This is a genomic window from Clostridium sp. AF19-22AC, from assembly GCF_003479085.1.
Classification (GTDB): Bacteria; Bacillota; Clostridia; order Lachnospirales; family Lachnospiraceae; genus Faecalicatena_A; species Faecalicatena_A orotica.
In genome coordinates this window covers 57,672-109,255 of sequence record NZ_QUGN01000020.1, presented here as the reverse complement: position 1 = coordinate 109,255, position 51,584 = coordinate 57,672, and the positions used below count along the sequence as shown (strand labels likewise).

Below are 51,584 nucleotides of genomic sequence, written 5' to 3'. Positions count from 1 at the left end.
AAAACTCCACAATGGCAAACAGGGCTTTGCCCTAACAAATAATAAAGCAGCTGACAGAGCTTCTGTTATGCTCTGCCGGCTGCTTTTTTCTTCATCCCCGGTATGTTAATCCAGATGGAAAACAGGCATCAGGTCTACAGAGACCGGACTGTTGTCTGGATTCGTTTCCATGATATCTGCCATGTAATCCCACCACTTGCGGCAGATTTCTGTATCCGCACTCTTGTCCCACTTTTCTGCATCCTCCAGTTCGATGTAGCCATAGAGTATATCCGTTTCCGTATCCAGAAAAATGGAATAATTAGATCCGCCGTACTCATGGATCATCTCCTTCATCTCCGGCCAGAGTGCATTGTGACGCTTCTCATATTCCTTCTCCATCCCCGGATATAATTTCATTTTAAAGCTTTTTCTTACCATGATCATTTTCTCCTTTCGGCCGCGGCCTCCTATAATTTTTTCTGATTTAAACATATCATCATCGCCCGCTTTTGTCCAGTTTACAGACTGGTCTGTGTTCAATAATTAATATGGCGGACCTTTAACGGCCCGCCATATTAATTATTATTTATGAGGAGTAAATTTTAGTATACGTCTTTCCATTCTCCAATGTTATCTGGATCGAATTTGAATGGTGCGCCAAGAATAACTTCTGTTCCGCCGTCGTCAGCTTCTACTACTTCATAGTCTCCCATGTCTCCTGCTGTGAACTGGTCTCCTGCTGCGCCTGTGATTGTTCCGTCAACTAATGCGATTGATGTGTAAGCGCCAAGGCGTCCAACATCGATCGGATTCCACAGGTACATATACGGGCATGAATGTGCATCATCGTCGCCGATATATTCTGCCATCTCTGAAGGTAAGCCAAGGCCTGTCAGTTTTACAGAAGATTTCTCATCCTGAAGAACTTTTGCTGCTGCGTTAATACCAACTGTTGTAGGAGCACAGATCACTTTCAGGTCTGGGTATTTGGATAACAGAGCCTGTGTCTGGTCTGTAGATTTCTGTGGTTCGTCATCACCGTAAGCAACTTCTACGAGTTCCAGTTTGGAATATTTGTCGTCTTTCATGATCTCTTTCATAGAATCGATCCATGCATTCTGGTTTGCTGCCTGTGATGTAGCTGAAAGAATTGCCCACTGTCCTTCTCCGCCTGTGATGTCAAGAACTGCATCCATCAGAGCCTGGCCGATTTCAGTAACACCAGCCTGGTTTACAAATGTCTGACGGCTGTCAGCGTTTGCTTTTGAGTCGAGGCAGGATACTTTGATGCCTGCATCCATAGCTTCTTCCAGTGCTGCCTGAAGAGCATTCTCATCATTTGCTGCAATTGCGATAGAGTCAACACCCTGAGAGATCAGAGACTGAATAACAGATACCTGTGCATCAGCTGTTGCAGCTTCCGGATGCTTCACGATGCATTCTCCGCCTTCAGCTTCGATTACTTCCTGGAATCCTTCTGCTTCTTTCTCATTGTAAGGATTTCCTGCTGCCTTTGTTACGATAGCATAAGTCTTCTTTCCGGAATCGCCAGCGTCATCTTTCTGGGTATCCTCCGTCTTTGCATCTGCCTTGCTGTCTGAGCCCTCATCCTTTGAACCACAGCCAACGGCCAGAGTTCCCACCATAGCTACACATAACAGTACGCTTAAAACTTTTTTCTTCATGCTTACTTCCTCCCTTGGAATATTGTTTTATACAAAGCACGCTTCCCGGTGCCTGGTATCATAATAAAGTTGTATTATAGTTATTTTGCTGAAACCGTTTTTTTCTTCAGCTTTACTTCTCCGCCGATATTCGGCAGTAATACTGCCAGAATGAGCAGGGCACCTAATATAATCAGGATCAGCTGTGGATTCATGTTGATCTGTCCGAGACCGATTCTAAGGCAGATGATGATGAATGCTGATATAATGCCGCCCTGTAACTTTCCTTTTCCTCCGGCCGTTGAGATGCCGCCGAATACTGCCATCGCAATCGCATCAAGCTCGAATCCGTTTCCGGTCGTCGTATTTGCACCGTAGAGAACGGATGTCAAAAACAGTGCTGCAAGCCCGGCCATGAATCCCATTGCCGTATAGATAATCAGCCTTATGTTCTGTACATGAATTCCTGAATAATAAGCAGCCAGTCTGTTTGAACCGATCGCATATACACTTCTTCCAAATGTTGTCCTGCTTAAGACCAGAGTAAATATAACCGCAAATATCAGGACTACGAAAAGGATGTATGGGATCATACCCGCTTTTCCGGCGATCATGCGGAACCCGTCTGTGTTGCTTAAGGAAATAGATCCGCCGCTGCCAAGGGCGATCTCTGCAATTCCCCTGAATACAATCTGGGTTCCCAGTGTAACGATCATTGGAGGCAGTTCAGTAAATCTTGTCAGGATCATGCCGTTAATGAACCCGCATATTGTTCCTACCAGCAGCGCTGTCAGGACAACCACGATAAACGGCATATCTTTATTACAGACCATGCAGGTCATCGTCGCAGAAAGGCAGACGGTTGCACCTACGGAAATATCAATCTCACCTAGGATCAGGATATATGCCATCGGAAGCATCAGGAATACTTCGGTCAGATACTTCGGCATCTCTCTTAGTACATTGGCAAGCTGGTAACTCGGGGAAATGCTTGCGCAAAAAATGTTGATCAGGATAATTAACAGGACCAGCATGCCTTCCCAGCTTAAGACTGTTTTCTTCCATGATTTCTCAGGCACATTGGATATTGTTCTTCCGGATTTTCCAGCCATAATTACATCTCCCTTCCCTTCAGATTGTTTTTATCCATTACTCGCTGTGTAACGACATTCAGGATAACAACGACTAAGATGATTACACCTTTTACAGTATTCTGGGCAATAGAGTCAATTCCTACAAGAGGAAGCGCTTTTGCGATAATTGCCAGGATCAGGGAACCTAAGAATGCCCCTACGACGCTTCCGCGCCCGCCTGTCATGCTGACGCCGCCGATTACGCAGGCAGCGATTACATCCATCTCTTTTCCATACAGCATATTTGGCTGTGCGGAGGAATAAACTGCTACTGCCAGCGCACCGCAGAGACCTGCAAGTGTTCCCATTACTGTATAGACCATCAGTTCCACATTGGAAGTATTGATACCTGAAATGGCAGCCGCCTCACGGTTACTTCCTACTGCATATACTTTTCTTCCTATTTTTGTCCATTTCATGACAATGAAGAAGATAACATAACACAGCAGCATAATCAATACTACATTGTTTATTCCCAGAACCTTGCCGAGGGCAAAATTCTTGAATTCTCCCAGATTCTCGGCACTTGCCCACTGGCTGTTCCCAATCAGGTAGGCGAGCCCCCGGTATATGTACATAAATCCCATTGTCGCGATGATCGGCAGTACTTTTCCTTTTGCTATAACAAGCCCCACAACCAGTCCGCACAGTGCTCCGAGCCCGATCGCAATCAGGAAGAGCAGGAATGCATTTTCCACGATGTTATATTTCAAAAGCATTCCGACCGTCATTCCTGAGAAAGCAAGTGTTGAAGCAATTGAAATGTCAATTCCGCCGAGCAGCAGTACACCGAGCATTCCAAGTGTCATAATCATGATGACTGCATTATTCTTGAGCATATCTGTAATCGACTTTAATGTCATGAATGAAGGACTCCTGAATGAAATGACCACGCAGAGGATAATCAAAACAATCAGCAGACTTGCTTCACGGGAGCCGGTAATTTTTTTCCAGATAGATTTATTGTCTTTCATCTTTCCCATTCCCTCCTCTATTTTGATTTTTCCATCGCAAGCTCAAGAATTCCTTCCTGAGTTGCTTCATTACGGTTCAGTTCACCAGTTACTTTTCCGCCGCACATCACTACGATTCTGTCACTCATTCCCAGGATTTCCGGCATCTCGGAGGATATCAGTATAATCGCATATCCCTGCTTCGCCAGATCTCCCATGATCTGATAGATCTCAGCCTTTGCGCCGACATCGACACCCTTCGTAGGTTCATCCATGATGACAACCTTCATTTCCTGGCCGAGTGCCTTGGCTACGACTACCTTCTGCTGGTTACCACCTGAAAGGGAGGTTGCAGGATCAAAGATCGTAACCGCCTTTGTATCTACATCTTCCAGAAGTTTCTTTGCTATCTCGCGTTCTTTCTTCTCGTCATTAAATCCATGTTTTGCATGCTTGCCCATCGTCGGAAGCATTACGTTTCTTCCCAGTCCCCATGTCATGATCAGACCTTCCTTCTGGCGGTCCTCAGGGAGAAGGATAATTCCCTTTTTCATGGCATCTGACGGCTGTTTGATATGTGTTTCCTTTCCTTCCAGAAAGACTTTTCCATCATCCGGCCTTGTAATCCCACAGACACTTTCCACGACTTCGGTACGTCCCGCACCTACCAGTCCTGTCAGTCCCACAATCTCGCCTGCATGGACATTGAAGGATACGTTCTTGAAATAACCAAGTCTTGTAAGTCCTTCCACCCTCAGCACTTCCGGCCCGATCTGGACCTCCGGTTTCGGGAACAGGTCCTTGATCTCACGGCCAACCATTGCCTTGATCAGGTCTGCATTCGTGATTCCGTTTACATCGTATGTACCGATATATTGTGAATCTCTAAATACCGTAACTGTACTTGCCAGCCTGTACATATCCTCGAAACGGTGTGAAATGAAAATAACAGATACACCGTCTTCTTTCAGCTTATCAACAATTCTGTAAAGCTCCTCTGACTCATTCTTTGTCAGCGCCGCAGTAGGTTCATCCAGAATGATGATTCTCGCATGTGTGGAGAGTGCCTTCGCAATCTCAACCATCTGCTGCTGTGCCACGCTTAAGGCTCCCATTTCATCCGTCGGCTTAAAATCCGCATTCAGCTGTTTCAGAAGGTTTGCCGCCTCCTCATTCATGCGTTTCCACTGAATGATACCTTTCTTAATGATCTCATGGCCCATAAAGATATTCTCGGCCACTGTCAGGTCCGGATAAGATGTCGGATGCTGGTAAACCGCGGCAATCCCTGCCGCCTGTGCATCCCTCGGACCCTTGAAGTCTACCTTCTTGCCGTCCAGGAACATCTCGCCTTCTTCTGCTTTATGTACACCGGTTATTACTTTGATAAATGTGGACTTACCAGCTCCGTTTTCGCCCATCAGTGCATGGACTTCCCCTTTTTTAAGCTGGAAATGCACATTGTCCAATGCTTTTACACCAGGAAAAATCTTCGTAATACCTTTTAATTCCAAAACGTATTCAGACACCGTGTTTCCCTCCTTCGCTCATCAAACCAAGCTTACTAACATTGATGTTTCCTTGTTGAAATAAGTGTATCATCTGTAAAATTTTTCTAAAACAGCAAAATTTTTCGATTGTGGGTAATTTATTTTTGTCTTCCTGTCTCAGGTTTTTTTATGTGGATTTTGACGGATTAGTTTGTTAGAATGAAAACATACGGTATCATACCCATTTCACAAAGGAGGACTTTGTATAATGAAGCTACTGATCGTCGATGATGAGGAACTGACGCGGGAAGGCCTGATCGCTTCCCTTGACTGGGAATCCCTTGGGGTCGAACAGATTTTCCAGGCGGATGACGGCATCAACGCCCTGGCAATTGCCCGCCTGCAGAAACCGGACATCATACTGAGCGATGTGCGTATGCCGCGCATGGACGGCATTCAGATGGTAGAACGTCTCGAATCAATTCTGCCCGATACAAGCGTGATCTTCATGAGCGGTTACTCTGATAAGGAATATTTAAAAGCCGCTATTAAGCTGAAGGCTGTTAATTATGTTGAAAAGCCTCTAAATCCTCTGGAGATCAAAGAGGCTGTACTCGAAGCGGCCCAGAGGCATGAGAAGAACCTCCGCACACGTCAGAGTGAAAACCTGTATTCTCTGGAAAAGGCTTCCCAGCTCGCACTGCTTCTGACGAAGCCTTATAAAGAAAATGAGGAAGAGATCACAAGCCTTGCCGATGAACTTTCCCTCAGGCTGATGCCCGGGAGCAGCTTCACTACATACATCGTAAAGTTAAAGACAAATGATCCCGACAGCACCCTGCTCCATGACATACGCAGTGATTTTACAGATTATCTGACCCATTACCATCTTCAGGTATTCTACATCCAGATTCATGCTGTTTACCATGTTTTCCATATAATGGGGAACAATCTGCCGTCCCCTGTTGCATTGTCGGCTGTGGAGAGTTACCTGAAGGACCAGTTCTCACAATTAGGGGACTTTTTCATCGGCCGCGGGGATACAGTCACAGGAATCAGTAAGACATACCATTCCTACACCAATGCGGTTGTTATGCTCCAAAGCAGTTTTTTCTTCTGTCCGGGCACACTCTTATCATCCGACAGCATGGAAAAATCTGCACCGGCCCCGTCGGCCTTCGAATTGACGGAAAGTGCCGTTCCATCTTTTAAGGAGGCGCTGCTGAATAAGGATCAGGATACCTGCACACAGCTGCTTAACAGCCTCTATGAGTGCTATTTTGAGAACCGGATTTTTCTGCCCAACCAGGTAAAGGATATTTATTATAAGTTGTTTATATGTATCAATGACAGCCGTCAGGTGTTGAAGCTCAACTATGATTTAGCGGACGGCAATACCGAGGAAAGCATTATAGAACATTTGGAAAAATGCTTCACGTATCAGGAACTCCACCAGATGCTTGTCTCTAAGACAGAATTATTTTTCCAGAATATTCATTCCTATGTACCGGAGGATTCCACGATCTTCATGATTAAGGACTATATCAGCAAGAATTATGCCAACGATGCGCTCTCTATTAAGGAAATCAGCGACCATGTATTTCTTTCCGCCTCCTATGTCTGTACCTATTTCAAGAGCCAGACCGGACAAACGCTGAACCAGTACCTGACAGAGTATCGGATGGAGAAGGCCATGCAGCTCCTCGCTGACGCCCGTTACCAGATCACGGATATTTCCTCGAAAGTAGGCTACAGCAATGGGAATTATTTCAGCAAGAGTTTCAAGAAATTTACGGGGCTTACCCCGTCAAAATACAGAGAGAAGATGTTAGGATGAGATTAATCGCCCGGAAAATGAGCAGCATATATAAAAGTCTGAAGCTCCAGACCAAGTTTACGATTACACACCTTGTGATCGCTACCATCCCTATGATTGTACTGGCAATATTTTTTTACACAAGACTGTATGATATGATCATAGCCGATACAATCCGCACAGAGCAGGATGCCGCCACGCAGACTGCCCCTATGATTGAAGAGAGTGTCACAGAGATTCTGAATGCACTGGATAAGATTAAAAATGAAGATTTTTACCATCAGGTCGTAAGCGCGCACCGTACGGAGAGCCTGAATGAACTTGCCTCCTCGGATGCAGCCGATGCCTTCCTGGATACACTCGATGAGACTATCGACCCGGACCTGATTACTGATGTGAAATTATATATCGATATACCAAGGACAGACCCCGTTTTCTCAAACTACCCGGTCTGTAAAACAGTCCTCCCCATTAATCAGGCATGGGGGACGTACTGGTACGGGATCTTCAACGGAAGTCCCTCGCTCCATGCACTGTTCTGCCCTTCCTTCTATCTTGGCTCTTACGAGATCAAGCATAACGGGGACATGGCATACATTGCAAAATCAACGATTATTTATGAGGGTGAAAGGACCCCCTGTTATCTTGCCATTTATTTTTCACAGAAGCACTTCGATACAATGCTTAAGGATAATCTTTCTTCCAGCAGCAATGTGGCATATATCATCAACGGGAGAGACAGCCTCGTTGCCACCTCGGACCAGGCGCTCTCCGGGACTTATCACTTCAGTTACGATGAGGTACAGGAACACTTTATGTCCTCTAACAACTTTATCCTGAAACGTGTTCTGGATGAAGACGTATACGCCGGTTTCTATAGTATACGGAATACGGACTGGTACATGGTTGTCGCCATGCCGTCCCAGCCCATGATGAAGAAAAGTATCAATATAATGGCAGGCTTTATCCTTGTTTATGTGGCATGTATCCTGATTGCTTTCCTGATTGCGACGCTGCTCTCCCATTCCATCACTAACCGGCTTTCTGTCGTAATCAACCAGATGTCTAAAGCCCGGATCGGACCGCCTGTGGCCCTGCCTGCCGCGGACACGCATGATGAGATCGGGGACCTGATATCTACCTATAATTACATGACACGGGTCATCAACCAGCTGATGGAGGATCAGGCAAAAGCGGCGGAGGATCTCCGTATCGCAGAATTCCACTCCCTGCAGTCACAGATCAATCCACACTTCCTGTACAACACAATGGATATGATCAACTGGCTCTCCCAACAGGGGCGGTCCGCTGATGTCACATCTGCAATACAAAAGCTGTCACGTTTCTATAAGCTGACACTGAGCCGCAAAAAGAGCCTGAGCACAATAAACGATGAGATTGAACATGTATCTATCTATGTACAACTGCAAAATATGCGTTTTCATGATACGATTGACCTCCTGATCGATATACCGGATAATCTTCTGGATTATTCCATACCAAAACTGACCTTCCAGCCTGTTATAGAAAACTGTATTCTCCACGGGATACTGGAAAAAGAGTCGAAACAGGGGACCATCGTTCTGACAGGGTGGCTTGATGAGGATGATATCGTAATTCTGATATCCGACGACGGAATTGGCATGCCGGAAGAAAAGCTGGAGAATATTTTAACAGGAAACGGTTCATCCGGCGGCAAGGGCTCCAACATCGCGGTATATAACACACACCGCCGCCTCCAGTTAATGTACGGGCCGGAATATGGCCTGAAGTACTCCAGCACCTACGGTGCAGGCACTGATGTCGAGATCCGCATCCCGGCGCGCTATCCCGAAGATGGACTGATCGATGCTTCGCCGGACGGTACGGCCGAAGACCCCCTCAAGGAAAGCCACTTTATCCAGGCACTGACGCTGCTCACGAGGCCGGAAATCAATATTTATGAGATTGCAAAAGAATGCGGGTATGACAATCCGCAGCTGTTTTTTACGGAATTCAGAGAACGGTTCGGGTGCTCGCCTGAGGAATACCGCAGGCAGGTGCTGTAATATATTCTGAAAAACTACCGCAGGAAGCTTAACGTATAACAGGCTTCCTGCGGCAGTTTTTCCTGTGACTTATTTATCCAGTACCACCGCCGGTATTTCCAGCAGCTCTGCAACTTTCTCATAGAGTGATCCATTATGCCCCACACTCATGGCAAAATGATGCGTAGGCGCCTCTGCAAACCACTCATCCATGAAAGAATCCGGATCTTTTTTGAACTTTACAGGCGTCTGGGTATTGCCGATCGTCATGATCGTACCGTCTGTCGACTCCGCTTCCGTGATGATGAATTTGAGTTTTCCGTCGATTGTCTGTGTACAGCCGAGGTTTGTAATATCCCCCGCTCTTACCTTTGCCTCTACAGATACCCCGGTCCCCTGTTTCCCATGATATAACCCCATGCCTCTCAGGATTGGCTTTCCTTTTGCAATCTCCAAATGAAACGGGCCGTCGTGTCCGAGGAGGATTGTGCCGTCCTCATAATCCACGGTCACAATTTCACAGAAACTGCCGCCCTTTCCAAGGATATCACAGATTTTCATGGCGAGACATGTCTTCAGGTCGCCTTCCCCGGCACATGGAATCCCTTCTGCGGTGAGAAGCGAATGACCAACTATAAAGCCGCCCTGCATGTCTTCATAATGATTGCCCGGAGCGCCGTGATAATAATATGTCAGTGCATCCAGATCAAACTCTTCCACCATTTTCTCCTGCGCAGCCGCTATCTTAGCAGACCAGTTCATCTGTTCTTCTGTCGGCTTCTGTGCCAGCGGGTCTGCCGCGGCATCCTCGCTGATGGTAAAGAACTCCTCAATCTCTTTTCTTTTTTCTTCCGTCTCTTCCTCTGTCACGCTCTGAAGCATCCTGTCCAGATCACACATCTCCAACACTTCAACATGTGCACCTGTCTGGGCCTGAAACATGGTAAAATCACTGTACATATCCAGCATGCCGCTGTATGTATTGCCGAGGAACCCAAATCTTGCCCCCTCCAGATTGCGTTTTACCTTCGCTGCAAGCACCCACTCCTCAATCTTCTTCCATGCACGCTTCGCCTCGGGACGACGGGCTGTTACTTCGTCCGTCATGGAAATAACCGGTGTGTAGTCCAGACCAAGCAGTCCGTTCACAACATGGTACTTGATTCCCGCACGGTTAAAAGCATTGGATACCTCCGGGACCGGACATGCACCACAGTGTGCAAGCCATTCCCCGGTCGTCGTTTTTTCATAATTTATTCTGGCCGCAGGCTGCAGGTTCAGTACGACAGCCGGAGCCTTACAGATCTGGTGGACCGGCAGGATCGATGCGCTTGTCACATAGGTTGCCGAATGGATAAAAATCAAATCAACATTTTTCTCATTAAAGTAGCAGCCAGCCTTCTGTCCCTCCTGCTCACAGTCAACAAGGCCATAATAGTATACTTCCGCCCCGAAATCTTCTATACTTCTTACAATAAATTCCCCATACTCAATCAGCCGTTCGCGCAAACCGGGAAATTGTCCCCAGTAATGCTTCAGCCCCATAGAGTAAATACCTATCCGTGGTTTCTTTACTTCTTTTCTTGTCATCATTTTATCTCCTCCTGACCGATCTTTTATTTCTGTTTACAAACACATTATAATCCTGTAAAATTGGAATTACATCCAAGCAAATTGCCCAAAAATAACAGAATGTTGTGGTGATAATATGAAGACAAAAACAGAACTTTTAGAGCGCGGTTCCCATACATGGAGTGAAGACTCCGTCCGGCTGATCCTAACTCCCGGTTCAACCGCCAAAACAACGTATTTTTATACACAGGAGATTGGTTATTTCAAGACCTGCCACCCATACTTTTCAGAACGCCAGAATCTGGACTCGTTCCTTATCGTATATACCGTTTCCGGCAAAGGGTTTCTGGAATATGAAGGAAATACATACACGCTGAAAAAGGGGCAGTGCTTCTACATTAACTGCGAGGAGCACCACATGTACTGGACCGGTGAGGACGAGGACTGGGAGATCCTCTGGATTCATTTTAACGGAAACAGTGCTCTCGGGTATTATAAAGAATTTACAAGAAATGGGTTCAGGATACTGGACTTAAGGGATGACTCCCTTATAGACCGCACTCTCCGGCAAATGATCTCTCTGCACAAAAAGAAAAACCTGACTACGGAGATTGTAACTTCTAATTTAATCAACGGGATTCTTACGGAATTGCTTGTTCTGACCGCAACCAACAATGCAGACACATTCCTCATCCCTGATTATATAAAAGAAATCGCAAGGGAGATTGATAAGAATTTTAAAACGGACCTGTCGTTGAAATATTTTGAGGAGATGACACACAGAAGCCGCTATCATATCCTGAAGGAATTTAAAAAATATATCGGAGTTACGATTAACGAATACCTGATTACTGCCAGAATCACCTATGCAAAAGAGCTTCTGAAATATTCAGAGCTTCCGGTCGGTGAAATCGCCTTTGAGTGCGGAATGAATAATGTGACGCATTTTATCAATCTTTTTAAGGCGAGGGAAGGACAGACGCCTCTCGTTTACCGGAAAGCCTGGAGAAGTTAAAATGCGGGTCCGTAAAACCTCAGACGGACCCGCATTTTTTGTATACAGGGAGGGAGCCCTGTTACAAACGTATTAAGTTTATTCTATATGTTGGCTTTTACCAGAGATCCTTATAAATCTGGACAATATCCGCTTTTCTCGGAACACGCGGATTCGTCGGCGTACATGCATCAGCCAGAGCTGCATCAGCCATACGGTCAATTGCGTTGAAATAATCTTCCTTCTCGATTTTCCCCATCTGTGAAATTGACAGCGGGATGTCCATCTCTTTGAGCATAAACTGTACCCAGTTGACAAGTGAACGGACAGTCATAATCTTATTGTAGCTGCTCAGTCCCAGCAGCTGTGCCACTGTTGAATACCGCTTTACAGCCGGCAGGTACTCTGTACGGCTCTTGCTGTGTTTGTTGATATCACTGTTAAACTCAATGATATGCGGCAGCAGCATTGCATTTGCACGTCCGTGGGGGATATGGAATGTTGCCCCGAGCTGGTGTGCCATGCTGTGGTTAATTCCCAATGATGCGGAATTGAACGCAAGACCTGCCAGACAGGAAGCGGAATGCATCTTCTGTCTCGCATGGGTATCGTTGCCGTCAAGATATGCACGAAGCAGGAAAACTCCGCATATCTCGATCGCCTTCTCTGCCAGTGCTGTAGAAAAGTCATTCCGGTTCGTACTTACGCACGCCTCCAGGGCATGTGTAAACACATCCATACCGGTATCCGCCGTAACTGACGGCGGCACACTTTTCACGAGTTCTGCATCCAGAATCGCTTCATCCGGAGTAAGCTCTCTGGATACAAGCGGATATTTCATCTGTTCGGCCGGGTCAGAGACAACTGCAAAAGAAGTAACCTCTGATCCGGTACCGCTTGTTGTCGGTATCGCAATGAGGCCAACCTCCCCGTAATTATCTACACGGAGTGCAAACTCACGGATTGATTTGGAGGAGTCAATAGAGGAACCGCCTCCAACAGCGATAATTGCCTCCGGCCTGTACTCCAGCATCTTCTTTACGCCTTCACTGATCTTGTCGATCGGTGCATCCGGCACTACCTCTTTGAAGATATCAAACTGGATATCTGCCTTCTTAAGAGGATCTAAGATCAGATTCAGACTACTGCTCTGTGCCATGAACGGGTCCGTAATAATCAGTACTTTTCTGTATGGAATCTCAGTCAGGCGATCCAGTGCCTGGTCGCCAAAGTATATTTTAGTCTTTATATCAAAACTCTTCATAGTGCCCTTCCTCTACTTCGGATAGATGCACTCTATCCCTAACTCTTTGAATGCCTGAAGCCATTTGGCCGCCGGCTTTTCATCAGTAACAACGGTGGTTACATCTTCCAGCATACCAACTGCTGTAAACGCCGTTTTGTCAAACTTACTTGAATCCACTGCAAGGATCTTCTCCTTAGCGGCATCCAGCATCGTTTTCTTATTATTCGCTAAAAGCTCATCAGAATCTGTAAGACCGGATGCAAGGTCGAAACCTTTGCAGGATATAACAGCTCTGTCAACATGATAGGAACGAAGCATTTTATCTGTCTGGGGACCTACGAGGGCAAAAGACCCCTCTCTGGAAACACCGCCTGTTGACAGCACACTCCAGTCCGGCACATCAAACAGTTCGATGATAATCTCTACTGAATTCGTTATCAGTGTCAAATTCCGTTTTCCTTTCAATGCCTTGGCAACATACACTGCTGTGGAGCTGGCATCCAGCATGATACTCTCCCCATCTTTTATCCTGGAGCTTATCAGCTCTGCTATACGCTGTTTGCCTATCACATTGTGATTCTTCCTGATGTTAAACGGTAAATCAATATTTACATTTTCATTGATGACGGCCCCGCCGTAGCTCTTTATCGCATACCCGTCATTTACCAGTTTCTCCAGATCTCTTCGGATCGTCTCCTCAGAAACATCATAAATCTGGCTTAATTCACTTACCACTACACGCCGATCAGCCTGCAGTTTCTCTAATATTTCATTCCGTCTTTCTATTGCAAGCATAGCACTGCCTCCCGCCCAGACTTTCACCGTAAATTACAAAATTACTTCGCGAATCTTAGCATCCGGATGTGCAATTACAGAGGAGTCAAGATACATACCTTCATCTGCAACTGCAGCCTTCGCCCTTTCTATAGCCGCTTCTACCGCTGCCACATCACCTGTCAGCATCAGGTATGATTTACCGCACATCCCTCTTGCAATACGGAGTTCGATCAGATCTACGATTGCAGTCTTGGCTGCTTCATCTGCCGCAACGATAATGGAAGTCGCATCATATGTCTCCATAATACCAAGTGCAGATACCTCTTCGATGTTCGTAGCTCCATAAATCGCCGGAAAAATAGATTTGTGCGGATTGCCGAGTACGAAACTGTTAATCAGGTGTTTTCCATGCAGTGTCTTCGATGTCTCAATGGCTGCATTCACGGCGCTTAAATCTCCTGAAATAATAACAATATATTTACCCGGACATACTGTCTGAGCCTCTATGATGCTTACTTCAGAAGTCTTTACCATAGCATCCGCTGCTACTACACCCGATGAAACAGTCTTATATTCTACCATTCCAATTGCCTTACTCATTGCCTGCACGTCCCTCCTGAGTTTCTATGATTATATATTTCTCATTCACATCGCTTACGATACCATCAATGCTCGCATGGATTCCCACGCTTAAGCCTTTGGCAGGTTCAGCGATCAAATATCCTCTTGCCACCTTGTCGCCGCGTTTTACAACAGCAGATGCAGGTGCCCCTATATGCTGGCTCAGGAGTATTTTGACTTTTCTAACCGAAACCGCAGACTCGTCAAGGGGAGCCTCCCGGTCATACTTCGTCAGATCAAGCCTGGCCATCAGCCGTTCCATAGGAACTTTACGGTACTCTCTTTCCTCTCCCACCGGCTTTGGCACAACACCCTGCGGCGGTTTGATTCCATTGGCACGTAAACCTGCTTTATATTCCGCCATTAATGATCTCGGTGACAATCCCTGCATACAGGAATACATCTCGCACAGACCACAGGAAGAACAAAACATGGTATTGATAAATATGTTTGGTTCCTGTAAATCTTTACAGGTAGCCGCTCGCATAAATAAATGCGGCTCTATCGGATGTCCGAGACGATTTCTCGGGCACAGGTCCGTACACATCGTACATTGGCAGCAGCATGCTGCCGCACGCTTTAAGTCAATGGATGACTTCCGTCTCTTCTTCTGGATAATCAGGTGGTCCTCAGGCAGCACGAGGACGGCATTTGTCGTCTTCGTAACCGGCTGCGACCCGCTTCCGATGAATCCCATCATCGGGCCCCCGATAAAATAAACAGGGTCTTTTGTTGTCACACCTCCGGCGAGTCTTACAACTTCCTCGATTGTCGTTCCGATCGGAACACGCACCGTTACCGGATTCTCTACTTCCGCCACAACAGAAACAAGTTTATCAACAACCGGAGTCTCCTGATTCAGAGCCCTGTAAACATTATATACAGTCTCAACATTGAACACGGCCACTCCGCTTTCTATCGGAAGTCCTCCGGGCCTTACAACCTTGCCCGTCACTTCATAAATCAGTACGACTTCATCGCCGGCCGGGTACACTTCATCAAGCAGTCCCAGTCTGACCTCCGGATAGTCTCCGATTACCTCATTCAGCGCTTCAATCGTCTTTTTATAAGCCTTTTTTATACCAATAACTACTTCTTTTGCACCTACAGCCTGCCCCATCATATGGAAGGTCTCAACGATTTCCTGTGCATATTTTTCAAGTAATTGTCTATGTAATCTTAAGAGTGGTTCACATTCTGCACAGTTCAGGATGATTGTCTCAGCACGTTCATCTAACTTTGCATAAGTAGGAAAGCCCGCACCACCTGCACCAACAATACCGTTCTGCTGCAATATGCTGCTTAATTCTTTCATTTCCATCATTTCACTACTCCAGTCCTGTTCCATCGTCAATAATTCCAACAATCGCTGCATCAACAGGTGCCTCCGGCATTCCGGAACCGATTCTCGCAGCACTTCCCTGTGCCACTAATACATAGTCACCTATACCAGCACCAATCTTATCAATCGCAATGAGTTGTTTTGCACCGGTCTGCATATGTTCCAAAACATCCACAATCATAAACTTATTGCCGACCAGATTTTCACATTTGCGTGTCGAGACAACACTTCCTTTAACTTTACCTATCAGCATAACATCCTCCTCATGCGACTTTACATTTCTTTTTTTATACACTGACACATTGGCAGGAAAAATGCCAATGTGTCAGTGTACTGCTTTTATTCCATTCTTATTTAATGATTCTGACTGTATCACCTGTCGCAATCTTAGCTGCATTCGCTTCATCAGTATCGATGTGCATCTCGAGGGTAAAGCTGTCATCCACACGGATCTGCACATGATTGAAAACAGTTCCTCTTTCGTTATCTGCCTTTACAGACACAACGTCACCGTCATGTACTCCGGCAGCAGCCGCATCTTTGGGCGGCATATGGATATGCCTCTTGGCAATGATGCACCCTTCATCCAGATAGATTGCGCCTTTCGGCCCAACTACTGCAATTGCTGCTGAACCTGCAACATTGCCGGATTCTCTGATCGGCGCCTTAACACCAAGCCGTATCGCATCAGTTGCTGAAACCTCTACCTGTGATTTGCTTCTTACAGGTCCTAAAATTCTGACATTCTCTATTGCTCTAAGCTTCAGGCCCACAATAGTAACCAGTTCGTTGGATGCGAACTGTCCGCCCATCAGCTCTTTTTTCTTTGTTAACTGATATCCCGGACCAAACAGAGCTTCTACATGCTCCTGTGTCAGATGGATATGTCTTGCAGACACACCAATCGGCACCATGTATCCGTTATCTTCAGAAGCCTTTTGTTTCTCGACAGCTTCCAGTACCATTTTGGTAATCAATGCTACATTACTATTGTCCATATCAATTCTCCTCACTTGCATGCATGAAACGAATTCCTTCTTTTAAGAGTCCTGCTTTTTCATGCATACTGTGGTATTTACAGGCCTTACAGTCTGCCAATGACAAACTGTAAGGCCCTGTAACTGCCAAAACGAATTATTTGATTGCTGGAAGAATCTTCTCTACATCTGTGTGCGGTCTTGGGATTACGTGTGTTGCTACTAATTCTCCGAGTCTGCCTGCTGCTTCTGCACCAGATTCAACTGCAGATTTAACTGCTCCAACGTCTCCGCGAACCATTACTGTTACAAGACCGGAACCGATCTTCTCTGTTCCAACTAAAACAACATTAGCTGCTTTGAGCATTGTATCTGCTGCTTCGATTGATGCTACTAAACCTCTTGTTTCAACCATTCCTAATGCTTCCTGTGACATTCTTTTTTCCTCCTTTAATTGAATCTTTTCTTCTACTTGTTCCGCCTGCTGCGCCGTCTGTTTCACTCTCTGGAGCGTTTTAGCCGGTGCCTTAGCTGTAGTCGTTTTTTTGGTGGATGCAGCTTTAGCAGTGCCGGTTGTCTTCTTTGCCGTACTTCTCGCAGTTCCGGCTGACTTAGCAGTGCTCTTTCGTGCTGCCCCTGCTGGTTTCTGGGAACCTTCAGCGTTTTCTGCGCCTGTCGGTTTATTCTCTTCTGCCATCTGACTGCCTCCTAACTTACCCTGTTCGCGCTGTTATTGATAAGCTTTAATATCTCCTCGTGAGGACTTGCAATCACTACATGCGCTACAGGCTTTTTAATTCCGTTTGCTGCGGCAGTTTCAATGGCCCCGGTTACAGCAGATACGTCTCCGCGGATGATGATTGTTACAAGTCTTCCACCTAACTTTTTCTCCCAGGTAACGAGCTGTACATCTGCTGTCTTGCACATAATGTCAATGGCAACAACTGCTCCCGTCACACTTGGAACTTCAAAAAATCCATACGCCTGTCCCATGAGACTGCTCCTTTACTTCTTCGATCCATTCCCGTTTGTTTCCGGAAATATGTGCTCTTCGCAGTTCCTATACTGTAGGAAGGATTTTCTCAACATCATTGTGCGGTCTTGGGATTACGTGTGTTGCTACTAATTCGCCAAGTCTTCCTGCTGCGTCAGCTCCTGTTTCAACTGCTGCCTTAACAGCTCCAACATCTCCGCGTACCATAACTGTTACAAGTCCTGATCCGATCTTCTCTGTTCCTACTAATGTTACCTCAGCTGCCTTTGTCATTGCATCTGCTGCTTCGATTGCTGCTGTAAGTCCTCTTGTTTCTACCATTCCTAATGCCTGCTGTGCCATTTTATATTTCCTCCTAAACTTCTTCTATATAGATTTTATTGGGTTTCCCTTTATCTAAACCGCTCAGTTTCAGCATCTTCTCTGTATCCGCTGTCGGTCTTGCAATTTCATATTCGTTCACAACTCCAGCAAGCTGTTCTGCCCTTGCTCTCGCTGCTTCCAATGCGGCCTGCACATCGGATACACTTCCACGAAACTTAACCATGACAATCAGTGGAACAGGTAATTCATCCGCATTCGCCGGTTTATTCTTATCAAAGGTTTCGAGCGTTACATTGCCTGCCTTACAACCGGCATCTGCCGCCGCATAAGCTGTTGCCAGCCCGAATACCTCTAACATGCCTACTGCTTCTCCCATATTAATTCTCCTTCTTGGGACAATTGCTATTTATTCACAATAGCAATCTTCAGACCTTCCATCTTCAGGTTTGTCTGATGAGCTTCGTTAATCTGATCCAGTGGGAACTCATGTGTAATGAGGTCATCCATCGGAAGGCCGATTCCTTTTGCTCTCTTTAAGAAATCAAATGTTGTAGCGTAATCCCTTAAAGTATATACCCATGAACCAACCAGTGTGATTTCTTTAGAGCACAGGTCAAAGTGCGGGTTGATTGTTGCATCTCCCCCGTTGATGAAGAATCCTAATTCGCAAAGTCCGCCGCCGTTTCTGATGAACTTATAGATATTAGCATGTGCAGCCGGTGAACCTGTACACTGGAATGCAAAGTCTGCCGGATGTCCGTCAAATGCAGCCTTCACACCATCTGCCAGAGCTTCGATGCCCTTGAAATCCTTGAAGTTTACAGATCTCTCTGCGCCCATTCTCTTAGCAAAATCAAGTCTCTTCTGCTCGCCGTCAACTGCTACGATATTCTCGATCCCCATTGTACGCAGTACTGCGATACAGATCAGACCGATCGGTCCGCATCCCTGTACAACTACTCTGCTGTTAAATCTTAAGATTCCTGTTGTCTTTGCCCTCTCCACTGCATGGATCAGAACTGCACAAGGCTCGATCAGGATTCTGGATTTCAGGTCAAGGTCGCTAACGTTGAATACGGTTGAACCTTCACGGATCAGTATGTAATCTGAGAACCATCCGTTCAGATGAATGTCATCATCCGGAAGAAGTCCATATACATCAGCTCCGCCTACGTTCTGTTTGTTCAGGTCATACATTGTGATATCCGGGTCATCTTTGAAGATCATACAGGTAACAACCTTATCTCCGACCTTCAGTTCTTTCCCGGCGCTGTCAGCCTTTACATTCTTACCCATCTTAACGATCTCTCCGGTTCCTTCGTGTCCAAGTACAACCGGGATCAGGCTGAACGGGTCTCTCTTGAATTCGTGGGCGTCAGTACCACATACGCCGCATCCTTCTACCTTAACAAGAATGTCTCCGTCACCGACTTCCGGGATCGGATATTCCTTGATGTCATAGTGCTCTAAAGCTGTCAGCATAGCTACGCGGGCAGTTTTTGGTATTGCACCTGCCGGTGCTGTTGTATTTGCAGCAGGAGCAGCTTTTTTGTCCAGCATACTTTCCAGTACCTGTTTTACAACTGCTTCTACATTTGCAGAATTCATTTCCATTTTATTTCCTCCTGTATTAGACAATCACCTTATTTTAACGTATGCACAGACTGTCTGTCATTACGCAGCGTCTTCTTTTTGTGAATGAACTTGCACTCGTAAGGCCTTCACCGGTTCTGCTGGCAATTGTGAATGTACAGAAGCCTTCGCCCCCGAATCCGATTGCCGCATAGGACGGTCCGTTCTTTACAAGAATTGCCGTGTCAATCGCCTTTGCATACTTTGTGATGTTGTCAATATTCTTTGAATGGATATGTGCAGAGTGTCTGTTGCCGTGCTCAAGCCATACAGACTGTTCAACAGCATCGTCAAAATCTTTCGCTCTCACAACACCCAGAATCGGCATCATCAGTTCTGTAGCAATCAGTGGGTGTTCCTTCGGGCCTTCAAATGTAATACATCTGATGTTGTCCGGAACTGTCACACCGATCATACCAAGGAGTGTCTTTGCATCTCTTCCTACACATTTTCTGTTCAGTCTGCCGTCTTTCATAACAACAGCAGTGAGTGCATCCTGTTCTTCTTTGGAAGCCAGATAGCATCCCTGCTCAGATACCATGTAGTGCATCAGTTCATCTGCGATAGAATCAACAGCAACAATCTCCTTCTCAGCGATACATGGAAGGTTGTTATCAAATGTACATCCATTCACGATGTCTTCTGCTGCCTTGCGGATATCTGCTGTCTCGTCTACAAGTGCCGGAGGATTTCCTGCCCCTGCACCGATTCCTCTTTTACCTGATGAAAGAACCGCTGTTACAACTCCCGGTCCTCCTGTTGCAGCAATCAGGTGGATATCCTTGTGTTTCATCATGATATTGCTGGAATCCAGCGTCGGTTTCTGGACGGTGCAGGCGATGTTGTCAGGTCCGCCTGCTTCGATAGAAGCCTCGTTAATCATGTTGATTGCATAGATAGAAGTCTTGATTGCTCCCGGATGCGGATTAAATACGACTGTATTGCCTCCGGCTAACATACCGATTGTATTGCAAAGAACAGTCTCACTCGGGTTCGTACATGGTGTAATTGCTCCGATTACGCCAAACGGTCCCATTTCAATCAGAGTCAGTCCTCTGTCCCCTGACCATGCAGTTGTTGTGATATCTTCCGTTCCCGGTGTCTTCTCAGCAACTAACTGGTGCTTCAGGATTTTATGTCCGACATTTCCCATGCCAGTCTCCTCAACACCCATGCGTGCAAGAATCTCAGCATTCTCTACTGTCTTCTTCCTAATATTTGAAATTATCTTCTCTCTGCCGTCCATAGACATCTTGCCGACAATCTTCTGTGCTTTTTTAGCCGCTTCAATTGCCTCGTTCATGTCAGCAAATACGCCGTGGCTTCCTGTTACATCAGAAGCGATCTGCATCTTTGCCATAACTTCCTGAACAATGTCCTGGACCATCTGTTCATTTACAGACACGCTAATACCTCCTTATTTCTTCCTGCATTAGACTTCATACATCTGGCTGAAAACCTCTTTGCCATAAGCCGCAATTGCGGTATCCTGTTCGGCTGTACCGCCGCTCACGCCTAATGCTCCGATTATTTTCCCGCCCGCTTCCAACGGTTCTCCGCCTCCGAATATTACGATCTTACCTTCATTCGTAAACTGGATGCCGTATAAAGGCTGTCCCGGCTGGCTTAAGTGGCTAAGCTCTTCCGTCGACATCTTGAGGCTTGCTGAAGTAAATGTCTTATTAATTGCAATATCAAAACTTGCTATGTAGGCGTCATCCATGCACTGCACGGCAACAGGCCTTCCTGCCTGATCGGAAACCGCGATTACCACGTTTACTCCCATACTGGCGGCTTTTTCTTTTACCTTTTCGATTAAGGTATTCGCTGCCTGTAATGTCATCTTATGCTTCTTGCATGTACAGACATGTCCGGCCGCATGGTGATGTGCGCCATTATCTTTCATCTGATCCAGTACCGCTTTCACGGCATTGGTAATATCCTGTTCATTCATAGCAGTCCCCTATTATTTCTATCAACGCCTGGTATTCGAATTACAGTCCCAGCTGATCCATTACTTTCTTTGTGATAGATGCAACTAAATCAGCATCTGCCGTAGCAGCTTCCGGTGCAGCAGCGCCGCATGATCCGCCGCAACTGTGGCAGCTTGGCTTGCCTGCTTTTGCATTCGGGCATACATTTGCCGGGTGTTTTCCAGGAAGTCCCATCTGTCTTCTGATTTCGTATAACTTGTCCATCTGTTCTTTGTTGAATTCCTGTGGTTCGCCGAGCATCTTTGACTGATATAAGAGCTGTGCGTAGAACTCCAGGGATTCCATCTTATGATATGCACTCAGCAGAGAATCTGAATAAGCAAGTGCTCCGTGATTCTCAAGCAGAACTGCATCAAAATACTGTAAGTGCTCAGATACAGCGTCCGGGATCTCCATTGTAGAAGGTGTACCATATTTAGCGATCGGAACACATCCCAGAGCGATTACAGCCTCAGGCATAATCGGCTGTGTCAGAGGAATGCCACAGATAGCAAATGTTGTAGCATACAGCGGATGGGCATGTACTACTGAATTAACGTCTGGTCTCTCCTGATAAACACGCATGTGCATCTTGATCTCAGATGAAGGTCTGAACCCTTTGTTTGCCTGAAGTACATTCCCTTTTGCGTCTACTTTACAGATATATTCCGGAGTCATAAATCCTTTGCTGACACCTGTAGGTGTGCATAAGAACTCATTGTCATTCAGTTTTACAGAGAAGTTACCATCATTAGCAGCAACCATACCGCGGTTGTACACTCTCTTACCGATTTCACACATTTCTTTTTTGATTTCGTATTCGTTTTGCATCCTTTTTTCCTCCTTGGATTCTTAAAACAAAACTTTTTGTTTTATGTTGTTTCTAACTCGATATTACCACATAACCCCACAACAGTCAACTTATTTCTGTGTTGGATTTGTTGTTTTTACGCAGTTTCCCCATCCTCTTTACGTTTCCCACGGAAGTACGTCACCGTCTTCCTTCAAATACTCCAGAATCTCGGGGATTCCTTCGTAATTTTTAGAGTCTACATAGAAGATCTTCTTACATCCGGTCAGCCTTAACCAGCGCTCTGCACGTGCTACATCTGCCTTCTTATCGTGGATTTTTGTCACGATGCCGATCACCTCACGGTTACACATGGACGTACAGCAGGGCGGATATAGAGAGTACGGCTCAGTCGCGGATAATAACAATCCCACAACATCAGCCTCGTAAGAATACAGCGCAAGCGCATATCCGAGATGCTTTGTCTGGGCATATTCGCCGGGAGTATCTATAATAACATCGAAGTTATTTACATATTGGGTCTTGTGATACTGGATTTTTTCACCCTTTAATGCCTGGGTCAGTGTGGTTTTCCCACACTCACTTCTGCCCATCAGTACAATTTTTTTCATATATTTAAGTCCTTGTGATCTCACATACGGAGAATCCCATCTTATCCCTGACGTAATCCAGAACCGCACGGATAGATGCCTCCACCTCGGAAATCGTCCCTGTCACGATCAGTGTACCGCTGAAACGGTCCACAAAACCAAGCTCGATTCCCGCCGCCTTGGTCGCTATATCGGCTGCTATGATCGCAGTCTCGGCCGGGCTGATCGTCAGTACACCGATTGCAGACTTACTGTGCTCCACCCTTGGGTCGAGTCCCAGCTTCTCATATAATATGATATCCGGGCTTGCAATCAAATGGGCGATTGTAATCTCTTTACCGGGGACGAGTTCCTGTACAATTCGTTCCGGCATTTGTTCATGATTCATTTCCATTAACCTCCTATCTGACATTCCACTCCCGACGCCTTAACAGCAGCATCAAGCAGCATCTCCATCTTTTCGTTGGAGGGCGGTTCCACGTTTCCCATCAGATACCGTCTTCCAAGACCTTCATATTTATCCTGGCCAAGCCTGTGGTACGGCAGCAGATGCAGCCGCTTTACAGTTCCCAGAGCCTTTGTATACTCTGCAATATCTCTGATTTCCTCTACAGTATCATTGAACCCCGGTATAACCGGAACGCGGATACTGAGTTCTGTCATGCCGGATCTGGCAATATGCATCGCATTCTCCAGCATTAATTCATTTGAATGTCCGGTGAATTCCTTGTGTTTAGCCGGGTTCATATGTTTGATATCCAGAAGGTACTGGTCTAAATATGGAAGGATCCTTTCTATAATGGAGTAGTCCGCATACCCCATGCTCTCCAGCGCAGTGCTGATACCTGCCTCGTTCGCCGCTCTTAACAGGGCTTCGGCAAATTCCGGCTGGCACAGGCTTTCACCACCTGACAGGGTGAGTCCGCCTCCGGTCCTGCGGTAATACGTCCGGTCCTTCTCCACGGTCTCCATGACTTCGGCGACTGTAACATCTCTTCCTATCGTCTTTTTCTCTCCCTGCACAAGCATGGTCTCAATCTCAAACCTCTGAGATTCCGGATTACAGCACCAGCGGCACCTTAAGACGCAGCCTTTCAGGAAAACAATAGTACGGATTCCGTTGCCGTCGTGGATGGAGTATCTCTGTATGTCAAAGATACGGCCCTTTGTCTTTAAATAATCATCCATGCTGCTTTTCCCTTTCTGTTTCCTGTCAGAATCCCTGCTCTGTCCTGCGGATGATGTCATCCTGAAGTGACTTGGACAATGTTGTGAACAATGCGCTGTATCCGGCAACCCGCACAACAAGATGCTTATACTGCTCCGGATTCTTCTGTGCATCCAGAAGTGTCTCGCGGCTCACAACATTGAACTGCATATGGCTTCCCTTCTGATCAAAGTATGAGCGGACCAGTCCGACAAAGTTCTCAAGTCCCCTTCTTCCACTTAGTGCGGATGGATGGAACTTCTGGTTAAACAGCGTACCATTTGACGCTATATAATGATCGAGTCTGGAAACGGAATTAGCTGCCGCCGTCGGCCCGTTCACATCTTTCCCTGCCGAAGGTGATACACCATCAGCTACCGGGGTATGTGCCAGACGTCCGTCAGGTGTAGCCCCTGTCTGTGCTCCCAGCGGAACATTGGCTGATACCGGGTACAGTCCCGCCTGGAACATACCGCCCCTTGGGTTCTTGTAATCCAGAAGTGGCTTCGTGTATGTATATGCAACATCCCTTGCAAACGCATCTACTTCCGGGATATCGTTTCCGAACTTTGGCACTTCCTCAATCAGCTTCAGGATTCTTTCTCCGTTCGCTTTCACTTCCGGCGCTTCGGATGCAGCAACAACAGTCTTAAGTATTGCGGCAATCTCACGCCCGCCTACTGCCTGTCCGGCTTCCTTCATACTTCCCGCGATCTCTGAAGTAATTCCTGCCACATCCTCACTGCTTAATCCTTTGCCATAATTCGTTGCAAGCGCTTCCTTCAGTTCCTTCATGCTGATCTTCTTCTCATCGTAAACAAGCTTCTTGACTGCATACAGCGAGTCTGCCATGTTTGCAACACCAAATCCCTGAGGACCGGTAAAGTTGTAAACAGCTCCGCCTTCCTGAACTGTCTTTCCCTTCTTCATACAATCATCAACCATAGAAGAAAGGAATGGAAGAGGACATCTCTCGGCATGGGCCATATCAATCGCGTTGTCGGCATTTACAAGCAGCTTAATTGCGTAATCCATCTGAATCTTATATGCATGGTAGAATTCCTCAAAGGTCTTCATGTCTTCTACTTTGCCTGTCTTCGGCCCGATCTGCACACCCTTGTCCACTCCACTGCTGAATACAAGCTCAAGCGGACGGCACATATTGAAGAACGCAGCATCATGCCAGCCCTCGGTCTTGCCTGACTTCTGCGGCTCTACACAACCGATGATATTATAGTCCCTGGCATCTTCAAGTGTCAGCCCCCTGCTTACCAGTGACGGAATAATAACTTCATCATTATAATATGCCGGAAGCCCGATACCCGTACGGGTCAGTTCCGCCGCTTTGATCAGAAATTCATGGGGCGTCCCGTTCCATACTCTGACGGATAATGACGGCTGTGGAAGAAATACATGCACGGAAGCTTGTATACTCATGAATGACAGATCATTCGTCACATCTACGCCTTCCTCATTCTGTCCTCCGGCGATCAGGTTCTGGAACAGACTGTAGCCTGCAAACCCTTCTGCTGAAACAGCATCACGGCATTTGTTCAGGTCATTTAACTTCACCCAGATGCAGTCCATCAGTTCCTGTGCAAATCCTCTTGTAATCCTGCCGCTGTCGATATCCTTCTTATAATAAGGATACATATACTGGTCAAATCTTCCCGGTGAAATGGAATGTCCGCTGGATTCGATCTGAAGCAGCTGCTGCACAAACCAGAATGACTGGCATGCCTCGTAAAATCCTGATGCACCTTTTTCAGGTACATTTGCACAATTCTGTGCGATCTGGAGCAGCTCTTTCCTGCGTGTCATATCAGAACACTTTTCTGCTTCTTCCAGTGCCAGCTTCGCATAACGTCTTGCATATGTAATCACTGCATCACAGCTGATCATCACGGCTTCCAGAAATCTCGACTTCTTCTGATAGTCTCCGTCCGCCAGACTGAGCTTCGCGAGTTCTGCCTGTGCCTTCTCTTTAATCCCCGAAAATCCGATCGAAAGAACTTCACCGTATTTTACCGTCACATGGCCTACACCATTGTAAAAATAATTGCCCGGCGTAAAGATATTATGTTCTATGGCTAACAGCGTCTCCGGCTCCATGTAAGATGTTGCCAGTTCACTCGTTGTCTTTCCTGCCCAGTACGCATTCGCTTCCTTAAGTTCAGCTTTTGTCTTCTCAGCAATATAGAACGGGTCTGCTGACCTCGTCTCTACTGTGTCGAATTCTGCCTCCAGCCAGTCATAAGAAAATTCCGGATAAGTCTGGCATCCTCTCGGAGCAATCGTCGTACTGCCTACGATCAACTCCAGATCACGAATGATGATCGGTATATTCTCCAGAATATGCTGAAATGCTTTTGCACGCCGGATGATCATAGGTTCCTGTTCCGTCTGTCTGTAAGACTCAGTAATCAATACAGCTCTCGCTGACTCAATCTCCGGCATCTTAGCATACAGATTCTCAACAAGCCTTGTAATACGCTCTGACTTTGGTATATCCGTACTGTCATAGGTATATAATCCCATTTGCCCTGTCACTCCTTTCTTCCATATAAACAGGTGTGCTTATATGTTCTATAATCCTAAGGGAAAAGCCCCTGTTTCTGCCTGCAAAGTATACACCTGCATTGGCCGTAATGCTTCTCCACCCAGTTGTTACCATTATACTATTATAGCCTGTCTAAGTCAACAAAAAACAACACTTGCCGCATAATTTATGTACATGAACCCAACACTTCCCAACATGCTACTTGTTGTTTTTATTTGTTTTGTTTGAGATTCTGGCTCACTTTATATTGACAAAACAGCGCAAATCACGCATACTATATGTTAGAGGTTTTATGATATCTCATACAGAACAGATAAGACACAATTAACGTTGCTGCTGCAGACCACTGAATATATGGAACTGGCTGCATAAATATAGAAAGGCCTGAATCTTATGTCTTTGTTAGAATTTGACATACATACCCACACAATCGCCAGCGGACATGGATCTACTGCCACAATCACCGATATGGCAAAAGCCGCCGCTGCACATAATTTAAAAATGCTCGGAATCACAGATCACGGCCCCGCTACGCTCGGGGGCGGAAGGGTCTCTTATTTCAGGAGCCTTGCGCATGCACAGAAAAAGCGGCTCGGTATCGAAATGCTCTATGGTGCAGAGGTGAATATTCTGGATAATAAAGGGAAGCTGGATCTGGATGATACTATATTAGAAAAGCTGGATTATGCCATCGCAAGCATCCATAAACCAGTTAAAAAACCGGGAACTATAGAAGAAAATACAGCAGCCTATATCGCTGCGATGCAGAATCCCAACGTCCGGATCATCGGACACTGTGACGACGTGAAATATCCTGTGGACTATCTTGCAATTGTAAAAGCGGCAATGAAATATGACGTACTTCTTGAGATTAATAACAGTTCCTTAAGTCCCGACGGCTATCGCGGCGACACCAGATTCAACGACCTGATGATCCTGAATCTGTGCAGACACTTTCATTATCCGGTCGTTCTGGCAAGCGACAGCCACGGAACCAGGCATGTAGGAGACTTCAGTTATGCCTTAGAGCTCGCAAAGCTTGCAGGAATGCCTGAGTCATTGATCATGAATTATTCCACGAAAGCATTCAAATGCTTTCTGGAACGTTAACAAAATCAGAATGGGTGCTCAAAGCGCAAACTTTATCCGGTACCGGACGAGCCTTGCGTTCTGGGGCCCTACTTTTTTACAAAAATTAGACGGTATAGCCTCAGCCTGATTCACGATCAGTTCATCCAGCGTCGTGCAGAATATCTGGCTGAGCGCATAAAAATTATCCAGTGACGGCAGTGTCCTCCCTGCAAACCAGCCATAAATAGACTGCGGTGAACCCAGTCTCAAAAGACTGCAAAGATCTTTCACCGCAATATTTCTGGATCTGCAGATAAACCGCAGCCAGTTGCCGGTTCTTACCATGTTAATCCCGGGATATTCATTCCCCTTCATATACTCATCTTCCCTTCTTTTTCAGTGTTTTCCTCAAAAAATACTATTAAGAAATATCACCTTATCCTACTTGTTTTGATTTTCTTTTATAATAGCACATAATTTTATCATTAATCTACTGAATCATGTGTCAAGCAGTTTATAACTTAATATTATAATCCACCGCTCTCTCAGCTATCTTATTTACTTTTCCTGTTCAGCATAACCAACCCCTGTTAAGGCAAGCGCAAACAATCCGGCCGCAATACAGATCCCGTCATTTATCCCAATCAACGCAAGAATGATTGTGAAAAGCAGCATCGCAATTCCAAGTAACATTTTTTTCATGTCATTCCCCTTTCCATTTTGTTCAAGTATATCAGATATGACAATGTTTTTAAAGAAAACAAGAAATGCTTCAGCCCGTGTGGCTGAAGCATTTCTCGGATTAGGTATTTATTTTTCTATTTTTTTGGAGGAAAAATTGAAAAATATATGTTATGTCTATTGGACAATTCATATCCAATATATATTCAAAAGGGCGGCTGACCCCTTTTGGCAGTATTTACAGCATCTTATTGTGCTTATGCTCTCTTTGAAAGCACTTCTGTTTCATATTTCTCAATTTCTGAGAACCATCCTTCTGGATCTACACCACACTGAGCACAATATTCATTCCAGATATCCCCGATTGGAAGTGTCTTGCATTCTTCCATCATAACCATCTTCTTGCTAAACTGGTTTGTATCCTGCAGCTCTTTGAGCATTGCGCTCGGAGTACACAGAGCATTCAGGAGTGCCTTCTGGAAGCTTCTGAATCCCGTTACCCATGCAGATACACGGTTGATGGATGCATCAAAGTAATCCAGTGCAATATATGTACGGTCAAGACCATCGCAGCGCACGATTTCCTGCGCAATTTCCTTTGTCTCATCATCGTAAAGAACTACATGGTCAGAATCCCAGCGGATCGGGCGTGTGACATGGAGTGCGATTTCCGGAAAGAATGTAAGCAGCGCTGGAATCTTATCGGAAACAACTTCTGTCGGGTGATAATGTCCGTTATCCATCAGAGGAAGGCATTTATCCATATTTGCAGCTGCATAACTTAAAGCAAACTCGGCAGAACCAACTGTATAGGCTTCTACACCAATACCAAATACCTTGGACTCTACGCAAGGTTTCACCATCTTCGGATCATATGGTTCAGAAAGAATCTCGTCGATAGACTCTTTATAACGAACCCTTGGTCCCATGCGGTCTGCCGGTACATCTTTATAACCGTCACCTGTCCAGATATTCATAACACAAGGGATCCCTGTCTGCTCTGCAAAATATGTCGAGATCCGGATGCAGGCTTTTCCATGCTCGATCCAGAACTTTCTTGTCTCTTCATCCGGGCTTGACAGAGTCAGTCCGTCTTTCACTTTATCATGAGAGAAGAAGGTCGGGTTAAAGTCCAGTCCCATTCCTCTTTCCTTCGCAAAGTCAACCCATTTCTGGAAATGCTTTGGCTCCAGTTTATCACGGTCAACAAACTCACCATCTTCAAAAATCGCATAGCTCGCATGCACATTAATCTTCTTCATTCCCGGCATCAGGCTCATAGCCTTATCCATATCAGCAAGCAGTTCCTCTGGAGTTCTTGCCTTCCCGGGATAATTTCCGGTCGTCTGGATTCCTCCTGTCAGAGGACCGTCATGATCGAATCCCGTCACATCATCCCCCTGCCAGCAGTGCAGTGATACAGGCACATTCTTACATTTTTCAATCGCAGCGTCCGTATCCACCCCCAGCTTTGCATAAATCTCCCTTGCTGATTCATATCTTTCTCTTGTCGTCATCATAAATCCTCCTTATTTTTCAAAGGGGTCAGACCCCTTTGCGCTCCGTTTTCAGAATTGTTTTCCTTTTTCGTCGTAGTTCTTTATGTCAAATGACCTGCCCACACATACTCTTGCTTCCGGAAGGCTCGCAAATACGCCGTCATGCAGCATTTGTACGATCATGTTCCCTATTGCTGTTGCTTCGGTAGGACCTGCGGAAACTTTCTTTTGTGTGTATTTTGCAGTTAATTCGTTCAAATATCCTGCGTTTGCACCGCCGCCTACAACGTAGATTGTATCGTATGTATTGCCTGTAATTGCTTCTATCTCTTTGACTGTGTCTCCGTAACACTTTCCAAGACTGTTATAAATCACTACAGCAATCTCGCCCACGGTCTTCGGGACCGGCTGGCCTGTCTTTTTGCAGAAGTCCTGTACGGCCTGAATCATGCTCTCCGGTGCAAGGAAGCAGTCGTCATTGCAGTCCACGATAGAAGTAATTGTTTCCTTCGATGCTCTGTCGCAGATCTCGGCAAAGGATAAGTCCTCTTCAAACTCTTTTTTCACGGACTGTATCATCCACAATCCCATGATGTTCTTCAGATAACGGAATCTGTGGTCGTAACCGCCCTCGTTTGTAAAGTTTGCCTTCATGCTCTCCTCTGAACAATCCGCTTCTTTTCTCTCGATCCCCATTAATGACCATGTGCCTGAACTGATATAGATGGCGTTATCATCATTGGTCGGCACCGCCAGTACTGCGGAGCCTGTATCATGTGTTGCCGGCAGGACCACCTCACAGTCAAATCCAACTTCTTCCTGAATCTCTATGGTAAAATTTCCTACAACTGTTCCCGGCATCGAAACAGGCTGGAACATCTTTCTATTGTAACCAAGCATTTCGATCAGTTCATAATCCCAGTCATTTGTCTTAGGATCAATCAACTGTCCTGTCGTCGCATTGGTATATTCCATCTTCTTAACACCAGTTAATAAGAAATGGAAGTAATCCGGTATCATCAACATTGATTCTGCCTGTTCAAGGTACTCAGGGTGTGTCTCTTTTACCGCCATTAGCTGGTAGATAGTGTTGAAAATCTGCTTCTGGATTCCGGTCCTTGCATACAGGGCTTTGGGTGATATCTTCTCGTATACTTTTTCATCCATGCCGTTCGTGCGGCTGTCACGGTAGCCGACAGTATCTCCAAGAATCTGGTCGTCTTTGTCGAGCAGCACATAATCTACTCCCCATGTGTCAATCGCCATAGAGACCGGAATCTTTCCGATTTCTTTGCATTTCTTCAAACCATTCTTAATCTCCCGGAACAGACGCTCAACATCCCAGCACAATGTACCGTCCTTATTATCCATTCCGTTCGCAAACCGGTACACTTCCTCAAGCTGCATGTTCCCGTCCTTCATGGAAGCGAGCATGTGGCGTCCGCTGGATGCCCCAATATCAACGGCTAAATAATATTTCTCCATTTTGTGCCTCCTTCATATCTTCTCGATTCTACACTTATTATAATTGGTAGAAGAGGACAAAAAAAGGACGCTATTTATTTAAAACAGCGTCCTTATTTGCAACTCACTTCTTCTATTTCCACTTCAGCAGCCGGTCCATAATCCGCCTCTGCTGCTCCGGTTCTTTCTCTGGTATACACAAATATATCCCCCGCGGGTCCATTGCGTCCATAAACGGTTCCAGCTCTTCCGGCTCCAGATCAACCACGATGCTTTTCCCCGCCTCCTGTATCTTCTTAATGAAATCAACCCACTGCATAATGGGCTTATCATCTCCCACTCCTTGCACCCACTGGACTGCCTGTATTTCTTCTATCTTCAGAAGCTCATCCACATGGTTTGCAACGCCCTTTCCATCAAGATGGAAGATATTATGGCGAAAATGTTTGACCTCTTTTTTAATATACGGCAGTGAAAACTGATTAAAAAAGTCCCTGGAAATCATGGCTCCCAGATCACAGCTGGGGATATGCATGGATTCATAGGAGGGAATGTTCATCCATGATACTGATAATTGGTTTTTAGTCTTCAGGAGTGAGTGGAATTCATCCATCATTGGAAAAAATGCCTGAAAACATTTCTCTGTCAGAGCAGTGACAAATTCTTCTTCATCGAACATATCCATACACAAATCTTCCGTTCCGCGCAGTGCATCGGCACAGTCGAGGCTCGGATGCATATCCGTATATCCCACCATAAACCGGTTGTCACAGCGTTCCAGAGCATACTTGGTCATCTCTATTATTTTCTGATAGTAGGAATTTCCTCTGCGAAAAGCGATCCGTTCAAGATCCTCCTCCTTTAATATCTGTGGTTTCCCCCACGATGTCACCTCCCCAAACTCTAATTCGCTGTCCGTTATAGCTGCCGCGAAAAAATTAGGGCCCAGATTCGGATAATACATGGGGAATGTTTCTCCCAGCCACGGATGACTGTCTAAAGCACTGATAAATCGATTCACCTGATATTCGGTATCAAACCATTTATCCCTTAGGTTCTTCCATCCCCCGCCTATGTCTGTTACATCATATTCCTCATTATGTGCGGAAAACCGTACCGGAACGCGATCGATAATTTCCCCGTCATACCACGCGTAAATGCGTTTCATACACTGCACAAAATCCGGCTTTGTTTCCAGATCCAGATCATAAAAATTCGTTACACTCATATCAGCGCTCCCTTCGCAATCAGGCTGTTTTTAATTTCGCCTTTTTCTCCCTTGACCTGATATCTACGGCCACGGCCACAATCAGTACAATTCCTTTCACAACCCTCTGCCAGTATTCATTAATATTCAGCATCATCATTCCATTGGCAAGGACTCCCATAAAAACAACCCCCACGATGACTTTGGACAGCCTGCCTTCTCCTCCGCTGACACTGACGCCGCCCAAAACAACGGCCGTGATAATATCCATTTCATAACCATCCCCGGCACTGGGCTGTCCGCTATTTACACGGGACATCAGTATCAGAGATGCCAGCGTTCCGAGCAGGCCAACCATAATATAGATTTTATAAATCTCCTTTTTTACGTTTACACCGGACAGCCGGGTTGTCTCTTCGTTGCCTCCAATACCATAAATCCTCCTGCCAAAAACAGTTTTATTCAGCATAATGTAACCGAAGATAAATACGATAACCATGATTATCATTGAAATCGGAATGATCCCGATGCTTCCCTGTCCGAGAATTTTAAACCCTTCCGGGATTCCATAAATCGGCATACCTCCGGAAATAAGGTAGGTTGCACCCCTCAGACTGATCATCATTCCCAACGTCGTTATAATTGGAGGGATTTTTAGGTATGTAATACATGTTGCATTTATGATTCCGATAACGGCGCCAATGAGAAAACCAACGAGGACCACCAGAAACGGATTGACCCCTTTGTTCATCAGCAGTGCACACGTCACTACCACTACACCAATCAAAGATCCGATTGACAGGTCGATGCCGCCTGTGAGGATGACACACGTCATTCCCAGCGCGCAGATTCCGACGATCGAAATCTGCCGCGCAATATTGGCCAGATTATTCGGGGTTAAAAATGTAGCGGTCGAGAAAGAAAAGAACAGCACCATAACGATCAGTGCAATAATAATCCCCATATTACTCCATTCAATCTTCTTTACTTTTGTATCTATCTTTTCTTTCATGCCAAGACCTCCTGTGCTTTTGAAGCTAATTCCAATATTTTTTCCTGATTAATTTCTGATTTCTCCAACTCGCCTGAAATTCTGCCTTCTGCCATGACTATAATGCGGTCCGACATTCCCATTAATTCCGGCAGTTCTGAAGATATGAGTATGACAGCCTTGCCCTGTCTTGCGAGTTCATCGATCAGTTCATAAATTTCCTGCTTTGCCCCTACGTCAATCCCGCGTGTAGGTTCGTCGAAAATTATGATATCACAATTCATCAGCAGCCATTTTCCAAGGATAACCTTCTGCTGGTTGCCCCCACTTAGGTTTTTCACAAACTGGTGCATGGAGGGCGTTTTTACCGTTAATTTTTCAATCTGCTCTCCGCAGATTTCCTCTTCCTTTTTTCTGTTGATAATCCCCAGTCCATTCGTAATCTTGGAGGCGTAAACAAAACTTATATTGTCCTTCACTGACATGTTTAGAAACAGTCCCTGTTGTTTTCTGTCCTCAGGAATTAATGCGATTCCATGTTTAATGGCGTCTTCGGGTGACTGTATTTTTGTCTTCTCTCCCCGGATATAGATCTCTCCCTGCAGGATTCTGTCCGCACCATATACCGCACGTGCCGTCTCGGTACGTCCTGCTCCGACCAGTCCCGCGAATCCAAGACGTTCACCCCGGTATGCCTCAAAAGAAACACCTCTTAAAAGCTCTGTAGCAATGTTCTTCACTTCCAGTATTTTTTCTCCCCTTTGCGGGACAAACGCCGGGAATGTATCGTTTAATTCCCTGTTTACCATAAGCCGGATCAACTCTTCCTGCGTCGTATCTTCTATGTTCATTGTCCTGATATAATGTCCGTCCCTGAAAACAGAAACCTTATCGCACAATTCAAAAATTTCTTCCATTCGGTGGGATATATAAAGAATGGCCATTCCTTCTTTTTTCAGCGTCTTAACAATTTCAAATAAATATTCCAATTCATTGTTCGTAAGAGCTGCCGACGGCTCATCCATAATCATTACTTTTACATTCTGGGAAAGCGACTTTGCGATTTCCACGAGCTGCTGATATCCAACTGTAAGATCTTTTACAAGCATTTTAGGGTCTATACGCACACCCAGCCTGTCCAGCACCTCCGATGCATCCCTTTCCAGCGCCGCAAAATCAATCAGCCCCCTTTTCTTTTTATATCGGTTGTAATAAATATTTTCTGCAACCGACAGATGTTTCAGCAGGTTTAGTTCCTGATAGATTGCAGTTATTCCCAGGGCCATTGACTTCTGGGGCGAATTATCCTCTATCTTTTTTCCTTCAAAGACCACTTCCCCCTTTGTCGGCTGGATAGCTCCCGTAATCACTTTGATAAATGTTGACTTGCCCGCGCCGTTTTCACCGACTATGGCATGGACCTCTCCCCGGGAAAATCCCAGGGAGACATCATCGAGGGCTGCAACGCCGGGATAAAGCTTTGTAATATGTCTTAATTCCAGTATATTCTGCTCCATCTTTAACGACCTTTCACCTTATACTATTCGATATCGTAGTCACCGATATTATCCTTTGTTACCTGGCTCATATCATAGACGATCATTTCTGATTTCGGTCCATTTTCCAGTACATCTTTCACCAGATCCAATACGTCTGCCCCTTTTTCTGCGGGCTTGATATCAACGGTTCCCTTATACATCGTATCCTGTGAAACCAGCTTGAGTGCTTCCGGCAAAGCATCCAGCCCAATGATGCATGTGTTGTCCGGCGTATGCTCCTTGTGTGTCAGACATGATTCGTACACACCAAGTGCGGAAGAATCATTGATACAGATAAACATGGAAACTTTTGGATTTGTCGTCAGGGCCGTCTCTGAAAGATTATATCCGGTATCGGCATCTGCTGCATTCTGCTCATACACATAGTTGATCTTCTTATCGCCTGTGTAAGTATCCTCAAGTCCCTTTTTCAGCCCCTCGGCACGTTTGATTACGGAAGGGATCTGGTCATAGCGCACAACCACTACTTCAATCTCATCCGCATCATTGACGATCTCATCAATCGTACCGTCACTCTCCTTTTCATTCAGCCACTTACCTGCCAGTTCTCCTCCGAGCCTTCCGTATTCTTCCTCATCAATACCGAAAAACGCATCCGATCCCTTCACCTCCTGATCCAGACTGATGACCGGTATCCCTGCATCCTGAGCCTTCTTAACTGCGTCTGCCGGTGCTTCCTGATCAACAGGACTAATGATAATGGCATCAACCCCCTGAGAAACAAAGTCTTCGATCTGACTGATATGTTTGGAGGCATCCGCAGCCGCATCTGCGACGACGAGATCAATCCCCTTCTCTTTTGCGGCTGCTTTCATTCCTTCTACAATGGATACAAAATAAGCATTTTCCATACTCTGGACCGTGTAACCTACTTTTATTGTCCCGCCGTCTTCTTCCTTTTTAGTCGAAATGCCACCCTTATCCGGGGCATCATCCGAAGTTTTTACGAGTCCGCACCCTCCCATTGTGAGAACCATTGCAGCTGCAATCAATACGCTTAATACTTTCTTTTTCATATATTTTTCTCCTTCCAATTAAGATATCTTTATTATAAATTTAGTCTGTCCATTTGATAATCCAATATGATACTATAAACTTTAGATATAATCCGATTATGATAATAAGAAAATGGCTATACCATCCTCTGATATAGCCATTACATGATTTTGAATCAGCGATTGCCCATGCCTTTTATCATTTTCTTATACTGTGATACACTTACTCCAGTGAACTTTTTAAATGCCGCGCTGAAATATGCGGGATTATCATAACCCGTCATATAACCGATCTCCTGAATCTTATAATCAGGGTTCATAAGAAGAATCTGCGCCTCTTTCATCCTCCTTTTGATCAGGTAATCTGTAAAACTTTCCCCTGTCACTTCTGTAAACACGGTACTGAAATAATTCCGGCTCAGCCCGGCATAGGCCGCAGCATCTCCGATCCGTAGTCCGGGCTCCGAAAAATGTTCTTCTATATATTCGCAGGCTTTTACAATGCTCTGTTCTACACCGGCCGGATCATTTTCCTTCACATTTTCAGTGAGCCTTATTAACTCTGCTTCTAAAAGCTCCATTGCATCATCCAGTGTTTTCTGCTTGATAATCCGGTAATACAGCGCATCTAGTTCCTCCTCTTCTTCCTTAAACTGAGGCATCCTCCTGATCTCACCGAGAATCGAGCTCACAGAAAAGGAAAGCATCAAAATCGAATCACTGCCTGTATACCTCAGATTATTTTTCAGCCTCCCTACATATTCATGGAGCATATCCGTATAACCTGTCGTCACTAATTTTGCCAGATATTCCACCAGGCTTTTGTTCACAGTATGGTTCTGGTCAAAATATTTATCCAGATCCTTTTCCGAAAGATTCTTATCTTTCCCCTCACTGAACTGGTAACTGCATATTTGTCTGATCTTTTCGTATGACAGACTCAGGTAATAGAGCTCTGAGACGGCCGGTCCTGCTATAAACGTGACCGGCACACAGGCATCCACACCCTTCATCCTGTTTCGGCAGTCCTCCTCAAAACTGGATACTTCCTGCTCTGCCGTTTCTTCATCACACAGGCAGCAGAACAAGTGATGTCCGAAACTGTGGATATATTTAAACCCTCTCTCCCTGCCGGCGTCCCCGAGTATCTTCCTATACTCGTCCTCTTTTTCAGAATGGTCAAACAGTGCCTCAACTACCAGCCATTTCTGCCCAGCCCCCCTAAGATAGGGTTCCTCCAGTTTACTGCAGACTGTTCTGGTGTATTTCTGGTTCAGGACATTCTGAAAAAATGTTTCCTCCAGAATCCCCTCGTCCTCCATTACCATTTCTTCCAGCCTGCTGCTCTTCTTCTGTATCTGCTCATTTCTCTTCTTTTCTTCCTTCTGGTACACAATCTGGCGCATTGTCTCGCGCATCTGCTTAAGGTCAATTGGTTTCAAAAGATAGTCATCCACCCCGAGCCGCAGTGCCTTCTGGGCAAACTGGAAATCATCATAGGCACTCATAATCACGACACGGGTATCCGGGCACAGAGTGCGTATCTGCTCCGTCAGCTTAAGTCCGTCCATATTGGACATCTTAATATCTGTCAGAAGGACATCAGCCTGCTTCTCTACAACTGCCTTTAGCGCTTTATCTCCGTCATCCACTCCCGCGGCCACCTCAATGTCCAGTTCCTCCCACGGGAATGCACAGCACATGCCCTGAAGCTGGATCTCATCATCATCTGCAATCACCAATTTATACATGCATACACTCCTCTCTTATCTCAATGGACACCTTCGTTCCCACTCCATCTGTGCTGTCAACCTTCATGATACAGCCTTCTCCGAAAAACAGCTTCAGCCGTTCGTTTACATTTGTCAGTCCATAACTGTCAGACTCCTCCACAATACCTTCCGACAGCATTCTCTGGATTTTCCCCAGCTGCTTGGGAGGCATTCCCAATCCGGTATCCTCTACACACAGGATCACCCTTCCATTTTTTTTCGTGCCTTTTATTTCGATGCTCCCTCCCTTATCTTTTCCTTTAATTCCATGATAAATGGAATTTTCAACCAGAGGCTGGAGAATCAATTTGGGAACTATGTACGACTCTACTTCTTCATCTACAGAGATTGAGAATGACAATTTTTTCTTATATCTCATCAGTTGTATTGTCAGGTAACTCTCTACATTGGATATCTCATTTTTAATTGCCACCCGCTCACTGCCCTTATTTAGTCCGGTCTTAAAAAAACGTGTCAGTGCATCCAGCATATTTTCTGCATCCTCCTGATTTTTCATCCGGATCAGCCACATCAGTGAATCGAGTGTGTTATATAAAAAATGCGGATTTATCTGTGCCTGGAGCAGCAGCAGTTCGTAATGCCTCTGTCGTTCATGCTCCGTCCGGATACGATCCATCAAATTGCGGATTTCCACGACCATCTCATTGAACTGTGCCCCCAGCTCCCCAATTTCATCTTCTGCTTCACAGGTCACCGTAGTTTCAAAATCCCCTTCCTGTACTCTCTCTACATTTTCCTTTAATGACAAGATAGGCCTGGTAATACTTCCGGCAACCTTATACGATACATACACACTTCCCACGATCAAAAGTGCAGTCACAAAAAGTGAAACGGTCACCACGACAATCAGGAGACGGTAATAATTAACCTGTGGGAGAAAATAAACCAGAATCCAGTCATTCACATCCATCTGCTGGTATGCCGTCATATATCCTGACACAGCGCCAAAGCTCTTTTGGGGGAAGTCTTTTTTCCAATATGTCAGAAGCTTCGTGGTCTTAAGAACCTCCGGCCTTAGTTGTTCTACTTCTTCCTGTTCTGCCAGTCCGTCTTTCTGAATCAACGTTAACCTGTCGTTATCATATAATTCTACTTTCTCATCTACAATCCTGAATTTTGTATCCGGATAAAACAGATATAATTCACCGCCGTCTTCCACATAATGACTATTCCTGAGAATATCAGATACCCCGATCTCTACCATGACACAGCCCAGAATACGCCCAGTCCGTGCCTCTGAAACAGGAATCCCGAGGGAAATAAATTCCGTTTCAGCAGTCTCAGCAAAATATGACTCACTGTGCAGCTCAAACCAGTGAGATTCTTTCTGCTCTTTTACAAGCGTATACCAGTCTTCCTGTGTATACTCCTTTTCCTTTAGAGAGTACGGGCTATTTTTATATAAACCGCCATTTTCTCCAATTATATATACTTTTACGGAACCATCAAAATACCCGGATGTCCCCAGCAGCAAACTGTTCAGTTTTATTTCACTGGCATGCTGCTCCTGTTCAGTTTGAAACTTATTTGCCAATATCTGGTTCACGGCTTCATCGTCTGCAACCGTCTGCCCGATCTGATACGCCTGTTGGAGAATCTTATCTATCTGGTCCGCCTGATTGCCAAGTGTCGAACATATTTCATCTTTCCTCTTCTCCTGTACATTCACCAGAATATAAAACAGCATAACAACACAGAAAAGGATAACAGGGATCAAGGAAAACAACGCAAAGTTTTTCAGCAGTTTATCACGAATTGATTTCTTCTTCATAGATCAGTACCCCTGCATTTCATCCAGATTTTCTTTTGTAAATATACTTCCATGTAAAATATTCTCATAACTGATCTCTGTTCCCTGCATGTCTTTTTGGATCAGTTCAGACAGTATTTTCCCCATATAGGGAACAGCTTCTATGGTTCCCAAATACCCGCCTGCCTGTATCGCAGTCTTTACGTCCTTGATTCCATTTATGGATACCACCGGAATCTGCCCTCGCAGCCCCAGTTCTTCCAGAGCGCTGACAGCCCCGATGCCATCCTCATCCGTGTCTGCAAATATAGCATCTATAGACCCCGGGCTGTTCAGAAGATAATTCATCACATTATTGCGCGCAATTCCTCTGTCCCCGTTCCCCTCAATACTGCCTTTGATTTCAAGATTTTCGTATTCCCTCAGCTGATTTCTAAAACCCGTACTGTGTTCTCTGCTGATCGAGGAACCGCTTTCCCCTCTCAATTCAAGAATCTGCCCTTCCCTGCCGGCAAAATACTGATTCAGCAGATTTGCGCAAACCTCTCCTTCCCAATGCTGGTCAGTTCTTATTTCTGCCAGAATCGGAATTTCATTCGATCCTGCAATGCTGCGGTCCAGTAAAATTATCCTCGTATCTGTTTCTGAAACTTTCCGCAGTTCTTCTTCCAGACCAATTGTTTTTACGGGCATTACAACGAGATATTCAGGACTGTACTCCATCAACTCCCGAATATCTGTCTGCTGTTTCTCCATATCTGAATCCGCATCTCTCCACTCTACTGTAAAATGAGCAAGATCAAGATTCTCGAGAACATCCTTCCATATGGCCGTTGTCCTTGGGTTCTTTATGTTACAGAAAGAAACCGCGATCTGCACATTTTCATGATCTTCCGCCTTTGTTTTTTCATATTTTCCCAGAACTCCACACACAGTCATACCTGCTAAGATAATTCCGATGATCGCTAACCCCCACTTTTTCATAACAGCCTCCTTATCTGAAATAATTATAGCATACAGGTTTCGTATTGTATTACTTTTTCTTTGTGTGATTTCGCCATTTTGTTGAATGTACATTCTTATTTAGATAATAAAAAAACTGCCTGCATGCTATTGCACATAGGCAGCCCTTAAAAACCCGCTGTTATTTCACATTTACTATCTTCCAAACACATGCCTCAAAAACTGAACCGAATTTTTCGCGTCTTCATCCAGTTTTTCCAGACTTGTGTCTGACAGCATTTCGCGCCATATTTTTATATCACTTCCAACGCCTCCGCCTGTAAGGACAAACGGTTCCATCACGACATTTCCCTGATAGCCTGCCCTGTCGAGCGCCTTGCCGATCTCGGCCCACGGGATGTTCCCTTTGCCGGGGACTCTTCTGTTATTCTCACCTACATGGAAATGTCCCAGCTTATCTCCGGCAGTCAGTATCGCATCCGGCATGCTGTCTTCTTCTATGTTCATATGGAAAGTGTCCAGCATCACTTTCACGGCAGGCGTGCCCACCTCTTCAACGAACTGTACCGCTTCTTTCGCTGTGTTGAGCAGGTAGCCTTCAAACCGGTTCAATACTTCCAGACAGTAATCTACGCCACAGTCTTCTGCGATTCTGGAAACTGTGCGCACATTCTTCACGCTCCGCTCCCAGTCTCCTTTTTTATCGATAGGCCTGGAATAATCAACCGGCCAGTAGGAATATATCCCGCCACCCAGCGTATGGATATCCAGATATTCCAGCTTTCCCAGTATGTCCGTATAGAATTCTATGGCATGTCTTACGACCGCCTCATCGGCAGACGCGAGATTTTCATTTGCCGCCGGGCCATAACCTGCCGTCAGGACCATATCATATTCCTTCGCAGTCTCTTTGAATCTGTCCAGACCGGCCTTGCTGATATCTTTCAATGCAGCACAGGAAATCTCCAGTATATCAAAACCGAGCTCTTTTGCCTTCTTAATGTAGCTTGCCTGGTCTGCATCCCATTCCTTCTCCCAATATGCAAAATAAATCCCATACTTCATAGATGTTATCTCCTTTTCTATTTTCCTGATCTGAGCAGTCCGGCCAGCAGCTCGTTTTCGTAAAAATATGTTTCCGTAACTCCGCATTCCCCCACATACCGCGGGTCTTCCACACCTTTTTTCTGGTCTGCATGATAATCCGATCCTCCTGACAGAATCCGTACCCTGCTGCCATAAGTCTCTCGTATATAAGTCTCTATTTCCGTTTTGTTCATAGTACCTTCATAGCTCGTCTTATCATACGTGTAGCATGCCTCGATCCCGTCCAGCCCTGCTTTTACGAGATCGTCTATGTACCGTTTGCGTTCTGTCACCTTTCCATCTTTCATGACACGGCTGCTGATCAGGAACGGATGGGCCAGAATGGCGATGCCGCCGGTACGGTGGACCATTTCAATGACAGTCTTCGGATCCGGTTTTTTCCGTTTTACCTGATAGCGCTTTGTATTCTTTACAAGCAGTTTTGCCTCACTCCAGTCCTTTGTATATCCCTTTTTCGCCATCAATTCGAAAATCATCTTTTTCAGGACATGATCCTCCTCCACCGGATGGCCGCCGTTATACAGTACTTCTTCCCAGCTGACAGCTATTTTATCTTCATTCAGGCGTCTGACCAGTTCTTTATATCCTTCTGTTCTCGATATAGCAACATCATATTCGAGTTCCTTAAACCATTTATCCTGCCAGTCACAGCCCAGACAGACGATATGTACATCATCCACATCCGTATCACAGGAAATTTCTGTTCCGAACAAAAGTGTAACACCGTGGGAAGACGCATATTCCTTCAGGCTCCCCCTGTTCCCGGCTGCATCTATGTCTGTATCATCCGGAACAATATCGTGGTCTGTCAGCGCCAGTATTTTTACACCGTTTTCTTTTGCCCGCATGATTACTTCCCTTGGCGTGTCCGCCCCGTCTGAACGCGTCGAATGTGTGTGCAGATCACATGTATAATTTGCGTGAGTCATTTTTTTCCCTGCCTCTGTCATTTTTCTCTGTATTCTTTTGGACTCATCCCGTACTTTTCCTTAAACTTCCGGTAAAAATAACTGGTATTGTCATAACCGACGGATTCGATGATATCCAGTATCGGCAAAGTACTGCTGTTCAAAAGGTAAAGCGCCTGATTCATCCGTTTTGCCTGAAGCAGTTCTTTGTATGTCTTTCCTGTCCGTTTCTTGATCTCCCTGCTCAGCCAGTATACGTCATAGCCCAGCATCTCCGCCAGCTCTGAAAGGCTGCCGTTTTTATAATGCTCCTCCACATAACTGAGCACCACACCGGTCAATTCCTTATCGAAGCGGCTGCTGCCAGTCTCCATTTTATCCATGTGGTTTAACAGCATCAGCAGCAGGAGCCCCATCGTGATCTGATTGCAGCTGCGCTTATTCGAAAGGTCATAAAAGATCGTCCATACCATATTTTCCACAAGGTTCTGAATAGGGAGTATGTCAGCCACATGGAAGTAAAGGTATGACGTCATCTCGTTTTTCCCACATAAAGTCCCGACCAGAAATTCCTTCAGCATGTTTTCTTCCTCCCCCATCATGGAGAAGGCCATGTTGAAGAACTCCGGCAGGATAATAAAGTTTACGGCAATATCTTCCTCTCTGGCAGGAAGGATCTCCTGCACGGCATTCTGATTCAGAAAGAGCAGGTCCCCTTCTTCCAGAACCACCTCGTCCCCATCCACAATATGCGTCGTAGAGCCCTGACACATATAGATTACTTCTACATAGTTATGCCGGTGCTTCGGAAACCGGACAAAACGGGTATGCGGCCTGACCTGGATCAGCTTTCCCTTTTTTAAAAGCTTCTCACAATCCACGATCAGTTCTTTCTTCTCTGTATAAAGATGTGGATCGATCCCGTCCTTCCCATCCAGTATCTTTTGTTCTTCCTCCGTGATTACTGACAGTTCTTTGATCAATTCCGGATGCATCTACTCACCTATTTCTGTTCTGCGATTTCTTTTGCAAGTTCCATATATTCCGCAGCACTTCTGCTGCTCTTCTTATATGCCATGATCGGCACATTATTATCCTGGGACCATTCAATCCCACTGTCTACACGGATATATGTATCAAAAACTTTCACATTTTCCAGCTCTTTTAAGCTATCCAGTGTCTGCTTAAAATAATTTTTCCTTGTATCCACCTTCGTGATCACAATCCCGCCCAGTTTTAATTCAGGAGCAATCTGTTTTACCTCTTCCAGAAATTCAAACATATTCCCGAGCCCGAAAAGTCCCCACGGAGTCGATTCTACCGGAATCACCACCTCATCCGACGCACACAGGATGTTCATGACCCATCCCCCCAGCGTCGGCGGGGCATCAATCAGAATATAGTCATATGTTCCCGCCTCTTTAACCGGTGCAAGGCATTTTCTCAGTATGTATTCTCTCTGCCACTTTGTAAATAATTCATATTCAATGGAACTCATCAGCGTCGATGACGGGATCAGGTCCAGCCCTTCATATGGTGAATGCACAACATAATCCGTAAGGTCAGCCTGCTTCCTGATTCCTTCATAAAGATTCTTTTCCCCCTGTGCAAACGCCAGCACCTGGTCCTCGTCAAATAGCGAGAGGGAAAGATTCAGCTGCATGTCCCCGTCAATCAAAAGCACTTTATATCCAAGCCGGGTCAGTCCATAGCCCACATTCGAACATGTCGTGGACTTCCCACTTCCTCCTTTGTTATTCGCAAAACATATCACTCTCGTCTTATCCATCTCGTACCTCCGCAGGAACTTCAAAGGGGTCTGACCCCTTTGCTCTCCATTTTCAGAATATTCTTAAGTTATATCCGCCTAACTTTAATCAGGCTTGTCCGTTTCCCATTATATCATGGTTGATCATCCTGTAAAACTCTCTCTTCATCTCTTCATACCCGTCGTGCTTTCTGGCCATCAGCCACATGGCTTTTGTGATGGTTGCCTCGAGGGTCATGTCGTATGTCTCCAGCAGGTCGAAATCCTGTTTCACTTTTTTGCCGACTTCGTATACCATCATGTTGCTGCCTTCTTTTACGACCTGCGTTGCAACAATTGCCAGTTTGCCGCGGGACTCCCAGTCTTTCATGACTTCGTAGAATTTTGTCACAAGATATTCGGGGATTCCGCCTACCCCGAAGCTCTCGATTACGATACACTGGTATTTATCGAATACATACTCCAGAATATCGGGATTCTGTCCCGGAATTAGTTTCAGCACGTAGATGCTGTTATTCATCTCATGGAAAAACTGTACACCGCCTTTATAATCCTCCGGCGGAATGTAACGGATCACCCTCTGGTCCTGAATGACCGCCGGATATGGAAAGTTTATGCTGGAAAACGCGTTGTAACTTTTTGCACGCTCTTTTTTGGCTCTTGTTCCGACTATCACTTTACCGTCAAATACGATATTGACGTCCCGGGATCCGTCATCCGCTGCATAGATGAAGCTGTCCAGCAGGTTCATCCTTGCATCCGTGTTCTCGACATCGATCGGTTTCTGCGCCCCGGTTATGACGATAGGTTTTCTGGAGTTCTGGATCATATAGGACAGCGCCGCGGCTGTATAGGCAAGTGTATCTGTACCGTGGCACACCACAAACCCGTCATACTTCTCATAATTCTCCTCAATCGCCCTGCTCACCATGCTCCAGTGCTCAGGAGTCACATTCGTACTGTCCACATTGCATACCTGGACCGTGTGTACCTCACAAAATTCCTCTACATCCGGAATATACCCCACTAATTCCTCAGATGTGATAGCCGGACTCAGTCCTCCGTCCGTATGTTTACAGGCAATCGTCCCGCCTGTCCCCAACATCAAAATACGTTTCTTCATTTTATCTGCCCCCAGATCATTTTTATTTTCAAAAACACTGATTTGATTTCTTCTACCATTCCAGAGAAGCCGGTTCACTCCCGAAGTTTTTCTCGACAAGTGCACAGTATTCTTCGAAAACCGGTATCCCTTTGAAATCCTCTTTCAGGGCATCCCGGATCCCCTTATAATACCATCCCATTGCAGCCTTGCTGTTCATGCGGAACCTCTTCCACAAATCTTCTCCTGCTGCCGGATAATCCCTGTCAATGTCGCGCATATTCGACAGCTTATCAGCCAGCCCGATCATCTTTATTTCCATCGGCGCATCTTTCAGGTGGCGGATCGTAGTCCCTTTCCGTTCCTCCCACGTTTTGGACTTGTCCTCACTTTCCTGCCGGACCATCGCAGCCACCCGTTCCCCAAATTCTGCCTGTAAAATCTCTTCCGTTACTCCCTTACAGTCCTCGATCGTATCATGAAGGACCGCGGCACAGATGATATCTTCATCCTGTGTCATAGTTGCCACAATATCTGCCACTTCAATCGGATGCACAATATACGGCCGCTTCGTCCCTTTCCGAAACTGCCCCTCATGTGCTCTTGCTGCAAATTCAATGGCTTCATCAATCATTCTCCTGCTCCTCCTCAATGCCTTCCCGCAATCTCGCCTTTTCCCTGTTATGGAATAAAGAATAGATGCACGGTACCACAAACAGTGTTAACACAGTTCCATATATGAGACCGCCGATTGTTACGATCGCCATCGGCTGAACCATATCCGCCCCTGAACCAAACCCGAGTGCCATTGTCGACAGCCCAAGGATCGTCGTCAGGGCCGTCATGATAATCGGGCGCAGCCTTGTCCTTCCGGCCTCCACTAGAGCTTCCTTCTGCTCCATTCCCGATGCAGTCAGCTGGTTCGTATAATCAATGAACACAATACCATTATTTACAATAATTCCGGATAACATTACAAAACCGATCATGGCAATCACGCTGACCGGACTTCCTGTCATCCACAATCCGAACAGACCTCCCGTAAATGCAAGAGGTACAGTAAACATGACAATAAACGGAGATCTTAAAGACTGGAACTGGGCAACCATGATCAGATACATAAACACGACCGCAAGCCCGAGCATCTTAAACAGCTCTGTCATTGTCTCATTAATTGTCTCGTCCTCCCCCTTCATCTCTATCGTATAACCGTCCGGCAGCTTATAATTCTTCAAGGCCTTTTCCACACGCCCGCTTACCAGACCGATGTTGTCATCTTCTTCAATCTCCGCCGTCACATTCATATACCGGCTCTGGGCATCCCTCGAGATCGACTGCAGCCCGTAGCCTGTCTCGAATGACGCGATATCCTTCAGGGCAATCTGTTCTTTGGAACCATCCTGCTTTGTCACATCCAGTTTCAGGTCCCGGACAGACTCTCTTGTCAGGTCCTGATTCTTCTGCTCTGCCACAATAATACCGATGGATGACGTATCCAGGTCCAGACTGGTAGAAGAAGCCGGGTCTTTCAGCTTCTTTGCCAGTTCCTGATACACCTGGGCGACAGTTAAATTATGGGAAATCGCTTTCTTCTTATCTACAACGACCCTGAGTTCCTCCGTCGTCTCATCCAAACCGTCCGAGACATTCTTTGTTCCCTTCACATTTTGCACGATTTCAGCAATTTCTTTTGCCATCCTCTGCAGCTGATCCAGATCACGGCCCTTTATCTGGACAGAAATTCCGGAAGAACCAAGCGCACTCATATCCATGTCGGACATGCTGATCGAGAGTTCGACGCCTTCCTCTTTTGCAATCCTCTCTATTGATTTCTGCAGTTTCTCATCAGACATTGTCCGCTTTTCGGCCAGCAGGGCATAGAATTCCACCTGATTCGTGACAGTATTCCCGCCGCCCATCATTCCGCCGCTCATAGCCATGCCGCCTACATCACCAATATCTTTCAGTTTCATTAATTGATCAGTAAACTGATCGGCTGCCTTCGCTGTATCTTCCAGAGAAGTTCCCTCCGGTGTCGTGATCGACATACTAATCTGTGTGCTCTGCATATCCGGCATAAAAGCAGTTCCTCTGGATATTGCCAGAACCCCGCTCAGGACAAACAGCGCCAGTGCCCCGGCCAGGACAAGAGGCCTGAAACGCAGTGCCTTCCGCAGAAGTTTTTCATAACCATTCTTCAAATGATGGAAAAATCCGGATTCCTTCTGCTCTGTTCTCTTTAGCAGTCCGGCCGACATCATCGGCACAAGCGTCAGTGCAACGACCAGACTTGCTAGCAGCGAATATGCGATGGTCAGTCCCATATCAACAAAAAGCTGTCTTGCAATACCCTCCGTAAATACAATCGGAAGGAATACACACACCGTCGTCAGCGTAGATGCCATGATCGCACCTGCTACCTGCTGTGCACCCTTGATTGCAGCTTCCTTTGCTGTGGCATGTTCTTCATTTCTCATCCGGTAAATGTTCTCAATGACAACAATCGAGTTGTCCACCAGCATCCCTACGCCGAGGGCAAGTCCTGAAAGTGAAATCACATTCATCGTAACCCCGCTGAAATACATCAGGACAATGGCCGCCAGTATACTGATCGGGATGGAGCAGGCAATTACAAAAGTCGGCCTGATATCCTTTAGAAACAGCAGCAGGATCAGAATCGCCAGAATTGCACCGAATACCAGATTCTGGAGAACGGACCCGATTACCATGTCAATATACACGCCCTGGTTCATCAGGACTACCACTTTTATATCCTTGTTTTCCTTCTGGATTTGTTCAAACCTGTCCAGAATGCGGTCTGTCACATCCCCCGTAGAATAGCCGGTCTGCTTCTGCACCTGAAGCAGGATCCCGTTCTCTTTATTTAACTTGGCATATGTGTCCGCCGCATTATCAGTCTGTTCCACATCGGCAATATCTGAAAGCTTGATGGGGGTAATGCCCTCCATATCAACCAGAACCAGATTCTTCAGGTCCTCTATTGAATCAAATTTATCCCCGACGCGGATTAAATAATCGATCCCGTCTTCCTTTACATAACCTGCCGGCATGTTAAAGTTCTGCGCTGTCAGTACCGTCTGTATCATCTCCGCAGTCAGCATGGATTTTACATCCGCACTTGCTTTCGCCTGCTCTTTAGCAGATTTCAGTTCCTCTTCCCTGCTCTTTAATTCAGCCTCACCGACAGCGAGCTGTGCAGAAGCCTCACTCATCTGAAGTGCACCTTCGAGCTGTGCACTGCTAAGCTGTGCCCTCGCCTGGGCCAGTGTAAGGGTTCCTGCATTTAACTGGTCCTGCACCTGGGTCAGCATCTCCTTTGCCTGTGCAAGTTCCGCCTGCTTATCCGCTATCGTCTGTCTGCCTTCCGCAACCTGGGCCAGTCCCTGGTCGATAACTGCCATTGACTGGTCGTATTGCTCCAGAAGGGCCAGTTTCCCGGCCAGAGCTACCCTCGCAATCTGAAGTTCTGAAGTTTCTCCGTTTTCCGCGATTGCCTGAAGTACCTGCTGATATTCTGCTTCGATCTGCTCTCTGCCTGCATTTAGTTCTTCCAGCTCCTGCTTCTGTTCAAGCAATGCCTGTTCGCTGGCATCAACCTGTGCCTGAAACTGTTCCAGTGCCACCTCCGCCAGTTCAAGTTCACTCATCTTCGTGCTGACTTCCAGTTTTCCCTGTGCCAGTTCTGATTCACTCACAGCTAGCTGTTCCTCTGCCTGCGCCATCTGTCCGGCAGCCTGGTTCTTCCCGTCTTCAAGCTGCGCTTTTCCCCTTTCCATCTGCGCTTTTGCCTGATTCAGAGCGTCGGATGCCTCATTAAACTTCTTGTCCAGCTGCCCCTGAATGGAACTGTCTACATTACTTACTTTATTTTCCTTTACCGTAACACGGATTGTCTGTTCCACATCTCCGAATGTACTGACTGACGCAACCCCTTCCAGACTCTCAATCTCCGGAAGGACTTCTTCCTCTATAATCCTTGTCGTCTCTGACGGTTCAGCCCCGTCCACACTGATGGCCGGTATCATGACAGGCATCATGGCAGGGTTCAGTTTCATAATAATAGGGTTCCCTACTGTATCCGGCCAGTAGCCGCTTATCTGGTCCAGACTTTCCCTCATCTCGATCGTGGCCGAGTCCATATTGGCTGTCTGTTCAAACTCCAAAATGACTGTGGATGCATTTTCCCTTGATGATGAACTTACATTCTTGATGTTGCTGATCGTAGCCATCGCCTGTTCCACCGGCTTTGTAACCGCAGTCTCCACCTCCTCGGGACTGGCTCCCGGATATGTAGTCATGACAATGGCATAAGGGAGATTCATGTCCGGCAGAAGATCCACCGTCATTTTATCGAAAGACACAAATCCCAGAATCAGAATCAATACAACAGTAACAACCACTGTATACGGTCTCTTCACACTGAACTTAGATAACATTGGTACTACCTCTTTTTCTCGTAATCACATCGGGAAAAACCCGATTTATAAAGAAATCATAACACACGGCAGGACGAATCACAACAACATTTCTCTTTCCCATCGTGCTTTCAAACAGACCCGAAACCAGGAAAACTTTAGGGAAATTAGCTATACAAAATTTCACGGATAAGATATAATAGCAAAGGAATCCCATGAATCACAAGGAGACATTTATGAAAAACAAATCCGTACTGGTAACAGGGGCCTCCCGGGGAATCGGAAAGGCCTGCGCCCTTGTATTTGCGCGGCATGGTTATCAGGTATTTATAAATTGTAAGAGTTCCCTCGAAGAACTTTATCTGGTCCGTGACGAAATCCTCTCACACGGTGGTATGTGCAAGTGTGTGCCGGGTGATATCAGCCGGTCATCCGAGGTGGCGCGCATCTTCCAACAGATCAGCAATACCTGCGGCGGACTCGATGTTCTGGTCAATAATGCGGGCGTGGCTTATATTGGCCTGCTGACCGATATGACAGACACTGACTGGGAGACGGTTCTGGGAACGAATCTTTCCTCTGTATTCTATTGCTCCCGTGCAGCAGTCCCTTATATGGTATCAAAAAAATCCGGCCGGATTATCAATATTTCTTCCATGTGGGGAACCTCCGGCGCATCCTGTGAGGCCGCGTATTCGGCTGCAAAATCCGGCGTAAACGGGCTGACAAGAGCACTGGCAAAAGAGCTGGCGCCAAGCAATATCCAGGTGAATGCCATTGCCTGTGGGGTCATTGACACTGCCATGAATGCACAGCTGTCAGAAGAAGACCGCCTGCTGCTTATGGATGAGGTGCCTGCGGGACGGTTCGGCACCCCGGAAGAAGTCGCAGAACTGGTGATCGACCTGGCAGAACACCATAATTACATGACCGGACAGGTGATCGGACTGGACGGAGGGTTTATTTAACACGTTAGAATTATAAAAAGGAGTTTCTTTATGCTGAAAGTAAAAGATATCGAAAGAATACCTGTGGACTGTACCATGACAGAGTTTGTCGGTACTACAGTACTTGATACGATCGGACTTGTCATACCGGGAGTTACGCCTGCCCTGCAAGAGCAGATGAATCTCTCAACGTCTTACCCGAGTCTCGGGCTGATCAGCTCCCGTACGGGCGCTGCCGGGCAGATCAACGCTGTAGACGAAGCAGTAAAATCCACCAATACCGAAGTCGTATCCATCGAACTCCCGAGAGATACGAAAGGATGGGGCGGCCACGGCAACTTTATCATCATCGGCGGTGAAAATGTCTCCGATGTCCGCAGGGCCGTGGAGATTGCACTCGAATATACCGGGAAATATGCAGGAGAACTCTATATAAGCGAGGCCGGGCATTTGGAATTTACATTCTCTGCAAATGCCGGCCAGGCGCTGAATATGGCATTCAATGCGCCGGTCGGCAAGGCTTTTGGTTTCTTCTGCGGATCTCCGGCTGCTATCGGGCTTGTAATGGCTGACCTTGCAGTGAAATCCTCCCCTGTGGAGATTATCAAGTATATGACTCCCGACAAGGGCACCAGTCATTCCAACGAGGTCATCGTCG

48 protein-coding genes (1 of these 48 only partly in view) are annotated in these 51,584 nt (G+C 46.0%); 6 read left to right on the top strand and 42 right to left on the bottom strand.

The window, feature by feature from the left end:
* Positions 1-105: 105 nt before the first annotated feature.
* The 5 genes from rhaM to DWX43_RS19885 form a co-directional block, all read right to left on the bottom strand.
* Positions 106-420 (bottom strand): L-rhamnose mutarotase, encoded by a 315-nt coding sequence (gene rhaM / locus DWX43_RS19905; RefSeq protein WP_109731398.1) that lies wholly within the window; start codon positions 418-420, stop codon positions 106-108.
* Between the two features lie 164 nt (positions 421-584).
* Positions 585-1,667 carry a rhamnose ABC transporter substrate-binding protein gene (locus DWX43_RS19900; protein ID WP_109731201.1) on the bottom strand — a complete coding sequence of 361 codons (1,083 nt, stop codon included), beginning with the start codon at positions 1,665-1,667 and terminating at the stop codon, positions 585-587.
* An 80-nt stretch (positions 1,668-1,747) separates the two neighbouring features.
* Positions 1,748-2,758: an ABC transporter permease gene (locus DWX43_RS19895; protein ID WP_118621578.1), complete on the bottom strand. Its 1,011-nt coding sequence runs from the start codon at positions 2,756-2,758 to the stop codon at positions 1,748-1,750.
* Positions 2,759-2,760: 2 nt separating this feature from the next.
* Positions 2,761-3,753 carry an ABC transporter permease gene (locus DWX43_RS19890; protein ID WP_109731399.1) on the bottom strand — a complete coding sequence of 331 codons (993 nt, stop codon included), beginning with the start codon at positions 3,751-3,753 and terminating at the stop codon, positions 2,761-2,763.
* A gap of 17 nt (positions 3,754-3,770) precedes the next feature.
* Positions 3,771-5,261, bottom strand: coding sequence for a sugar ABC transporter ATP-binding protein (locus DWX43_RS19885; RefSeq protein ID WP_109731203.1), 1,491 nt, complete (start codon positions 5,259-5,261; stop codon positions 3,771-3,773).
* Positions 5,262-5,490: 229 nt separating this feature from the next.
* On the opposite strand from DWX43_RS19885, the gene DWX43_RS19880 reads away from it, so the two are divergent.
* The gene (locus tag DWX43_RS19880; protein WP_118621577.1) at positions 5,491-7,059 is read left to right on the top strand and encodes a response regulator; all 1,569 of its coding nucleotides are present in this window, start codon (positions 5,491-5,493) and stop codon (positions 7,057-7,059) included.
* On the top strand, positions 7,056-9,086 hold the full coding sequence (locus DWX43_RS19875; RefSeq protein ID WP_118621576.1) for a histidine kinase: 2,031 nt from the start codon (positions 7,056-7,058) through the stop codon (positions 9,084-9,086). Before DWX43_RS19880 ends, DWX43_RS19875 begins: the two co-directional genes overlap by 4 nt.
* Before the next feature lie 69 nt (positions 9,087-9,155).
* Here the strand turns inward: DWX43_RS19875 and DWX43_RS19870 are convergent, their stop codons facing one another.
* Complete coding sequence (locus DWX43_RS19870) at positions 9,156-10,658, bottom strand: L-fucose/L-arabinose isomerase family protein (protein ID WP_182440774.1); 1,503 nt, start codon at positions 10,656-10,658, stop codon at positions 9,156-9,158.
* Positions 10,659-10,773: 115 nt separating this feature from the next.
* On the opposite strand from DWX43_RS19870, the gene DWX43_RS19865 reads away from it, so the two are divergent.
* Complete coding sequence (locus DWX43_RS19865; RefSeq protein ID WP_118621575.1) at positions 10,774-11,652, top strand: AraC family transcriptional regulator; 879 nt, start codon at positions 10,774-10,776, stop codon at positions 11,650-11,652.
* Positions 11,653-11,749: 97 nt separating this feature from the next.
* Here DWX43_RS19865 and DWX43_RS19860 read toward each other — a convergent pair whose 3' ends face one another.
* The 18 genes from DWX43_RS19860 to DWX43_RS19775 all read right to left on the bottom strand — a co-directional run bounded on the left by DWX43_RS19860 (position 11,750) and on the right by DWX43_RS19775 (position 26,663).
* Positions 11,750-12,895 carry a 1-propanol dehydrogenase PduQ gene (locus tag DWX43_RS19860; protein WP_109731207.1) on the bottom strand — a complete coding sequence of 382 codons (1,146 nt, stop codon included), beginning with the start codon at positions 12,893-12,895 and terminating at the stop codon, positions 11,750-11,752.
* A gap of 12 nt (positions 12,896-12,907) precedes the next feature.
* A complete protein-coding gene (locus tag DWX43_RS19855; RefSeq protein WP_109731208.1) occupies positions 12,908-13,672 on the bottom strand; it encodes a DeoR/GlpR family DNA-binding transcription regulator in 765 nt (254 codons plus the stop codon).
* Positions 13,673-13,705: 33 nt separating this feature from the next.
* Positions 13,706-14,254, bottom strand: coding sequence for a BMC domain-containing protein (locus tag DWX43_RS19850; RefSeq protein WP_109731209.1), 549 nt, complete (start codon positions 14,252-14,254; stop codon positions 13,706-13,708).
* Positions 14,247-15,650, bottom strand: coding sequence for a 4Fe-4S dicluster domain-containing protein (locus DWX43_RS19845; RefSeq protein WP_330582295.1), 1,404 nt, complete (start codon positions 15,648-15,650; stop codon positions 14,247-14,249). Before DWX43_RS19845 ends, DWX43_RS19850 begins: the two co-directional genes overlap by 8 nt.
* Complete coding sequence (locus DWX43_RS19840) at positions 15,604-15,870, bottom strand: EutN/CcmL family microcompartment protein (protein WP_109731210.1); 267 nt, start codon at positions 15,868-15,870, stop codon at positions 15,604-15,606. The genes DWX43_RS19845 and DWX43_RS19840 overlap by 47 nt, the downstream gene beginning before the upstream one ends.
* Before the next feature lie 97 nt (positions 15,871-15,967).
* Positions 15,968-16,615, bottom strand: a complete 648-nt coding sequence (locus DWX43_RS19835) for a phosphate propanoyltransferase (RefSeq protein WP_109731211.1) — start codon at positions 16,613-16,615, stop codon at positions 15,968-15,970.
* A gap of 136 nt (positions 16,616-16,751) precedes the next feature.
* A complete protein-coding gene (locus tag DWX43_RS19830) occupies positions 16,752-17,030 on the bottom strand; it encodes a BMC domain-containing protein (protein ID WP_044954962.1) in 279 nt (92 codons plus the stop codon).
* Between the two features lie 272 nt (positions 17,031-17,302).
* Positions 17,303-17,587, bottom strand: a complete 285-nt coding sequence (locus tag DWX43_RS19825) for a BMC domain-containing protein (protein ID WP_109731212.1) — start codon at positions 17,585-17,587, stop codon at positions 17,303-17,305.
* Between the two features lie 67 nt (positions 17,588-17,654).
* Positions 17,655-17,930: a BMC domain-containing protein gene (locus DWX43_RS19820; protein ID WP_024853108.1), complete on the bottom strand. Its 276-nt coding sequence runs from the start codon at positions 17,928-17,930 to the stop codon at positions 17,655-17,657.
* A gap of 13 nt (positions 17,931-17,943) precedes the next feature.
* Positions 17,944-18,288 carry a BMC domain-containing protein gene (locus DWX43_RS19815; RefSeq protein ID WP_118621574.1) on the bottom strand — a complete coding sequence of 115 codons (345 nt, stop codon included), beginning with the start codon at positions 18,286-18,288 and terminating at the stop codon, positions 17,944-17,946.
* Between the two features lie 26 nt (positions 18,289-18,314).
* On the bottom strand, positions 18,315-19,526 hold the full coding sequence (locus tag DWX43_RS19810; protein ID WP_109731214.1) for a zinc-binding dehydrogenase: 1,212 nt from the start codon (positions 19,524-19,526) through the stop codon (positions 18,315-18,317).
* 34 nt (positions 19,527-19,560) lie between these two features.
* A complete protein-coding gene (locus tag DWX43_RS19805; RefSeq protein ID WP_109731215.1) occupies positions 19,561-20,949 on the bottom strand; it encodes an aldehyde dehydrogenase family protein in 1,389 nt (462 codons plus the stop codon).
* 27 nt (positions 20,950-20,976) lie between these two features.
* Positions 20,977-21,498 carry a heme-binding protein gene (locus tag DWX43_RS19800; RefSeq protein WP_109731216.1) on the bottom strand — a complete coding sequence of 174 codons (522 nt, stop codon included), beginning with the start codon at positions 21,496-21,498 and terminating at the stop codon, positions 20,977-20,979.
* Between the two features lie 40 nt (positions 21,499-21,538).
* Complete coding sequence (locus tag DWX43_RS19795) at positions 21,539-22,348, bottom strand: class II aldolase/adducin family protein (RefSeq protein WP_109731217.1); 810 nt, start codon at positions 22,346-22,348, stop codon at positions 21,539-21,541.
* A 138-nt stretch (positions 22,349-22,486) separates the two neighbouring features.
* Complete coding sequence (eutP, locus tag DWX43_RS19790; protein WP_109731218.1) at positions 22,487-22,939, bottom strand: EutP/PduV family microcompartment system protein; 453 nt, start codon at positions 22,937-22,939, stop codon at positions 22,487-22,489.
* Between the two features lie 4 nt (positions 22,940-22,943).
* Positions 22,944-23,306, bottom strand: a complete 363-nt coding sequence (locus tag DWX43_RS19785; RefSeq protein WP_181368663.1) for a BMC domain-containing protein — start codon at positions 23,304-23,306, stop codon at positions 22,944-22,946.
* Between the two features lie 5 nt (positions 23,307-23,311).
* On the bottom strand, positions 23,312-24,106 hold the full coding sequence (locus DWX43_RS19780) for a glycyl-radical enzyme activating protein (RefSeq protein ID WP_118621573.1): 795 nt from the start codon (positions 24,104-24,106) through the stop codon (positions 23,312-23,314).
* A gap of 25 nt (positions 24,107-24,131) precedes the next feature.
* On the bottom strand, positions 24,132-26,663 hold the full coding sequence (locus DWX43_RS19775; protein WP_118621572.1) for a glycyl radical protein: 2,532 nt from the start codon (positions 26,661-26,663) through the stop codon (positions 24,132-24,134).
* 415 nt (positions 26,664-27,078) lie between these two features.
* Between DWX43_RS19775 and DWX43_RS19770 the strand changes: the two genes are divergently transcribed.
* Complete coding sequence (locus DWX43_RS19770; protein WP_118621571.1) at positions 27,079-27,795, top strand: phosphatase; 717 nt, start codon at positions 27,079-27,081, stop codon at positions 27,793-27,795.
* 18 nt (positions 27,796-27,813) lie between these two features.
* Here DWX43_RS19770 and DWX43_RS19765 read toward each other — a convergent pair whose 3' ends face one another.
* From DWX43_RS19765 to DWX43_RS19685, 18 genes are all read right to left on the bottom strand, one after another.
* Positions 27,814-28,131: a helix-turn-helix transcriptional regulator gene (locus tag DWX43_RS19765; protein ID WP_118621570.1), complete on the bottom strand. Its 318-nt coding sequence runs from the start codon at positions 28,129-28,131 to the stop codon at positions 27,814-27,816.
* A 183-nt stretch (positions 28,132-28,314) separates the two neighbouring features.
* Positions 28,315-28,458 (bottom strand): hypothetical protein, encoded by a 144-nt coding sequence (locus DWX43_RS27070; protein WP_181368664.1) that lies wholly within the window; start codon positions 28,456-28,458, stop codon positions 28,315-28,317.
* A gap of 236 nt (positions 28,459-28,694) precedes the next feature.
* Complete coding sequence (locus tag DWX43_RS19760) at positions 28,695-29,954, bottom strand: L-rhamnose isomerase (protein ID WP_118621569.1); 1,260 nt, start codon at positions 29,952-29,954, stop codon at positions 28,695-28,697.
* Positions 29,955-30,005: 51 nt separating this feature from the next.
* Positions 30,006-31,421, bottom strand: coding sequence for a rhamnulokinase (rhaB, locus tag DWX43_RS19755; RefSeq protein WP_118621568.1), 1,416 nt, complete (start codon positions 31,419-31,421; stop codon positions 30,006-30,008).
* A 112-nt stretch (positions 31,422-31,533) separates the two neighbouring features.
* On the bottom strand, positions 31,534-32,628 hold the full coding sequence (locus DWX43_RS19750) for a hypothetical protein (RefSeq protein ID WP_182440773.1): 1,095 nt from the start codon (positions 32,626-32,628) through the stop codon (positions 31,534-31,536).
* 19 nt (positions 32,629-32,647) lie between these two features.
* Positions 32,648-33,619: an ABC transporter permease gene (locus DWX43_RS19745; RefSeq protein WP_109731227.1), complete on the bottom strand. Its 972-nt coding sequence runs from the start codon at positions 33,617-33,619 to the stop codon at positions 32,648-32,650.
* Positions 33,616-35,115 (bottom strand): sugar ABC transporter ATP-binding protein, encoded by a 1,500-nt coding sequence (locus tag DWX43_RS19740; RefSeq protein WP_109731228.1) that lies wholly within the window; start codon positions 35,113-35,115, stop codon positions 33,616-33,618. The genes DWX43_RS19745 and DWX43_RS19740 overlap by 4 nt, the downstream gene beginning before the upstream one ends.
* 23 nt (positions 35,116-35,138) lie before the next feature.
* Positions 35,139-36,173, bottom strand: coding sequence for a sugar ABC transporter substrate-binding protein (locus tag DWX43_RS19735; RefSeq protein ID WP_118621567.1), 1,035 nt, complete (start codon positions 36,171-36,173; stop codon positions 35,139-35,141).
* Between the two features lie 155 nt (positions 36,174-36,328).
* Positions 36,329-37,903 carry a response regulator gene (locus DWX43_RS19730; protein ID WP_109731230.1) on the bottom strand — a complete coding sequence of 525 codons (1,575 nt, stop codon included), beginning with the start codon at positions 37,901-37,903 and terminating at the stop codon, positions 36,329-36,331.
* The gene (locus DWX43_RS19725; protein WP_118621566.1) at positions 37,896-39,716 is read right to left on the bottom strand and encodes a sensor histidine kinase; all 1,821 of its coding nucleotides are present in this window, start codon (positions 39,714-39,716) and stop codon (positions 37,896-37,898) included. Before DWX43_RS19725 ends, DWX43_RS19730 begins: the two co-directional genes overlap by 8 nt.
* Positions 39,717-39,719: 3 nt before the next feature.
* Positions 39,720-40,679, bottom strand: a complete 960-nt coding sequence (locus tag DWX43_RS19720; protein WP_182440772.1) for a substrate-binding domain-containing protein — start codon at positions 40,677-40,679, stop codon at positions 39,720-39,722.
* 174 nt (positions 40,680-40,853) lie between these two features.
* Entirely contained in the window at positions 40,854-41,723 is an 870-nt protein-coding gene (locus tag DWX43_RS19715) for a sugar phosphate isomerase/epimerase family protein (protein WP_118621564.1), read from the bottom strand.
* 17 nt (positions 41,724-41,740) lie between these two features.
* Positions 41,741-42,694, bottom strand: coding sequence for a PHP domain-containing protein (locus tag DWX43_RS19710; RefSeq protein ID WP_118621581.1), 954 nt, complete (start codon positions 42,692-42,694; stop codon positions 41,741-41,743).
* Between the two features lie 17 nt (positions 42,695-42,711).
* The gene (locus DWX43_RS19705; protein ID WP_109731234.1) at positions 42,712-43,668 is read right to left on the bottom strand and encodes an AraC family transcriptional regulator; all 957 of its coding nucleotides are present in this window, start codon (positions 43,666-43,668) and stop codon (positions 42,712-42,714) included.
* 8 nt (positions 43,669-43,676) lie between these two features.
* Entirely contained in the window at positions 43,677-44,462 is a 786-nt protein-coding gene (locus DWX43_RS19700) for an AAA family ATPase (RefSeq protein ID WP_118621563.1), read from the bottom strand.
* 88 nt (positions 44,463-44,550) lie between these two features.
* Positions 44,551-45,564: an asparaginase gene (locus tag DWX43_RS19695; RefSeq protein ID WP_118621580.1), complete on the bottom strand. Its 1,014-nt coding sequence runs from the start codon at positions 45,562-45,564 to the stop codon at positions 44,551-44,553.
* A 52-nt stretch (positions 45,565-45,616) separates the two neighbouring features.
* The gene (locus tag DWX43_RS19690) at positions 45,617-46,177 is read right to left on the bottom strand and encodes an HD domain-containing protein (protein ID WP_109731237.1); all 561 of its coding nucleotides are present in this window, start codon (positions 46,175-46,177) and stop codon (positions 45,617-45,619) included.
* On the bottom strand, positions 46,170-50,000 hold the full coding sequence (locus DWX43_RS19685) for an efflux RND transporter permease subunit (RefSeq protein WP_118621562.1): 3,831 nt from the start codon (positions 49,998-50,000) through the stop codon (positions 46,170-46,172). The genes DWX43_RS19690 and DWX43_RS19685 overlap by 8 nt, the downstream gene beginning before the upstream one ends.
* 215 nt (positions 50,001-50,215) lie before the next feature.
* Here DWX43_RS19685 and fabG point away from each other — a divergent pair, with 215 nt between their 5' ends.
* Together fabG and pduB are read left to right on the top strand one after the other, a co-directional pair.
* A complete protein-coding gene (gene fabG, locus DWX43_RS19680; RefSeq protein WP_118621561.1) occupies positions 50,216-50,947 on the top strand; it encodes a 3-oxoacyl-ACP reductase FabG in 732 nt (243 codons plus the stop codon).
* 30 nt (positions 50,948-50,977) lie between these two features.
* Positions 50,978-51,584, top strand: partial view of a microcompartment protein PduB gene (gene pduB, locus DWX43_RS19675; protein WP_109731240.1) — the 5' portion only. Its footprint extends 122 nt past the window's final position; the window shows 607 of its 729 coding nt (coding positions 1-607); the start codon lies at positions 50,978-50,980; its stop codon lies off the right edge, out of view.

Coding starts and splice junctions, on each gene's coding strand:
- DWX43_RS19815 (WP_118621574.1), bottom strand. CDS start 18,288: ATGGGAGAAGCAGTAGGCATGTTAGAGGTATTCGGGCTGGCAACAGCT.
- DWX43_RS19810 (WP_109731214.1), bottom strand. CDS start 19,526: ATGGAAATGAATTCTGCAAATGTAGAAGCAGTTGTAAAACAGGTACTG.
- DWX43_RS19705 (WP_109731234.1), bottom strand. CDS start 43,668: ATGCATCCGGAATTGATCAAAGAACTGTCAGTAATCACGGAGGAAGAA.
- DWX43_RS19700 (WP_118621563.1), bottom strand. CDS start 44,462: ATGGATAAGACGAGAGTGATATGTTTTGCGAATAACAAAGGAGGAAGT.
- DWX43_RS19870 (WP_182440774.1), bottom strand. CDS start 10,658: ATGATGACAAGAAAAGAAGTAAAGAAACCACGGATAGGTATTTACTCT.
- DWX43_RS19820 (WP_024853108.1), bottom strand. CDS start 17,930: ATGGCACAGCAGGCATTAGGAATGGTAGAAACAAGAGGACTTACAGCA.
- DWX43_RS19855 (WP_109731208.1), bottom strand. CDS start 13,672: ATGCTTGCAATAGAAAGACGGAATGAAATATTAGAGAAACTGCAGGCT.
- DWX43_RS19710 (WP_118621581.1), bottom strand. CDS start 42,694: ATGACTCACGCAAATTATACATGTGATCTGCACACACATTCGACGCGT.
- DWX43_RS19725 (WP_118621566.1), bottom strand. CDS start 39,716: ATGAAGAAGAAATCAATTCGTGATAAACTGCTGAAAAACTTTGCGTTG.
- DWX43_RS19775 (WP_118621572.1), bottom strand. CDS start 26,663: ATGGGATTATATACCTATGACAGTACGGATATACCAAAGTCAGAGCGT.
- DWX43_RS19760 (WP_118621569.1), bottom strand. CDS start 29,954: ATGACGACAAGAGAAAGATATGAATCAGCAAGGGAGATTTATGCAAAG.
- DWX43_RS19715 (WP_118621564.1), bottom strand. CDS start 41,723: ATGAAGTATGGGATTTATTTTGCATATTGGGAGAAGGAATGGGATGCA.
- DWX43_RS19825 (WP_109731212.1), bottom strand. CDS start 17,587: ATGGGACAGGCGTATGGATTTTTTGAAGTTCCAAGTGTGACGGGAGCA.
- eutP (WP_109731218.1), bottom strand. CDS start 22,939: ATGAAAAAAATTGTACTGATGGGCAGAAGTGAGTGTGGGAAAACCACA.
- DWX43_RS19890 (WP_109731399.1), bottom strand. CDS start 3,753: ATGAAAGACAATAAATCTATCTGGAAAAAAATTACCGGCTCCCGTGAA.
- DWX43_RS19850 (WP_109731209.1), bottom strand. CDS start 14,254: ATGAGTAAGGCAATTGGAATGGTAGAATATAAGACTGTTTCATCGGGT.
- DWX43_RS19770 (WP_118621571.1), top strand. CDS start 27,079: ATGTCTTTGTTAGAATTTGACATACATACCCACACAATCGCCAGCGGA.
- fabG (WP_118621561.1), top strand. CDS start 50,216: ATGAAAAACAAATCCGTACTGGTAACAGGGGCCTCCCGGGGAATCGGA.
- DWX43_RS19750 (WP_182440773.1), bottom strand. CDS start 32,628: ATGAGTGTAACGAATTTTTATGATCTGGATCTGGAAACAAAGCCGGAT.
- DWX43_RS19740 (WP_109731228.1), bottom strand. CDS start 35,115: ATGGAGCAGAATATACTGGAATTAAGACATATTACAAAGCTTTATCCC.
- DWX43_RS19880 (WP_118621577.1), top strand. CDS start 5,491: ATGAAGCTACTGATCGTCGATGATGAGGAACTGACGCGGGAAGGCCTG.
- DWX43_RS19865 (WP_118621575.1), top strand. CDS start 10,774: ATGAAGACAAAAACAGAACTTTTAGAGCGCGGTTCCCATACATGGAGT.
- DWX43_RS19860 (WP_109731207.1), bottom strand. CDS start 12,895: ATGAAGAGTTTTGATATAAAGACTAAAATATACTTTGGCGACCAGGCA.
- DWX43_RS27070 (WP_181368664.1), bottom strand. CDS start 28,458: ATGAAAAAAATGTTACTTGGAATTGCGATGCTGCTTTTCACAATCATT.
- rhaM (WP_109731398.1), bottom strand. CDS start 420: ATGGTAAGAAAAAGCTTTAAAATGAAATTATATCCGGGGATGGAGAAG.
- DWX43_RS19830 (WP_044954962.1), bottom strand. CDS start 17,030: ATGTCACAGGAAGCATTAGGAATGGTTGAAACAAGAGGTTTAGTAGCA.
- DWX43_RS19835 (WP_109731211.1), bottom strand. CDS start 16,615: ATGGACAATAGTAATGTAGCATTGATTACCAAAATGGTACTGGAAGCT.
- DWX43_RS19765 (WP_118621570.1), bottom strand. CDS start 28,131: ATGAAGGGGAATGAATATCCCGGGATTAACATGGTAAGAACCGGCAAC.
- DWX43_RS19895 (WP_118621578.1), bottom strand. CDS start 2,758: ATGGCTGGAAAATCCGGAAGAACAATATCCAATGTGCCTGAGAAATCA.
- DWX43_RS19780 (WP_118621573.1), bottom strand. CDS start 24,106: ATGGATGATTATTTAAAGACAAAGGGCCGTATCTTTGACATACAGAGA.
- DWX43_RS19900 (WP_109731201.1), bottom strand. CDS start 1,667: ATGAAGAAAAAAGTTTTAAGCGTACTGTTATGTGTAGCTATGGTGGGA.
- DWX43_RS19745 (WP_109731227.1), bottom strand. CDS start 33,619: ATGAAAGAAAAGATAGATACAAAAGTAAAGAAGATTGAATGGAGTAAT.
- DWX43_RS19695 (WP_118621580.1), bottom strand. CDS start 45,564: ATGAAGAAACGTATTTTGATGTTGGGGACAGGCGGGACGATTGCCTGT.
- DWX43_RS19840 (WP_109731210.1), bottom strand. CDS start 15,870: ATGCTGATAGGTAAAGTTAAAGGAAGTGTTGTCTCGACACGCAAATGT.
- rhaB (WP_118621568.1), bottom strand. CDS start 31,421: ATGGAGAAATATTATTTAGCCGTTGATATTGGGGCATCCAGCGGACGC.
- DWX43_RS19800 (WP_109731216.1), bottom strand. CDS start 21,498: ATGAATGAACAGGATATTACCAATGCCGTGAAAGCGGTACTGGATCAG.
- DWX43_RS19735 (WP_118621567.1), bottom strand. CDS start 36,173: ATGAAAAAGAAAGTATTAAGCGTATTGATTGCAGCTGCAATGGTTCTC.
- DWX43_RS19795 (WP_109731217.1), bottom strand. CDS start 22,348: ATGCAAAACGAATACGAAATCAAAAAAGAAATGTGTGAAATCGGTAAG.
- DWX43_RS19685 (WP_118621562.1), bottom strand. CDS start 50,000: ATGTTATCTAAGTTCAGTGTGAAGAGACCGTATACAGTGGTTGTTACT.
- DWX43_RS19875 (WP_118621576.1), top strand. CDS start 7,056: ATGAGATTAATCGCCCGGAAAATGAGCAGCATATATAAAAGTCTGAAG.
- DWX43_RS19720 (WP_182440772.1), bottom strand. CDS start 40,679: ATGAAAAAGTGGGGGTTAGCGATCATCGGAATTATCTTAGCAGGTATG.
- DWX43_RS19785 (WP_181368663.1), bottom strand. CDS start 23,306: ATGAATCATGAACAAATGCCGGAACGAATTGTACAGGAACTCGTCCCC.
- DWX43_RS19845 (WP_330582295.1), bottom strand. CDS start 15,650: ATGCAGCGATTGTTGGAATTATTGACGATGGAACAGGACTGGAGTAGT.
- DWX43_RS19730 (WP_109731230.1), bottom strand. CDS start 37,903: ATGTATAAATTGGTGATTGCAGATGATGATGAGATCCAGCTTCAGGGC.
- DWX43_RS19690 (WP_109731237.1), bottom strand. CDS start 46,177: ATGATTGATGAAGCCATTGAATTTGCAGCAAGAGCACATGAGGGGCAG.